At 45.5% G+C, this 53,838-nt stretch carries 41 protein-coding genes; 3 read left to right on the top strand and 38 right to left on the bottom strand.

Features of this window, described 5'->3' with window-relative positions; translation table 11 throughout:
• Positions 1–57: 57 nt before the first annotated feature.
• The 9 genes from GPK60_RS01655 to GPK60_RS01615 form a co-directional block, all read right to left on the bottom strand.
• Positions 58–1,320, bottom strand: coding sequence for a S41 family peptidase (locus GPK60_RS01655; protein WP_215658734.1), 1,263 nt, complete (start codon positions 1,318–1,320; stop codon positions 58–60).
• Positions 1,321–1,466: 146 nt separating this feature from the next.
• Complete coding sequence (locus GPK60_RS01650; protein WP_022118983.1) at positions 1,467–2,555, bottom strand: helix-turn-helix domain-containing protein; 1,089 nt, start codon at positions 2,553–2,555, stop codon at positions 1,467–1,469.
• A gap of 207 nt (positions 2,556–2,762) precedes the next feature.
• On the bottom strand, positions 2,763–8,966 hold the full coding sequence (locus GPK60_RS01645; protein ID WP_215658733.1) for a beta-N-acetylglucosaminidase domain-containing protein: 6,204 nt from the start codon (positions 8,964–8,966) through the stop codon (positions 2,763–2,765).
• Positions 8,967–9,860: 894 nt separating this feature from the next.
• On the bottom strand, positions 9,861–11,984 hold the full coding sequence (locus GPK60_RS01640; protein ID WP_022118980.1) for a glutamine synthetase III: 2,124 nt from the start codon (positions 11,982–11,984) through the stop codon (positions 9,861–9,863).
• 264 nt (positions 11,985–12,248) lie between these two features.
• Positions 12,249–14,360, bottom strand: a complete 2,112-nt coding sequence (locus GPK60_RS01635; RefSeq protein ID WP_215658732.1) for a glutamine synthetase III — start codon at positions 14,358–14,360, stop codon at positions 12,249–12,251.
• 226 nt (positions 14,361–14,586) lie between these two features.
• On the bottom strand, positions 14,587–15,450 hold the full coding sequence (fba, locus tag GPK60_RS01630; protein ID WP_147631044.1) for a class II fructose-1,6-bisphosphate aldolase: 864 nt from the start codon (positions 15,448–15,450) through the stop codon (positions 14,587–14,589).
• Positions 15,451–15,560: 110 nt separating this feature from the next.
• Entirely contained in the window at positions 15,561–16,475 is a 915-nt protein-coding gene (locus tag GPK60_RS01625; RefSeq protein WP_022118977.1) for a YegS/Rv2252/BmrU family lipid kinase, read from the bottom strand.
• 208 nt (positions 16,476–16,683) lie between these two features.
• Entirely contained in the window at positions 16,684–17,187 is a 504-nt protein-coding gene (greA, locus tag GPK60_RS01620; protein WP_022118976.1) for a transcription elongation factor GreA, read from the bottom strand.
• 3 nt (positions 17,188–17,190) lie between these two features.
• Entirely contained in the window at positions 17,191–17,718 is a 528-nt protein-coding gene (locus GPK60_RS01615; protein ID WP_173867019.1) for a nitroreductase, read from the bottom strand.
• Positions 17,719–17,915: 197 nt separating this feature from the next.
• On the opposite strand from GPK60_RS01615, the gene GPK60_RS01610 reads away from it, so the two are divergent.
• On the top strand, positions 17,916–19,082 hold the full coding sequence (locus GPK60_RS01610) for an FprA family A-type flavoprotein (RefSeq protein WP_022118974.1): 1,167 nt from the start codon (positions 17,916–17,918) through the stop codon (positions 19,080–19,082).
• A gap of 84 nt (positions 19,083–19,166) precedes the next feature.
• Here GPK60_RS01610 and GPK60_RS01605 read toward each other — a convergent pair whose 3' ends face one another.
• From GPK60_RS01605 to GPK60_RS01540, 14 genes are all read right to left on the bottom strand, one after another.
• Positions 19,167–20,204: a cadherin-like beta sandwich domain-containing protein gene (locus GPK60_RS01605; protein WP_022118973.1), complete on the bottom strand. Its 1,038-nt coding sequence runs from the start codon at positions 20,202–20,204 to the stop codon at positions 19,167–19,169.
• A gap of 21 nt (positions 20,205–20,225) precedes the next feature.
• Positions 20,226–21,497, bottom strand: a complete 1,272-nt coding sequence (gene purD / locus GPK60_RS01600; RefSeq protein WP_173866327.1) for a phosphoribosylamine--glycine ligase — start codon at positions 21,495–21,497, stop codon at positions 20,226–20,228.
• Positions 21,498–21,582: 85 nt separating this feature from the next.
• Complete coding sequence (gene purN, locus GPK60_RS01595) at positions 21,583–22,209, bottom strand: phosphoribosylglycinamide formyltransferase (RefSeq protein WP_215658731.1); 627 nt, start codon at positions 22,207–22,209, stop codon at positions 21,583–21,585.
• Positions 22,203–23,228 (bottom strand): phosphoribosylformylglycinamidine cyclo-ligase, encoded by a 1,026-nt coding sequence (gene purM, locus GPK60_RS01590; protein WP_022118970.1) that lies wholly within the window; start codon positions 23,226–23,228, stop codon positions 22,203–22,205. Before purM ends, purN begins: the two co-directional genes overlap by 7 nt.
• A 27-nt stretch (positions 23,229–23,255) precedes the next feature.
• Positions 23,256–23,762, bottom strand: a complete 507-nt coding sequence (gene purE, locus GPK60_RS01585; protein WP_022118969.1) for a 5-(carboxyamino)imidazole ribonucleotide mutase — start codon at positions 23,760–23,762, stop codon at positions 23,256–23,258.
• 86 nt (positions 23,763–23,848) lie between these two features.
• Positions 23,849–25,897 (bottom strand): aminopeptidase, encoded by a 2,049-nt coding sequence (locus GPK60_RS01580; protein WP_022118968.1) that lies wholly within the window; start codon positions 25,895–25,897, stop codon positions 23,849–23,851.
• Between the two features lie 94 nt (positions 25,898–25,991).
• Positions 25,992–26,306 (bottom strand): DUF6142 family protein, encoded by a 315-nt coding sequence (locus tag GPK60_RS01575; protein WP_022118967.1) that lies wholly within the window; start codon positions 26,304–26,306, stop codon positions 25,992–25,994.
• Positions 26,299–26,760 carry a VanZ family protein gene (locus GPK60_RS01570; protein WP_147631039.1) on the bottom strand — a complete coding sequence of 154 codons (462 nt, stop codon included), beginning with the start codon at positions 26,758–26,760 and terminating at the stop codon, positions 26,299–26,301. The genes GPK60_RS01575 and GPK60_RS01570 overlap by 8 nt, the downstream gene beginning before the upstream one ends.
• Positions 26,761–26,764: 4 nt before the next feature.
• The gene (locus GPK60_RS01565; RefSeq protein WP_022118965.1) at positions 26,765–26,917 is read right to left on the bottom strand and encodes a hypothetical protein; all 153 of its coding nucleotides are present in this window, start codon (positions 26,915–26,917) and stop codon (positions 26,765–26,767) included.
• Positions 26,918–26,939: 22 nt separating this feature from the next.
• On the bottom strand, positions 26,940–27,620 hold the full coding sequence (gene pyrE / locus GPK60_RS01560) for an orotate phosphoribosyltransferase (protein WP_147631038.1): 681 nt from the start codon (positions 27,618–27,620) through the stop codon (positions 26,940–26,942).
• Between the two features lie 11 nt (positions 27,621–27,631).
• Positions 27,632–28,534, bottom strand: a complete 903-nt coding sequence (locus GPK60_RS01555) for a dihydroorotate dehydrogenase (protein WP_173866332.1) — start codon at positions 28,532–28,534, stop codon at positions 27,632–27,634.
• Between the two features lie 8 nt (positions 28,535–28,542).
• Positions 28,543–29,322 carry a dihydroorotate dehydrogenase electron transfer subunit gene (locus GPK60_RS01550; protein WP_173897147.1) on the bottom strand — a complete coding sequence of 260 codons (780 nt, stop codon included), beginning with the start codon at positions 29,320–29,322 and terminating at the stop codon, positions 28,543–28,545.
• A gap of 94 nt (positions 29,323–29,416) precedes the next feature.
• Complete coding sequence (gene pyrF, locus GPK60_RS01545; protein WP_022118961.1) at positions 29,417–30,346, bottom strand: orotidine-5'-phosphate decarboxylase; 930 nt, start codon at positions 30,344–30,346, stop codon at positions 29,417–29,419.
• Positions 30,347–30,405: 59 nt separating this feature from the next.
• Positions 30,406–31,683 (bottom strand): dihydroorotase, encoded by a 1,278-nt coding sequence (locus GPK60_RS01540; RefSeq protein ID WP_022118960.1) that lies wholly within the window; start codon positions 31,681–31,683, stop codon positions 30,406–30,408.
• Positions 31,684–31,877: 194 nt separating this feature from the next.
• Between GPK60_RS01540 and GPK60_RS01535 the strand changes: the two genes are divergently transcribed.
• Both GPK60_RS01535 and GPK60_RS01530 read left to right on the top strand, forming a co-directional pair.
• Positions 31,878–32,816 (top strand): TIGR01212 family radical SAM protein, encoded by a 939-nt coding sequence (locus tag GPK60_RS01535; protein WP_215658735.1) that lies wholly within the window; start codon positions 31,878–31,880, stop codon positions 32,814–32,816.
• Positions 32,817–32,884: 68 nt separating this feature from the next.
• A complete protein-coding gene (locus tag GPK60_RS01530) occupies positions 32,885–33,397 on the top strand; it encodes a DUF4364 family protein (protein WP_215658730.1) in 513 nt (170 codons plus the stop codon).
• 50 nt (positions 33,398–33,447) lie between these two features.
• Here the strand turns inward: GPK60_RS01530 and GPK60_RS01525 are convergent, their stop codons facing one another.
• The 15 genes from GPK60_RS01525 to GPK60_RS01455 all read right to left on the bottom strand — a co-directional run.
• A complete protein-coding gene (locus GPK60_RS01525; protein ID WP_022118957.1) occupies positions 33,448–34,764 on the bottom strand; it encodes a replication-associated recombination protein A in 1,317 nt (438 codons plus the stop codon).
• Between the two features lie 88 nt (positions 34,765–34,852).
• Complete coding sequence (locus GPK60_RS01520) at positions 34,853–35,512, bottom strand: polysaccharide deacetylase family protein (RefSeq protein WP_215658729.1); 660 nt, start codon at positions 35,510–35,512, stop codon at positions 34,853–34,855.
• A 100-nt stretch (positions 35,513–35,612) separates the two neighbouring features.
• Complete coding sequence (locus GPK60_RS01515) at positions 35,613–40,505, bottom strand: alpha-N-acetylglucosaminidase TIM-barrel domain-containing protein (RefSeq protein ID WP_215658728.1); 4,893 nt, start codon at positions 40,503–40,505, stop codon at positions 35,613–35,615.
• A gap of 41 nt (positions 40,506–40,546) precedes the next feature.
• Positions 40,547–41,443 carry a DUF1002 domain-containing protein gene (locus GPK60_RS01510; protein ID WP_173897143.1) on the bottom strand — a complete coding sequence of 299 codons (897 nt, stop codon included), beginning with the start codon at positions 41,441–41,443 and terminating at the stop codon, positions 40,547–40,549.
• 156 nt (positions 41,444–41,599) lie between these two features.
• On the bottom strand, positions 41,600–42,463 hold the full coding sequence (rsmA, locus tag GPK60_RS01505) for a 16S rRNA (adenine(1518)-N(6)/adenine(1519)-N(6))-dimethyltransferase RsmA (RefSeq protein WP_243871883.1): 864 nt from the start codon (positions 42,461–42,463) through the stop codon (positions 41,600–41,602).
• 13 nt (positions 42,464–42,476) lie between these two features.
• Positions 42,477–43,247, bottom strand: coding sequence for a TatD family hydrolase (locus GPK60_RS01500; protein ID WP_215658727.1), 771 nt, complete (start codon positions 43,245–43,247; stop codon positions 42,477–42,479).
• Positions 43,248–43,261: 14 nt separating this feature from the next.
• Positions 43,262–45,211 carry a methionine--tRNA ligase gene (gene metG / locus GPK60_RS01495; RefSeq protein ID WP_215658726.1) on the bottom strand — a complete coding sequence of 650 codons (1,950 nt, stop codon included), beginning with the start codon at positions 45,209–45,211 and terminating at the stop codon, positions 43,262–43,264.
• A 139-nt stretch (positions 45,212–45,350) separates the two neighbouring features.
• The gene (locus GPK60_RS01490; protein ID WP_173866319.1) at positions 45,351–46,352 is read right to left on the bottom strand and encodes a fibronectin type III domain-containing protein; all 1,002 of its coding nucleotides are present in this window, start codon (positions 46,350–46,352) and stop codon (positions 45,351–45,353) included.
• A gap of 235 nt (positions 46,353–46,587) precedes the next feature.
• The gene (locus GPK60_RS01485) at positions 46,588–47,472 is read right to left on the bottom strand and encodes a DMT family transporter (RefSeq protein WP_215658725.1); all 885 of its coding nucleotides are present in this window, start codon (positions 47,470–47,472) and stop codon (positions 46,588–46,590) included.
• A 69-nt stretch (positions 47,473–47,541) separates the two neighbouring features.
• Positions 47,542–47,715, bottom strand: coding sequence for a DUF4250 domain-containing protein (locus GPK60_RS01480; RefSeq protein WP_147631029.1), 174 nt, complete (start codon positions 47,713–47,715; stop codon positions 47,542–47,544).
• Positions 47,716–47,802: 87 nt separating this feature from the next.
• Positions 47,803–50,394, bottom strand: a complete 2,592-nt coding sequence (gene clpB / locus GPK60_RS01475; RefSeq protein WP_022118946.1) for an ATP-dependent chaperone ClpB — start codon at positions 50,392–50,394, stop codon at positions 47,803–47,805.
• Between the two features lie 251 nt (positions 50,395–50,645).
• The gene (locus GPK60_RS01470; RefSeq protein ID WP_173897137.1) at positions 50,646–50,789 is read right to left on the bottom strand and encodes a hypothetical protein; all 144 of its coding nucleotides are present in this window, start codon (positions 50,787–50,789) and stop codon (positions 50,646–50,648) included.
• Positions 50,773–52,113 carry an ADP-ribosylglycohydrolase family protein gene (locus GPK60_RS01465; protein ID WP_215658724.1) on the bottom strand — a complete coding sequence of 447 codons (1,341 nt, stop codon included), beginning with the start codon at positions 52,111–52,113 and terminating at the stop codon, positions 50,773–50,775. The genes GPK60_RS01470 and GPK60_RS01465 overlap by 17 nt, the downstream gene beginning before the upstream one ends.
• 138 nt (positions 52,114–52,251) lie before the next feature.
• Entirely contained in the window at positions 52,252–52,950 is a 699-nt protein-coding gene (locus GPK60_RS01460; protein WP_215658723.1) for a hypothetical protein, read from the bottom strand.
• A 12-nt stretch (positions 52,951–52,962) separates the two neighbouring features.
• Positions 52,963–53,838 (bottom strand): macro domain-containing protein (locus tag GPK60_RS01455; RefSeq protein WP_215658722.1); only part of this gene is annotated, 876 nt, incomplete at its 5' end.

Here is a 53,838-nt window from a genome sequence, read left to right as displayed (position 1 = left end):
CATAATAATACCTCCATAGGTATATTTAAACACATTTAACCATATTAAGCAATATATTTAGTTACTTATAAATTCCTCCTGAAGTATTGAAATGGCTTTCTGCAACTGATTATCCTCTTCTTCCGTGACCGTCACTTTATTTTTCAGACTTTCATCAAGCTCAACGGTCACATCCGGCTCAATGCCTTTTTTGTGGATATCCGTGCCGTTTGGCGTGAAATACTTGGAAACCGTCAGTTTGACTGCCGTTCCGTCCTCCATTCCGACAATCCGCTGCACAATCCCTTTTCCATACGTTTTCGTACCGACTAAAGTACCAATCCCATAGTCCTTGATTGCTCCGCTGAAGATTTCTGCCGCACTGGCACTGTACCCGTTGACCAGCACTGCCAGCGGCTTTTTGAACTCATTGTTTCCGTCGCAGGTATATTCTGTTCTCTGCCCGTATTTATCTTCGGTATAAACGATCAGTCCTTTCGGAAGCATCTGTTTTAACATCTCGCAGCAGGTATCCAGCACACCGCCAAGGTTGTTTCGCAGGTCTATGATCAGCTTTTCCATACCCTGTTCTTCTAATTTCGCCAGAGCATTCTTGAACTGCTCCGCCGTCACCTTGTCAAACTCACTGACTGCGATATAACCGATCTCATCATCCAGCATTTTGTAGGCCACCGTCGGGACGGCAACATCTGAGCGTTCCACATCGAACTCCAGATAATCCTTTTCACCCTCTCTGGCGATTGTCAGATGGACGGTGTCTCCTTTTGCTGTCTTGATCAGGCTGACCACATCGGTCAGATCTTTCCCGGTCACTTCGATGTCATTGACCGAATAGAGAATGTCTCCCGGAAGCAGCCCTGCCTTTTCTGCCGGTGTCCCCTCAAAACAGGTCACGACCTGGATTGCCCCCGTCTGTGTATCCTGTGAAAGCTTTGCACCGATCCCCTTGTACTCTCCGGATGTGGATTCATTCAGTTTTTCGAGTTCATCCTGTGTATAATATGCAGCATAAGGATCTCCAAGTCCGCTGATCATGCCCTTATAAATGCCGGCTTCGACCGTATCGTTATCCGTACTGTCAAGATAGAGCTGATTGATGATCTCTTCCATCTTCTTGATCTTTGTATCTACCTTTTTCTGATCCAGACTGAGCTGTGTGCCTGCACTGTCTGTGCTCTCCTGCGTTGCCCCTGCTTCTTTCTGATCTGCTCCTGTGATCCAGCCGCCCTGCTGAAGCACCCCGCTTCCGGCCAGAACGACCACAGCCGAAGTCAGGATTCCACAGAAAAAACCTTTTCCGAACTTCTTGTCCTTTGCCATATCTTTGCTCCTTATATCTTCCCCGGTACAGAAACGCATCTTTTCTGTAACCCAAGAAAAGACCGGCTTTGCACGCGGCTTCTCCGGTCTTCTTCTGTTTGTTGCTATTTTATGTGTCCATGCTGCGGTTTATGACGGAGGCGGTATTAATAATCCAGCGTCTCCATGTACTTCATATATTTGACTACCATCAGTGCGATCTTGAATGTGATTGCATCTTCAAATACACGCAGATCCAGTCCGGTACTCTTCTGCAGCTTATCCAGGCGGTATACCAGTGTATTCCTGTGGATATACAGCTGTCTGGATGTCTCTGAAACGTTCAGGCTGTTTTCAAAGAATTTGTTGATCGTAACCAGCGTCTCTTCATCGAAATCATCCGGTGATTTGTTCTCGAAAATCTCTTTGATAAACATCTTGCAGAGCGGGATCGGAAGCTGGTAAATCAGACGGCCGATGCCAAGAGAACTGTATGCGATGATATTTTTCTCCTCGAAAAAGATCCTTCCGACATCCATTGCCATACGTGCTTCTTTATAAGATCTGGAAACTTCTTTGATCTCTTCTACGATCGTTCCATATGCAATATGCGATACTTCCTGCTTTTCTGCCGGCAGAACATTTAAAATCTGCTTTGCCGTTTTCTCCATTTCCTGATAACCTTCTTCGGAAGCCAGCTCTTTGACAACGATAATGCTCTTTTCATCAACTGCTGTAATAAAATCACCTGTCTTGGTTCCAAGCAGTGAACGGATACATTCCATGGAAGCATTATCCTTCTCCTGAGCCGTATCAACCAGAAATACCACTCTTCTCGCATTTGCTGCAATGTGAAGCTTCTTCGCACGGTTATAAATATCTACCAGAAGCAGGTTGTCCAGAAGCAGATTCTTGATAAAGTTATCTTTGTCAAATCGCTCTTTGTATGCAACCAGCAGATTCTGGATCTGGAATGCAGCCATCTTGCCGATCATATAAACATCATCGCTGCTTCCTTTTGCTACCAGCACATATTCTACCTGAAGCTCATCGTATATTTTGAAAAACTGGTGTCCCTGTACCACCTGGCTGTCTGCCGGTGAATCTACAAACGGAACGACTGAGGAACGATATTCTTCTGACTCCGGAAACGTTGCAGCCAGCACATTGCCTTCCAGATCGATCACGCAAAAATCAATCCTCGATATTTCTTTTAATCCTTCTATGGTTGACTGTAATATCTGGTTTGATATCATGTCTTTCTCTCCCTTCCATACATTTTCATACCAGACCAACTACGCTTATTAATCTGACTTGACTATTATTGTAATATAAATCACCAAAAAAGAAAAGAGAAAATTATGTTTTTTTATGCTTTTCGCATATTTTTCGCATAAAAAGAGGCTGCCGCATCGCTGCAGCAGCCCTTTTTCGGGTAAAAATCCTTCGATTTTATCGACTTTTTATTTCACTTTTACCTTTTTTGCAGTGGACATTGCACTTGCATTTCCTTTTTTGACCGTCACGATCTTGTAGTAGTAATTACCTTTCTTCCTGATCTTCTTATCCTGATAAGAAACGGTCTTATTGTTGTTGATCTTCTTGATCCGTTTATAACCGGAGTTTTTCTTCGTAGAACGATAGATCACATAACCGGTTGCTTTTTTATTTCTCTTCCAGCTCAGTTTTACACTCTTGCCTGAAGCAGCTGCTTTCTTGATTTTTACATTTGCTGTAAACTTCACAGTCTTAGCTGCACCGTTGTCACTTGCTTTTACGTTTGCATCCTTAGATACTGCTACTGCACGGTAAGATGCACGCTTGATGCCTTTCAAAGAAGCGGCTTTTTTATCTTTAAATACCAGCTTGCCGGATGCAGTGCTTCCTGCCAGAACCGTCTTGCCGTTTACGGTGCGGTAAATATCATAATGATCTGCACCTTCCACTGCATTCACGATCACTTTTACAACCACACCTGCTTTTGCTGCACTTGCTTTCACAGACTTGATCGTCGGTGCTGCCAGTTTCTTCTCTGCCGGTGTCGGAGTCGGATTTGGTTCTGTATCCGGTGTCTCTGCTGTTTTCAGAGCTGCCTGTGCCTTTTCAAGAGCTGCTGTCAGATCTTTCAGAGCAGCTGCCGTAAGATCAGCACCTGCTTCTTTTGCTGCCTTGTATGCTTTTTCAAATGCATCCCAGGATTCTTTGGTGTACTGTCCCTGACCTGCTGCATAAACAGCATCTGCCTTTGTAACCGCATCACTCAGAGCTTTCTGTGCTTCTTCTTTGTCTTTGTCAACCGTATCTTTTTTCTGCAGAGCATCGATTGCATCCTGTACTGCTTTCTTTGCTGCTGCTACTTCTGTTTCGCTTGCATTTTCTTTTGCAAGTACGGCTTCTGCATTTGTGATCGCTGTTTCCAGTGCTTTTACAGAATCCTCGGTATACAGCGTTTTGTCGATTGCTTTCGCATTGTTTACGGTATTGCCAAGTTCTGTTCTGGAAGCTTCCGTTGCTTTGTCAGATGTTACGGTAACCGTTATCTCTTTTTCTGCTGTTTTTCCGTTCAGTTCTGCAACTACTTTTACTTTTGCTGTTCCTGCTGCACTTACTGTCAGTACATCACCTTCCAGAGCTGCCTTTGTTGTGCCGGCATCTACCAGTGTATAAGTGTAAGTGATGTTCTTTTCATGTGCTGCACAGTCTGCTGCGGTTGCTTTTGCAGCCAGTTTCAGTGTTTTGCTTGTATCTGCTGCTGCCATCTGGATGGTCTGGTTATCAAATACAAGATCTGTGATCTCACAGGTACATGGTACTTCCTCTGTCTTAAAGCTGTAGGAAACGGTCATGGATCTGTAATCAGCTGCAACATTTACTTCCGGTTTCACACTTGTACCGTCAGAGAGTTTGATGCTCTGCGGTTTGCTGCTGTCTGCGAAACGATAATCGCCAACTGCTGTCAGGACTGTTTTTACTTCATAGTTTGCATTTGCCTCAAATGCTGCACCTGCTTCTACTTCTTTGCCGTCCTTATACCAGGTTGTGCTGGTTGTATACGGTGTCAGTGCAATGTTTACAGACGGTGTTGCCTGATCCAGTGCATGAGCTGTCACTGCATAAGATTTCTGCAGATTATCAGAGTAATCTTTTCCGCTGTAGATGCGGATGTCAGAAAGCAGTCCGGTATATGGAGGTGTTGTTGAGGAACCAAGATCTTTGCTGATGTTATAACCAGTTGTAAAGGTACTTGTGTTGTAAGATTTCAGGGTTACATCGTAATTGTCGCTTGCGTTTGCTCTTCCGGATGTCGGTGTTCCGGCTTTGCCGTCTACATAGATCTGCATCTTTGTACCGGTAAATACTGCCAGAATATCATGCCATTTATTCCAGAAACTGGAATCGATCGCACAGCTGCTCTCAACCCAGGAACCTTTTGCGTCGCATGCATAAACAAGTACGCCGCTGCTCTTGAGCTGAACACCATACTGCTCATCCATCTTGCCAAGCATTTGATATGTACCGCTTCCTGTGATCTCATCTGATTTCATACGGAAACGGATAAACATTGCTTTGTCTTCTCCGGAAACATCAAATTTTCCGTTGTTTGTTCCATCATTCTCTGCCGTTACGTATCCGGAATATCCCCATCCATCACTGTAGGATACCTGAACGTTATCATTCAGCGTCAGTGTTGCCGGATCTGCAGCCTGGTCTGCAACTGCCTCAAAATGTTTGCCTTCTTTTGATGAAGATACGACTGCATCTGCGGATGTCTCACCTGCTGCCGGTGCAGTCACAGTGATTTCCGGTGCTTCGAGCACATTTTCTTCTTTCGGTGCCTCCACAAATTTTGCAAGAACATTCAGCTCTGCTGCATTGATGAACATATTCGGTTCTGCACCTTCACTGTGAATTGCTTCAAATTTAACATTGGTTACGCCTGCAACCGGCTCGAACTCAACGCTCTTCTCAGTCGGGATGGTTTCTCCTTCATAAGACCATGTTACATTTGCTACTTTTGTATAAGTTTCTCCGTTATCAGTGGATACATAAACGTTTGCTTCTGTTACGGCACCGTTTTTGATAACACCATTTTTGTCTCTTTCCGGTCTTGGGAGATAAGTCAGTGCTTTTACTGCATATGCCTTATCCAGAGTGATCGTATAATTGTTGTTGCCGGTCAGTGTTCCGTTGGAATACTGTGCCTTCGGTTTGCTGTTGTCATTCCAGTTTGTATGCCAGTATGTGCTGCTGTCACCGTCAAGTGCTGCTGCTATGATACCGTTTCCGGCTCCTTCGCCTGTCAACTCTTCACTGTCTGCGGCACCTGTCATATTTGCCGGAAGCAATTTTTTATAACCGTCATCTGCCGGCTGATTCTCTCTTTTTACAAGCTCTGCAATGGCATCATCCAGTGCTTTGACTGCTGCTGCTTTTTCTTCAACGGTTGCATTTTCTTTTGCTGCTACTGCTTCTGCTGCTTTGATCGCTGCTTTCAGAACTGCATAAGATTCTGCGGTATACTGATCTTCATCCAGTTCTTTTGCTGCACTGATTGCATCTGTCAGTGCACTTTCTGCTGTAGAATCAGATTCTTTTGTATACATTTCATAGATTGCCGGAGCTGCTCCTGTGCCATCCCATGTGATCTTCACTTCGTTGATACCATTGTAGAATACCAGATTCTTGAAGACATTCAGCGATTTGGACAGAGTACCGACTTCTACCCATTTACCTGCATTGGTATGGATAGAAACTTTTGCATTGGAAATCTCCTCTCCATCCTGAATGACGTAAAGGCTGTCTTTTACACCTGCATCCAGACGGTAAGTCAGAGTTCCTGCACCTTCGCCTGCCCTGAACATGGTTGTTAAAGAATTATCGATTGCCTGTTTTGCATCAAATCCTTCCACGCCTGCCGGTTCTGCAAAGATGGTCTTGTCTGCATCGGTGTTGGTCAGGCTTACGGAATTGATATCAAAGGTTACATCTGCTTCCCCTTTGTTGATGAAGCGGATGTATTTTGCATCCATGCCTTTTTCGGTATCAACCGGATACCAGTTGAATCCATTATAGCTGTACTCAAAGGTTACCTTATCTTTGTTTGTGTAATCTGCTGCAATCGTGCTGATCTCACGTACATTTCCGAAATCAATACCAATGTACTCACCATTTTTCAGGATAACATCTTTGACTTCCGGAATTGCAGCCTCATTTTTATTGATCGTTACAATTGTCTCTTTGTAAGTTTCTGTGTTGGTGTATGCATACTCATCTGCCGGGAAAGTCTCTGCCTGGAATTCACGGATTGCATACCATTTGCTTGTTGCAGCCGGTGTACGCAGACGGATGTAGCGAGCTTTCAGGGACTGGTTTGTCAGATCCACGTTGATCTCGTTTGTTCCGTAAGTACCATCAACCTGTGTCCAGTTTTCATTATCCATGGAATACTCCAGGATACCCTGCGAGAAAATATCTCCATCTGTCTGAGTTCTTCCCTGCAGGATGCGGACTTTGCCAAGTTTATAAGCTGCTCCGAGATCCAGCCCAATGTATCCATTTGCAGTAACACTTGCATTAAACCATGCAAAGGTACTGTCATTTCCATCAATAACATTGCCTGCATTTCCCTGGTAGAATCCACCAAGTCCGCTGTACATCAGTCTCTTCTCGCCGGTCTCTGTGCCACCGCCGGAAGTATTTCCGCCACTGAAAGTATTATCCAGCACTTTCAGTGCTGCTTTCTTCACATAATTTTCCATCTGTGCTGCGAACGGCATGATCTTCATAGCTCCGGCTTCTGCCATGATAGTGCCGTTCAGCTGAGGTGCCGCACAGTTCTGTGACAGTTTGTAATTGTTTTCTGCACTTACATAATTTGCACATACAGCATCGTCATCGCCTGCTTTGAGTCCCATTGCAGTCTTGACAAATCCGATGCTTGCTTTGGAAAGATATCTCAGAGAATCTACCCAAGGTTTCATCTCTTCTTTTAGGTTTTCGTTTGTTCCGTTTGTCTGGAAATCATCTGCAGCTGTCACGATCTTCTGCAGCTGTTCAATCAGTGCATTTCCGGATTCCGTCAGATCTGCATTGCTGTTGTATGCAGTCTTGAATGCATTGATGTACGGAGTCAGTTCTACCGACTCACCCATCGCTGTGATACCGCCCGGGCTCGGGTTAGTCATATGTTTGCACAGTTCATGCAGGGACTGTGGAGCTCCGCTGTCGATGTACTTGAAGCCGTCAGCCCAGCTCTTCTCTGCATCAAAGTCAGCTGTGTTCCATGCAAAATCAGCGATCGCAAACAGTGCTGTCTTGGAAGCTTCTGCCTGCTCCAGCGGGTTCGTTACAATACCCATGAAGTTTGTCAGACCTTTTTCAAGGATTGCACTGTCTCCAGGGCCCATAACCAAACGTGCGTGGTTTACGTCATTTACCGGCCAGTTCAGCCACATAAATGCCTCTCTGCCGTTTGTATAAGAATTTTTAAAATTATTGAAAGTACTCTGTCTTGCCGGATAACATACAGATTCACCGGTCCACATCAGTTCTACATCCGGAAGACTTTCAAAATGTTTGAAGTAGTTTGCAACGGTCTGAGCTTCGCCTTCACTCCAGCTGCTCCAGTTTACTGCACCTGCACAGTATACCTGCGGTACGAAGCACAGATTGTAAACATCGCCTTTGGATTTGCACCATGCATCCAGGTCTTTGCAAAGTCTTGCATGTAGGCTTACTTTGCCGGCTGCGTCGTCTGCGGAAAGCACAAACTGACGTACGCCAACGTTGTAAAGCTGTTCAAATTTTGCAATGATAACCTTCAGGTCTGCATCATAAGTGGAGGCTGTGATAGCACTGTGCATAAACGGATGAATTGCCCATGCAAAACGGCACTTGGAATCCTGTCCTGCCTGCACCATCTGTCTGATCTCTTCCAGTCTGTCTGCCGGATAGAGCTCACGCCACTGTGAATTGTGGTATGGCTCGTCCTTCGGTGCATAGATATACATATTCATCTTGAAATCGCCGCCGAACTTCATCAGACTGATACGATCTTCCACAGACCACGGAATACCATAGTAGCCTTCGATAAATCCACGGTACTGACCGGATGCGTAATCTTCGATCTGAAGTTTGCGTACGGCTTTTTCTGTCACCTGGTTAAAAATCATTTTCAGAGAGCTCAGTCCGTAAAATGCTGCATCGGTGTCTTTACCAAGGACTGCGATCACATTGTCCTGGATAGCCAGAACATATGCATCTCTCTTGTCAAACAGATCATCTGCATAAGTAACATGGTCGTTGAACCATTTTTCAACTGCTCCATCGGAACCTTTTGTACCAACCAGTACGTTCATTCCGTTTGAAGCTACGGCACCTGTCACGGTTCCTGTGATATTCTGAATAGCCAGTACTTCGTTCAGACGTTTCTGTGTTGCCTCGTCGATCGTGCTGTCATAGACAACGTTTGTCTTATCTGCCAGGGTAAAACTGCTATCCTGGTAAACAACACTTCTCGGGGTTGGATAAATTTCATATTCTGCTGTCGCAGAAGTGTCATTTGCAGCATCTGCTGCTTTTGCATCAAATCCGGTAAAAGTCATGCCTGTTAAAATCATGGCAAAAACCAGTACAAGACTGATGACTTTTTTCACATTCTTTCCCATCTAAATCCTCCTTTTCATAAGTTCGACACCGGGAATCCGTATGCAGCTTCCGTCTCCCGCCCGTCGATCGTTTTCTTATTTTTCGAAGAAAATCTTTTGTTGTTAAAGTGCAAATTTTCTCACGAAATAAGTACCTTTATTATACATTTTATCTGTTTTACTGTCAATCTCGAATCAGTTTCTTATGCAATTTAAGCAGGAATATTTGTGAAATTCTTCGCTTTTTTCGTCGAAAATTTCAAAAGTCTGTACTATTCTTTTCATTCATAACAAAAAGCCCCGGGAAATGGGGCTTTCTGCTGAAAAATGTATGTAAGAAATTGGAAAACGGCGAACAAAAAGGCGCTCCGTATAAACGGAACGCCTTTGTTCTTACAAGAGACAGTATACACATTTTCCAGCATTTGTCAAATACTTTTTTCAGATATTTTTGAGCATCTCGGAATGTGCAAAATGCTCTGCGTTTGTCTTTCGATACGTTCATATTTTATTCATGATACATTCAAAAAACTTTCATTCGCTCATCATGCCAAATTCATTTTTCCCCTTTATACTTCAAAATGTCAAAAATGTTGCAGAAATATTTCATTGACACCTAATACATATGTCATTTTCTCAGTATTTTAATACTATTTGAATATACTTTTTTCATAATTGCCAGGCAGCCCTCTGTCTGGCATCCTCCCTTTTCAGGGCTTTTTTTATTTTCAGCTTTTTATGTACACAGGGAAGTCTTCTCCGACTAAGATAAAAAACGCCAGAGACAAGCAGCTTTGAAATCACCCTTTTACAGGTATATTATGATTTTGGCTTTTATCTCTGGCGTTTATGATTTTCATCTCCGACTGCATGAGCTGCCAGGCAACTGTACAGCTCTGTAGCTCCTACATCCTTTTATACTTCAAACAGCAGGTCACCGTAGGATGGCATCGGCCACTCTTCTTTATCTACGATCATCTCCAGCTTATCCACCGGAACTCGCAGTTCTTCCATATCTTTAAACACAACTTCATGATAATACTCTGCCTGTTCTCTTCCATTCTCCATGGCTGCCGCCTGATCTGCTGCCTCCTGCAGTTTTGCCAGTGCCAGTTTTGTCTGAGAAAGAAGGGCTGTTGTATCTTTAAGCATGTTCATCGGAACGGTCACATCTGCTCCGGCTGTCTTGATCTCATTTACCGTACCGGCAAGGTTTCTGGAAAAACGCATAACGGCCGGGATGATATGCTTGCTGGCAATATCGATCATGGCACGGGCTTCGATATTCAGTGCCTTGGAGTATCCTTCATACTGGATCTCTGCACGGGAACGGAGTTCAGCTTCCGTAAATACGCCGAATTTGCCAAACAGCTGGATCGCTTTATCGGTCACAAGTGCCGGGATCGCTTCCACCATGGAATTGATGTTCGGCAGGCCTCTGCGTTTTGCTTCTTCTACCCACTCTTCAGAATAACCGTTGCCATTAAATACGATCCTCTGATGTTCTGTTGCATATTCTTTGATCAGGTCATGCACGGCAAGCTCAAAATCTTCTGCCTTTTCCAGACGGTCGCAGGCATCGGAGAATGCTTCCGCTACGATCGTGTTGATCACCACGTTACATTCTGCTACGGAATCTCTGGAACCTACCATACGGAATTCAAATTTATTTCCGGTAAAGGCAAACGGTGAGGTACGGTTACGGTCCGTTGCATCTTTTGCAAAATCCGGAAGAGTCTTAACGCCGGTATGTAATTTTCCGCCTTTTAAGCTGTGTGTTGCAGAGCCGGTGCTGATCAGCTGTTCCAGCACATCTTCCAGCTGTTCACCCAGGAATACGGAGATAATAGCAGGCGGTGCCTCATTGGCTCCCAGTCTGTGGTCATTTCCGACATCGGCTGCGGATTCACGAAGAAGATCTGCATGGCGGTCTACAGCACGCAAAATACAGGTCAGGATCATCAGGAACTGAACATTTTCGTGCGGTGTCTTGCCCGGATCAAGCAGATTGATGCCGTCATCTGTGGTGATGGACCAGTTGTTGTGCTTACCAGAACCATTGACTCCCGCAAATGGTTTTTCATGAAGAAGACACTGCAGTCCGTGACGCTCTGCCACCTGTTTCAAAGTCTCCATAATGATCTGGTTGTGGTCTGCTGCTACGTTGCACTCTGCATAGATCGGTGCCAGCTCATGCTGTGCCGGTGCGACTTCGTTGTGCTGTGTCTTTGCAGAAACACCCAGTTTCCAAAGTTCTTCGTTTACTTCTTTCATAAAACCGGCAATTCTCTGACGGATAACTCCAAAATAATGGTCATCGAGCTCCTGACCTTTCGGAGGCATGGCACCAAAGAGTGTACGTCCGGTAAAAATCAGGTCTTTTCTCTTTAAATATTTCTGCCGGTCCACGATAAAGTATTCCTGCTCTACGCCAACGGAAGGTGTCACTTTTCTGGATGTCGTATTGCCGAACAGACGGATCAGTCTGAGTGTCTGTGTCTGCAATGCCTGCATGGAGCGAAGCAGCGGTGTCTTCTGATCCAGTGCTTCTCCTGTATAGGAACAGAATGCTGTCGGTATACACAAAATCGCACCTGCACTGTCTTCACGTACAAATGCCGGTGAAGTGCAGTCCCAGGCTGTATATCCGCGTGCCTCAAAGGTTGCTCTTAATCCTCCCGACGGGAATGAAGAAGCATCTGGTTCTCCTTTGATCAGCTCTTTTCCGGAAAAGTCCATGCTGACCGTTCCGTCTGCATGCGGTGCTGTAATAAATGCATCATGTTTTTCTGCTGTGAATCCAGTAAGCGGCTGGAACCAGTGTGTGTAATGCGTTGCACCTTTTTCCACTGCCCAGTCTTTCATAGCCCCAGCTACGACTTCTGCTGTGATCGGATCCAGCTCTTTTCCTTCATCAATGGTCTTATGCAGTTCTTTGTACACCTTTTTCGGCAGACGCTCCTGCATGATCTTGTCATTGAATACATTCGAACCAAAAAGCTCTACCACATTGATCTTTTCTTTGTTCTTGTCTTCCATTTCTTACAATCCTCCATCGTGACCTGCTGCTTTTCATATCCAAAAAGCTTTTTTCGTTTGCTTTTGTCTATCCTTCCAAATCATACCTTATTTTTCACTGTTTTGCAACTAACTTATGCAATCCTGCCAGGCTCTGCTGACATCTGCCTGAGAGAATCGCTGCACACCAAAAAAGGAACAGAAATCTTTTGTTGATTTCTGTCCCTTTCATTACTTTTCGGGATGGAATAACAGGGTGGGGAAACCACTGTATCTTTACATTTTTTATACTTCGAACAGCAGATCGGAATAGGATGGCATCGGCCATACTTTCTTATCTACCAGTACTTCCAGTTTGTCAACCGGTGTACGAAGGGCTGCCATAGCCGGTACAACGCTCTCGTAGAAGTATCTTGCTTCAGCTGCCATATCTCCTGCTTCGGCTGCTTTGTCGGTCACTTCTTCCAGTGTTACCAGGGCTGCCTTTGCCTCTTCCAGCAGTTTGCTTACATCGTTCAGCAGATCTGTCTGTACGGTTGTCGGTGCACCTGCACCTTTAACTGCCAGGATAGTATCTGCCAGAGATTTGGTATAGCCGATGACTGCCGGCAGGATCTGTTTGGAAGCCATGTCGATCATCGTCTTTGCTTCTATATTAATAGCCTTTGCATAGTTCTCATATTTAATCTCTACACGGGACTCAAGTTCTGCTTTTGAGAAAACTTTGTATTTGCCGAACAGTTCTACTGCCTTATCAGTTGCCAGGCACGGGATTGCATCCACCATGGATTTGATGTTCGGCAGTCCTCTTCTTTCTGCTTCTGCTACCCATTCATCAGAATAACCGTTTCCGTTAAATACGATTCTCTGGTGATCGGTTGCATATTCTTTGATCAGATCATGTACAGCCAGTTCAAAGTCATCTGCTTTTTCCAGTACATCGCATGCCTGTGAGAATGCATCTGCGACGATCGTGTTCAGTACCACGTTTGGTCCGGCGATGGAATCACGGGAACCTACCATACGGAACTCGAATTTATTTCCGGTAAATGCAAACGGTGAAGTACGGTTACGATCTGTTGCATCTTTTGCAAAATCCGGAAGTCTCTTGACACCGGTATGCAGTACACCGCCTGCTTTACTGTGTGTAGCAGTTCCTGTGCTGATCAGCTGTTCCAGTACATCCTCCAGCTGTTCTCCAAGGAATACAGAAATGATAGCCGGCGGTGCCTCGTTTGCTCCCAGTCTGTGATCATTTCCAGGATCGGCTGCGGATTCACGAAGCAGATCTGCATGCTCATCGACTGCTTTTAAGATACAGGTCAGTACCATAAGGAACTGTACATTCTCATGCGGTGTTTTGCCCGGATCTAACAGATTGATACCGTCATCGGTTGTGATGGACCAGTTGTTATGTTTACCGGAACCATTCACACCGTCAAATGGTTTCTCATGAAGCAGGCACTGCATTCCATGCTGGCATGCTACTTTTTTCAGTGTTTTCATAACCAGCTGGTTGTGATCAACTGCAATGTTTGCTTCTGCATAGATCGGTGCCAGCTCGTGCTGTGCCGGTGCTACTTCGTTATGCTGTGTTTTTGCGGAGATACCAAGTTTCCAGAGTTCTTCGTTGACATCTTTCATATAAGAAGCAATACGCTGACGGATGGTTCCGAAATAATGGTCATCCAGTTCCTGTCCTTTCGGAGGCATTGCTCCGAACAGGGTACGTCCGGTAAAGATCAGATCTTCTCTCTGCAGATATTTCTGTTTGTCAACCAGGAAGTATTCCTGTTCCGGTCCAACGGACGGTGTTACTTTTTTGGAGGTTGTATTTCCAAACAGTCTCAGAAGTCTCAGTGCCTGCTCATTGATTGCTTCCATGGAACGCAGCAGCGGTGTTTTCTGATCCAGTGCCTCACCTGTGTAAGAGCAGAATGCGGTCGGAATACAGAGGATCGCTCCTGCTGCATCTTCACGTACATAAGCCGGTGAAGTACAATCCCATGCTGTATATCCTCTGGCTTCAAACGTAGCTCGAAGACCTCCTGACGGGAAGGAAGAAGCATCCGGTTCTCCTTTGATCAGTTCTTTTCCGGAGAACTCCATCAGTACGGTACCGTCCTGTCTCGGTGCTGTGATAAATGCATCGTGTTTTTCTGCTGTTACACCGGTAAGAGGCTGGAAAATGTGTGTGTAATGTGTTGCACCTTTTTCTACTGCCCAGTTTTTCATAGCTTCTGCCACCACATCTGCTACCATCGGATCCAGTTCTTTTCCCTCATCAATGGTTTTTCTCAGTGCTTTATACACTTTTTTCGGCAGACGCTCCTGCATCACTTTGTCGTTGAATACATTTTCACCAAAAATCTTTGCAACATTCATCTTTTCAGTCATGTCTTCTTCTCATCCTTTCTGTGATAAGCCGGAACAGAATTTCTCTGTAACCTTTCTGCTTCTTTACAGAAAATCAAAAAAGACGCTCCGCCCCTTTCGGGGCAGAACGTCTTTGTTCTCTCGCTCATCATTTTTAATTTTGCTACTACCATACTCCACATTTTTGGCAAATGCAAGTATAATTTAATTTTTCTACAAAATTTATAAAATTTCAGAGAAATAATTCTCAGGCTTTGTCGATAGAGCCGAAAATTTCCATTTTTTCTTTTACTGTAGCTTTGATTGCTTCGAATCCAGGAGCCAGAAGTTTACGCGGGTCAAATCCCTTTCCTTCCAGATCTTTACCAGCTTCGATGTATTCACGTGTAGCTGCTGCAAATGCCAGCTGGCACTCTGTATTTACATTGATCTTTGCAACGCCAAGGCTGATTGCTTTTTTGATCATGTCTGTCGGGATGCCTGTACCACCGTGCAGTACCAGAGGCAGATCTCCTGTCAGAGCCTGAACAGCGTCCAGAGTCTCGAAGCTTAAGCCTTTCCAGTTTGCCGGATATTTGCCGTGGATGTTACCGATACCAGCTGCCAGGAAGTCAATACCCAGATCTGCAATTCTCTTGCATTCCTGAGGATCTGCACATTCACCCGCACCTATAACGCCGTCTTCTTCACCGCCGATAGAACCAACTTCTGCTTCCAGAGACATACCATGTTCTTTGCAGATTTCTACCAGTTTCTTTGTGTTTGCAACGTTTTCGTCAATCGGGCTGTGAGAACCATCATACATGATAGATGAGAATCCGGCTTCTACACATTTCAGGCATCCTTCGTAGCTGCCGTGATCCAGATGCAGAGCAACCGGAACTGTGATGTTCAGTTCTTCCATCATACCATTTACCATACCTACAACAGTTTTGTATCCTGTCATATATTTGCCGGCACCTTCAGATACACCAAGGATAACCGGTGAGTTGTTCTCCTGTGCTGTCAGCAGGATTGCTTTTGTCCACTCAAGGTTGTTGATGTTGAACTGTCCTACTGCATAATGACCTGCTTTTGCTTTCTGTAACATTTCTTTTGCTGAAACTAACATATTTTTTACCTCCACACTTTGTGATTTTTGGTGTTGGCTTTATTATAACCTAATTGCACCAAAAAGAAAATACTTTTTTAGTCAAATATCCCCTGTTTTTTTCCTGAGTACTAGATTTCACTCTCGCCAAACTGATGATTGACAATGATATCCACTGCTTTCTGATGACAGCAGATTTCAACTTCTTTATGATCGCCGCCATATTCACCATCCAGCGTCCATGGAATTGCAATCTCGGAACGAATGACAACCTGTCTGGTCTTATAGCTGATAATATAGTTGCTGTCCATCTCCCCGCGAAGGAGGCTTGTAATAATCTCCTGAAGTTCTATGGCGTTTCGTGGCGTTTTGATCATCGTCACTTCAAACAGACCATCATCCAGCCGGATGTTTTTTCCTGTAATGCTGCGGAAACCACCTACGGATTCTGAATTGGTGATCATTCCATAAATAAATTCATCTCTGATCTTCTCACCGTTCAGTTCAATCTCCACTTCATAAGATTTAACATTAAAAATACACTTGGCACCTTCTAAAACATAAGCAAGATGGCCAAGTACATTTTTGACATCCTGGTTTGTCTGATAAGACACTTCGGTAAACATTCCAAACGCAGCGATATATACAAAATAATCACTGTTAAAAGAGCCGACATCACACGGATAAACGTTGTTCTCTACGATACACTGTGCCGCTTCCGTCATCCTTTTCGGGATCTGCAGGCTGTTTGCAAAATCGTTTGTGCTTCCTGCCGGGATATAGCCGATCGGGCGTCTGATCTCGCTGTTCATCATACCGGTCACCACTTCATCCAGTGTCCCGTCACCGCCGCTGCAGGCGACAAGATCAAACTTTGCAGCCCGTTTCTCCACAACTCTGCTCGCATCCTGTGGTTTCTGTGTCACATAGAGCGTGACATCCAACCCTCCTTTGATAAAAATATCTGCGATATCCAACAGTGCATTTCTGATCTGTCCTTTTCCGGATCTTGGATTCACAATAAATAAAACTTTTTTACGTCTCATTTTTCATTCCTTCCACTTTCACCGTATTTCGACATATTGTACTATCATTTTTTTCAACAGACAAGTACCCTGACTGTTTTTAAAACTTAAGTTTTCATAAAATCTGATCTTCCTGTGCAGAATACTGTACCGTTGAAGGCGACCTCACAATGAAAAGCTTACTGTCGTCAGAACAGTTCTTTCATAGGAATTTTTCAGATTTTAGAAATCAGAATTTCCGGATTTCATCTCCTCCGTCATCGGTATTTTCAATTTTGCGGATCACGGCATAATAGCCGAAATTTTCATTGACTTTGATATATACCCTCTCTCCGACTTTATGTCCGAGCAGGGCTTTTCCCATCGGGGACTCCGTGCTGATGTGGCCTTTCATGGAATTGCCGCGGATCGATGTGACGATCTTGTAGGTTTCTTCTTCGTCATCATCTTCCATATAGAGTGTCACCGTATTGTTGATCCCGACTTCGTCGGATTTCGACTGATCCGATACGATTTCGGCATTTTTTAACATTCTCTCCAGATATCGGATACGGCTCTCGTTCATATTTTTATCTTTTTTGGCGGCATGATACTCAAAATTTTCGCTTAAATCCCCATGTGCTCTCGCCTCTTTGACTGCCTCGATCGCATTTTTTCGAACGGTCAGTTTTCGATATTCAATCTCTTCTTTGATTTTTTTGACATCATTTTCCGTCAGCTGTTCATGTAACATATCTTATCCCTGCACTCTCACAACATAATCTTCTTTTCTCGGTTTTGCCGGGGCTTCTCCGCCCTCTGCCGCATAGCCTAAAATACAGTGGCCGATTCCGGCATAATCACCTTCAATGCCCCATTTTTTCAGAAGAGCTTTTCCTTCTTCACTTTCAAACTCTTCTTTTGCACGGTGGATCCAGCAGGACGCCACGCCAACGGCATGTGCCGCATTCATCAGATTGCCCATGACAAGTGAACCGTCTTCCAGATAGGTGTTTCTGTTCTTGTCTGCCAGCACGATCAGCACCGTCGGTGCTCCGTAGAATGGATCAGATGTCACGCCCATGATCTTCGCATTCATTTTGCTCAGCTCTTCAATGGTTTCTTTATCCTGAACAACCACAATCTTCGGGGACTGCATACCCATGCCGGTTGGTGCAAACACGCCCGCCTCAAGGATCTGTTCCAGTTCGCTTTCTTTTATCTGCTCCGGACGATATCTCCGGCAGCTTCTTCTTGTCTTTAAATCCTGTAATGTCTGATTCATCATGAAGCCTCCTTGTGTATAACAGTATTATGATTCTCTCCACTTCAGTAACGCCCTGCGGATTGCTTCAGGCTTTTGCCCCTGGCGTTACAGACATTATACCACCTTTTTGATTTTTTTGTAGTCAAAGTATTTTTTGTGCGGTATAATCTTTTAGGTAAATGCCGATCTTTAATATACACAGGAGGTTCTTTGAAATGAAAGACGTTTTTATATCTGATTCTATCGTATACGTTGGCGTAGATGATAAGAATATTGATCTTTTTGAAAGTCAGTATGTCGTTCCAAACGGTGTTTCTTACAATTCTTATGTGATCTTAGATGACAAGATCACGATCATGGACACCGTAGATCGACGCGGTACGGAAGGATGGCTTGCCAACCTGAAGAAAACGCTGGGTGACAAAAAGCCTTACTATGTGGTTGTTTCACACCTAGAACCGGACCATGCCGGAAACTTAAAGACACTGCTGGATCTGTATCCGGACATCAAGGTGATCGGAAATCCGAAAACGTTCACGATGATCGCACAGTTCTTTGATGTGGATTTAAGCGATGACCGCAAGGTGGTTGTAGGCGAAGGCGATACGGTAAATCTCGGTACTCACACGCTTCAGTTCTTTATGGCTCCGCTTGTTCACTGGCCGGAAGTTATGGTTGCTTATGAGCAGTCCGAAAAGATCCTGTTCTCCGCTGACGGTTTCGGTAAATTCGGTGCCCTGGATGCAGACGAGCCATGGGAAAACGAAGCAAGACGCTATTTTATCAACATCGTTGGCAAATACGGCGTACAGGTTCAGAATCTTCTGAAAAAGGCTGCCACTCTGGATATCCAGATGATCTGCCCACTGCACGGTCCAATCCTGAAAGAAAACCTTGGCTATTACATAGGCAAATATCTAACCTGGAGCAGCTACGAACCGGAAGAAAAGGGCGTTGTGATCGCATGTGCTTCCATTCACGGAAATACCATGATCGCTGCAAAGAAACTGGCGGAGATCCTGAAAGCAAAAGGCGAGAAAAATGTGGTTCTCTATGACCTTGCCAGAGATGATATGCCGTCTGCCATCGCAGATGCTTATCGTTATGACAGACTGGTGGTCGCTGCTGCTTCCTACGACGGCGGCATCTTCCCTTGCATGGAGACATTCCTGCGTAAACTCAAGGCAAAGAACTTCCAGAAACGTACCGTCGGCTACATCCAGAACGGAACCTGGGCTCCTTGCACTGCAAAACAGATGCAGGCTATCATGGGTGAGCTGAAAAACATCACCAACGCAGAACCGGTCGTAACGATCAAATCTGCAATGAAAGAAGCGGATGTTGCTCAGCTGGAAGCTCTGGCTGATGCTCTGATGGCATAAATTGTATAAAAAACGCACCCGTAGTGCTCTTGAAAAGCATTTCGGGTGCGTTTTTCTTTTACGATATTGAATTTCACTCTCTTCTTACAGATCGATCATATTGATATCTGCTTTTTTCTTTGTTTTCTTCGGTGCAGGCTGTGCTGCATTGCCTGTTGGCTGCGGTGTATGTTTCACCTGTGCCTCCTGTGGCTGTGCACCGGATGGATCATCCTGCATTTCTGCCATCTCCTGTTTTGCCTGCTTCTGCTGATGCTTTTTCTCTCTGCGGCTTTTCCGGTCTGCTTTTACCGGCCCGGTCTTTTTATTTTCACCGAATGCTTCTTCCACTGCCGGAGCAGCTTCTGTTTCCGGATGTACTGGCTGCGGTTCTTCCTCCTGAACCATACCGGTTGCCTCCTGCTGCTGCGTCGGTGCATAATAATTTTCCGTTGCCAGATAATACTCTTTTCTTGCAAACTCGTTGGTCTGCATATCCAGTCTTTCCTGCGTATCGCGAAGATCATCTTTCAGATCACGGTTTTTCAGGATCAGGTTGATCACCAGAAAGATCAGAAGAACCGACAGAGCCACCAGAGCGTAAATCACTTTTATGGAAAAATCCGCATCTGATTTGATCTTGTCTACTTTCTGGAGCACGGCATTTGCCGCATCAGAAACGGCTTCTGTCTCCGTTTCTGTTTCTGTCTGTGCCTCTTTTGCTTTCGCGGTTGCTGCCTCCGTCTGTGCATCCGTCTCGTTCGCTGCTGCGATCTGTTCTGCCGCATTTGGACGCTCCGCCTGCACATTCAGGGTATACGTTGCCTGCATACCGCTCTCGGATGTTACCGTTATGTAAACCGTTGTCTTTCCGTCCGTCAGAGTCTGACCGGAAACTTCACAGGTCGCTGCACCGTCGGAAGTCACCGGACTTAGCTGCAGTTCAGTCGTGCCTTCCGGAACCTCCACCTCATACTCCGTTGTGCTGTACTCAAAATCCGGAGAAATACTCGTCGCATTCTCGATGCCAAGATCCGAAAGGGAATTGTCATCGGAACCACTTGCAAACACAGTCACTCCGGAAATACAGAGCAGGAGCATCATGCACACTGCCCAGATTTTCCAGGTCTTTTTCCACATCATGTTTTCTCCCTTCAAAAACGTTTATGCTTCGTCAATCGCTTTTCCAATGTCATGACGATAATATTTATTCTCAAAATCAATCCACTCTACCGCTGCATAGGCATTTGCACGGGCCTCTTTGAGGTCTTTTCCCTTTGCAGTCACACCGAGGACACGGCCGCCGTTTGTCACGATGCCTTCTTCCGTGCGTTTGCTTCCGGCGTGGAATACATAGTAACCATCTTTATCTTTGAATTTGTCAAGACCACGGATTACGAAACCTTTGTCGTATTTCACCGGATAACCGTCGGATGCCAGTACGACGCAGACTGCCGCATTGTCCTCAAACTGCAGGTCGATCTGGTCAAGTGTTCCGTCAATGCACGCCTCAAAAACGTCAATGATATCGGTTTTCATACGCGGCAGGACAACCTGTGCTTCCGGATCACCGAATCTTGCATTGTACTCCAAGACACGAGGACCTTTTTCGGTCAGCATCAGTCCGAAGAAGATAATGCCTTTGAACTCTCTTCCTTCTGCTGCCATCGCATCGACCGTTGCCTGATAGATATATTTTTTGCAGAATGCATCCACTTCTTCCGTATAGAACGGACTTGGTGAGAAAGTTCCCATACCACCGGTGTTCAGTCCGGTATCGCCGTCTCCGGCACGTTTGTGATCCTGTGCGGAAGTCATCGTCTTGATGGTCTTGCCGTCCACATAAGAAAGTACAGACACTTCTCTTCCGGTCATGAACTCTTCTACCACCATTGTATTGCCGGCTGTACCGAATTTCTTGTCCTCCATGATGGTTTTTACACCATCTTTTGCTTCTTCCAGCGTATTGCAGATCAGCACACCTTTTCCGAGTGCCAGTCCGTCTGCTTTCAGAACAATCGGGAAATCTGCTTTTTCCAGATATGCAAGTGCTGCGGATGCATCGGTAAATGTTTCGTAAGCAGCGGTCGGAATATTATATTTTTTCATCAGGTCTTTTGAAAATGCCTTGGAGCCTTCCAGGATTGCTGCATTCTTTCTCGGTCCGAATACACGCAGTCCTTCTGCCTCAAATGCATCTACGATACCGCCAACCAGAGGATCATCCATACCAACTACCGTAAGATCGATTGCCTGTTCTTTTGCAAATGCGACCAGTTTGTCAAACTCCATTGCCTGGATCGGCACACATTCTGCAAATTCTTCAATTCCGGCATTGCCCGGTGCACAGTAAATTTTATCTACTTTTGGACTCTGTGCGACTTTCCATGCGATCGCATGCTCACGTCCGCCGCTTCCGACTATCAATACTTTCATCCTGCGTCCTTCTTTCTATATATAAAGTACTTGAATATACAATGTCTCCGGATCTTTTCGCATTTCTGAGATCCTGACATCGTCTCTATTCTGTGATTATCGTTTTGCCATTTTCCACACGGACTTTTCCTTCTGCGATCAGGCGGATCGCCTGCGGCATGATTTTCCATTCTGCCTGCTCCATGACACGCCGCTGCAGAATTTCCGGGGTATCGTCCTGCTGTACTTCCACTGCCTTCTGAATGATGATCGGACCGGTATCTGTTCCTTTGTCCACAAAATGCACCGTTGCACCGGTCACTTTTACACCGCGCTTAAGCACGCCTTCGTGTACTTTCAGCCCGTAATATCCGGTTCCGCAAAATGCCGGGATCAGCGATGGATGGATGTTGATGATCTTGTTTGGATAAGCATCCACCATGATCTCCGGGATCACGACCAGACATCCTGCCAGAACAATGAGATCCGGCTCGCAGGACTGGATTTTCTCCAGAAGTGCCTGGTTAAATGCTGTCCGGTCTGCAAAATCTTTCGGTGAGACACATGCAGCTGCAATGTTATGATCCTTTGCTCTTTGCAGGGCATAGGCATTTTTATTGTTGCTGATCACAGCTTTGATCTCGGTATTTGGAATGCTTCCGTCCGCAATGCCGTCAATGATCGCCTGAAGATTGGTTCCGCCTCCGGACACCAGTACTACCAGCTTTAGCATAAGGTCACACCCTTCTCACCGTTCTCAATCTCACCGATCACGTAAGCGGTTTCTCCTGCTGCTTCGATCGCTTTCATAGTCTTGTCAACGTCTGTCGGATCAACTGCAACAACCATACCAATACCCATGTTGTATGTATTGTACATCATCTGCTCTTCGATCTGGCCTTCTCTTGCCAGCATCTTGAAGATTGCCGGAACCTCATAGCTGTCTTTGCGGATCACGGCACGTACTCCTTCCGGAAGCATACGCGGAACGTTCTCATAAAATCCGCCTCCTGTGATATGGCTGCATCCTTTCACACGAACGCCTGCTTCTTTGATGCTGCGAAGTGCTTTCACATAAATCTTGGTCGGTGCGATCAGAGCCTCACCCAGAGTCTTTCCAAGCTCTTCGTGGTAAGTGTTCAGTGTTTTTTCATCCATGCTGAATACTTTTCTTACCAGTGAAAATCCGTTGCTGTGTACACCGGAAGAAGCAATACCGATCAGAACGTCTTTCTCTTTTAAATCTTTTCCTGTGATCAGGTCTTTTTCATCTACTACACCAACTGCAAAACCAGCCAGGTCGTACTCATCTACCGGATAGAATCCCGGCATCTCAGCAGTCTCTCCGCCGATCAGTGCCGCATCAGACTGTACGCAGCCTTCTGCTACACCGCTTACGATCTGAGCGATCTTTTCCGGATAGTTCTTGCCGCAGGCAATGTAATCCAGGAAAAACAGCGGTTCTCCGCCTGCACAGGCTATATCATTTACACACATGGCAACGCAGTCGATGCCGACGGTATCATGTTTATCAAGGATAAATGCCAGTTTCAGTTTCGTACCAACTCCGTCCGTACCGGAAACCAGTGTCGGTTTTTCCATATCTTTGAATTTTTCCATGGAAAATGCACCGGAAAATCCGCCGATGTTGGTCAGTACTTCACTTCTCATGGTCTTCTTGATGTGCTCTTTCATTAATTCAACTGATTTGTATCCTGCCTCGATATCCACTCCGGCTTTCTTGTAATCCATGCTTTTGTCCTCCCTTGGGTTCTGCTTTTATTTTTTATAGTTTTTGTAACCAACTTTCTGAAGTTTTGCATCTTTTTCCACAACCTGTTCTTTCATTTCTTCTGAATATGCTTTCAGTCTGGAGAGCAGTTCTTCATCAGAAGTAGCCAGGATCTTCGCAGCTAAAATACCTGCGTTCGCCCCGCCGTTGATCGCTACGGTTGCTACCGGAATACCTGTCGGCATCTGTACGATCGAGTACAGAGAATCTCTGCCGCCAAGAGATGTTGTATGCATCGGAATGCCGATGACCGGCATTGGGAAGATTGCTGCACACATGCCCGGCAGATGAGCTGCCATACCTGCTCCGGCAATAATCACTTTAAAGCCTTTGCTTTCTGCTGTCTTTGCATATTCAAAGAAAACATCCGGTTCGCGATGTGCCGAGATGATCGTCATCTCATAATCAATGCCCAGTTTCTCTAAAACGTCTGCAGCTTTTGCCATAACCGGCATATCTGAGTCGCTTCCCATTACAATTCCAACCTTTGCCATGGTTCAATCTCCTTTTCGCATCATTGTAAGTGTTTAACATCTTTTTAATTTTACTAATACTTTCTTTTATTGTCAACCTGCAAACCTTAATTGAGGAAGCGATTCAGCTCCTCCGTGCCCGGAAGTACGAACTTTCCGTCCGCAAAGATCAGGATTCTTCTGCCGTCAGCACACTGTACTTCGATGCTGCCAAGCTCGTCATATGGTATCGTGATATCAAGATGATGTCCAAAATATGCCTCTCCTGGATCTTCTTTTCTGCGAATGGAAATCTCATTGTCTCTTGCGATGATCTCCTTTTTGTCCGGATTGTATACCGGTGTATCTTCTGCCCAGCTGTAGCAGGTATCTCCTACGGCAAAATGCGGTCCGGTCTTCTCAGCAATCAGGATCGGCAGTTTTCCTTCAATATGATATTCCCTTGCCATAGCATAGGCTGCTGTGTTTGTTCCGATCGCAAATTCGCCGATTGGCAGAGTCTCATGATTCGCCAGCACATTTTCCCGGACATAGTTCTGATTGTACTCTTCCTGCTCAAAATTCTTGCAGGTATATGCTTTTACCATACCATCTTCAAATTCCAGATGCAGTTTTTCATACTTTAAGCCTTCCAGATAAACCGTACATGCCTCAAGAATGCCGCTTGTTCCCTTCAATATCGGGGAAGTAAAGACTTCTCCGACCGGAATGTTGACATCTGCCACACAATTTTCGAAATTAGTCTGCTTCTTTGGATCATTCAGTTTGTGCAGGGCAATGTGCATATCGGTGTGATTTTCTCCTTTTCCGAGCACATGTACACTCTCACCCTGATCCAGGGCATCGATCAGTTTCTGCTGGATATCTGCATAGAGCTGATAGTCAAGCGTATTGATGCGGATCGTCTCTTTAAAAATCTCCGGGAAGTCTGCCCCGATTTCCGGGACCGGAAAGGCGATGATCGTAAAACTGCGTTCTTTGCCGATGATATAGCGGTTTGTGATCTGCACGGATTCGTTATCCATCTGTGTCTGCAGTTTTTTCTGCTTATCCGACAAATAATAGGCCTCCGGTTTTGTCTGCGGATAAAACTCCGGCTCCCCGAAGGTATCAATGCAGGCCGGACCTGCATGACCGTTTGCCAGTGTTTTATAATTTTCGTACGCCGAACGCATCACGCCCAGGCGTCGCTCCATAAAGGCCTTGTCCAGATAGATTGCCTGGTCTGCCCGGTGATCATAGTCAAACTGGCGGTTCGGGATTGCCCCGTAATAGCCGATGCGGTGCACACCTTTTTTATTGATACGCTCCAGTGCCGCACGATAGATGACCGGCTTTAATCCCATTTTTTCAAAATTTCGTATTGCCAGACGCACCATCCGCTCAAATCCGACCATATAGCGGATGTTGACCGTCTGTTTTTTCGAAAGATCCTTGCCGCCAAGCACAAATCCGATCCGGTATCCTTCGGTAAACGTAGATGCCATCTTTTCTACAGTCTCTTCATCCAGGCTGTTCATAAATTCTGCCATCTTCCGCTCGTTTTCGGTGATATACTCACCATAGCGATACAGATAGCGAAGGTCTTTCAGATCCGACTCCATCACGATCTTCGCTGCAAAATCAAGCTTTGGATCAACAGCTTCCCGAATGCGGTGTGCCACCGTGATCTCACTGTAATCACTCTCAAACCAGTAGATGATCTGCTGGATCCTTCGGTATCCCGGGAGCTCTTCCTCCTCAAAGCAGTTATACACTTCGATCAGAAGTTCCTGAAGGATTACCTTTTCATGCAGCCGCTGCTCAAAGGCATAGCCGATCAGGGCATACAATTCGGCATACAGAAAACTTAAGATGCGTCCGTGCACTTCTCCGAGTTTTTCCACCGCATACTTTGGATTTCCATAGCTGTGCTCATAGTTCTCCGGAAGAATGTCCTCATAAAGGCTCTGATTAAATGCCTGCCACTGCTCAAGCGTATAGCTTTCCGTTTTTCCATCTTTTATTTTTCGGTAAACTTCATCCATTTTTATAACAAAAGAAGCCGTTTTTCTGAAATAATCCCCAAACGGCTCCTGTGCGGTATGCTCTTTTGTTATGGATGCAAGTCGTTCCATTGAGAGAGCGTCTCTCTCTTCCAGTACTGTTCTCTCCATCTTTCCACCGCCAATCTTTTAAAGGTTACAGTAAAGTGATGCCATACGAATTGTTCCATACTTCGTACTCCCGCAATTCGTCCCTGGCATTTCCTTAAATCCCAATTAAAACTACAAATACCCACAATGCCACCATGATGCCGCCGAGGATCGACCCAATCTTCGGAAACAGGTAGCGCACATTGTTTTCGCCAAATCCCATCAGTCCGAACACGACACTGCTGACGGCAAATACCATGCCAAGCAGCCCGATGCTGCCCAGGTAAACGCCGCCCTGTCCGTCCAGATAATATGCCAGCCATGCCAGAACGGCAAAAATGACAAGTGAGAGTGTACCAAGTATCGTTGAAAGAATACCTTTGCCGGAATGTTTCTCTTTTGCAAAAGAATACATACGCTTTTTAGCCATATATCTTTCTCCTTATCTTATTACATATCCAAAACAGCAGATACCCGATCACACCGCCCAGGGTGTTGAGGATCAGGTCATCCACATCAAAGCTTCCCACCTTCCAGACAAGCTGTATCGTCTCCACGCACAGACTGAACTCGAAGCTAAGAAGCAGGATCCGTAAAACTTTCCCCGTTTTCGGCCATATGACCGGCAGGATCATCCCAAACGGAATGAAGCCGATCACATTCCCCGCCAGATTGCAGAATACTGCGAACGTCCCCAGCATCTCCCGGTGAACCCAGAATCTTTTGATTTCCCGAAAGGGCTGAAGGTTGTAGGCATACATTCTTCCTTCCACAGATCTTCCGTATCCTTCCGCAAAAAACAGAAAATACGTCAGTGCCAGCAGATAAAGAAAAAACAGCACCGCTCCCAGTATCCGCACCTTCTTTTTTGTTTCCTTCCTCATAAAACTAAATCAATACCTGACTTTTACACTTCAGAAGTCTTGCACCGTTTACGATCATCATCACGCCGGCTGAAATTCCGGTCACCAGAACCACGATCCCGACTGCGAGACTTGCCGCACCGGTACCTCTTATTGTCTTAAAAATTTTTTCGTTCATGAAAAGCCTCCATTTTACCGAATTATTTTGCCCCGTATTTCTCATAATATGCATCGATCGCTGCTTTTAATGTATCATCGATCACAACTTTTCCGTCACATTCTCTGTTATAGAGATGCTCTACGACATCCTGCATATTTACGATTGCTGCGGTCTCAAAACCGTAAAGATCTTTCACTTCATCCAGAGCACACTTTACGCCGCCTTTTCCGACTTCCATACGGTCAAGAGAAACCATCAGTCCGACGATCGTCACATCTGCGGCACCCTTTACCTTCGGAACCGTTTCTTCCATGGATTTGCCGGAAGTAGTAACGTCTTCGATCATGATCACACGGTCACCGTCTTTTAATTTGCTTCCAAGAAAGCTTCCCTTGTCTGCACCGTGATCTTTTTCTTCTTTGCGGTCGGAGCAGTAACGCACTTCTTTTCCGTAAAGTTCACTGTATGCGATCGCAGTCACAACACTAAGCGGGATTCCTTTGTAAGCCGGTCCGAACAGTACGTCAAAATCATCGCCGTATCGGTCATGGATCGCTTTTGCATAATATTCACCCAGTTTCTTTAACTGAGAACCGGTCACATAAGCTCCGGCATTCATAAAGAACGGAGATTTTCTTCCGCTTTTCAGTGTGAATTCGCCGAATTTCAGCACATCACAATCTACCATAAATTCAATAAATTCCTGTTTATACTGTTCCATTTCTTATCTCCTTACTGCACGGCACCGACCAGTTCTCTGATGTCGGATACATTCTGTGCTCTCATATATGCTTCGATCCCTTCTGCTACTTTGAGGGTGGTCATCGGATCGATAAAGTTTGCGGTTCCTACAGAAACGGCAGTTGCTCCTGCCAAAATGAACTCCAGGGCATCCTCTGCATTCATGATGCCGCCCATGCCGATGATCGGAAGTTTTACTGCCTGTGCGGTCTGATATACCATACGCACGGCAACCGGTTTGACTGCCGGACCGGACATACCGCCGGTCTTGTTTGCCAGGACAAATTTCCTGCGATTAATATCAATCTTCATACCGGTCAGTGTATTGATCAGAGAAAGTGCATCTGCACCGCCTGCTTCTGCTGCCCTTGCTGTTTCCGTGATATCGGTCACATTTGGGCTGAGCTTCATGATAACCGGCTGTTTTGCCACACGTTTGATCTCTTTTGTGATGTCCTCGACAGACTTTGGATTCTGTCCGAAAGCAATGCCGCCTTCTTTGACGTTCGGGCAGGAAATGTTGATCTCCAGAAGATCCACCGGTTCGTCTGCCAGACGTTCTACCACTTCACAGTAGTCCTTCGTACTTCTTCCGCAGACATTGACCACAATCTTGGTATCATACTGTTTCAAAAACGGAATATCACGTTTTACAAATACATCAATGCCCGGATTCTGCAGTCCGATAGCATTTAACATGCCGCCGTAGACTTCTGCCACACGCGGAGTCGGATTGCCCGGCCACGGTACGTTTGCCACGCCCTTTGTGACCACTGCACCAAGCTTTGACAGATCCACAAATTCACTGTATTCTGCTCCGGAGCCAAAAGTTCCGGATGCTGTCATAACCGGATTTTTCAGTTCAACTCCGGCAATATTTACGCTTGTACTTATCTTTGTACTCACAGTTCCACCTCCGTTGCCAGAAATACCGGTCCGTCTTTGCAGACACGTTTGTTATGTACATGAGAATGATCGTCCACCTCTTTTGACTGGCAGACGCAGGCAAGGCAGGCACCGATGCCGCATGCCATACGCTCTTCCATGGAAATCCAGCACTCGATATCCTGTTCCTGTGCATAAGCTTTCAGTGCACGGAGCATCGGAGTCGGTCCGCAGGCATAAATCACATCTGCGGTAAGTTTATTCTCACGGATCGCATCAAGGACATTGCCCTTTGTGCCGACACTTCCATCCTCTGTTGCCGCATAAAATACTGCATTTCGCTCAAGTTCTTCTTTTAAAAACAGTTTGTCATCACGGTATCCGGCGATCACTGTCTTTTCACCCGGAAGCTGCCTGGAAAGCTCAACCATAGGCGGAATACCGATGCCTCCGCCGATCAGAAATACCTTTTTGCCTTCGGCACGTTCCATCGGAAATCCATTTCCGAGCGGTCCTAAAATTTCAAGCTTATCACCTTTCTGACACTGTGCAAACTCCGCCGTTCCTTTTCCTGCCACACGATAAACAATACGAAGTGCCTTTTTATCCTTATCAATCTCACACAGACTGATCGGACGCGGCAGAAGTCTGCTGCCATCGTTGCTGTACACGGAAATGAACTGTCCCGGTACAGCCTGCTCTGCGATCTTGTCTGTCTGAAGCCACATACTGTAAATATCAGGAGCAATGCACTCCTGCTTTAAAACTTCTGCAAGTTCTTTATATTTGCCAGCCATATTAAAATCCTCATTTCTTTTCTTTTTGTCCTGTCAAACCAGGCGGCTGTATGAAATCTGCAAATGCCAATCCCCACATTTTGAAAATGGCTGCTTATTTTGCCCTCTCAAGAGCAGTTCCGATATCTGCGATCATTGCCTCAACAGCTGCTCTGGATGCCTCCGCAAAATGTTCTTCACCGTATTTTGCATACTGCTCCTGTTTGTAAGCAGCAATGATTCCTCTGGATGAGTTTACGATCGCACCAAGTCCGTCTTCGTTGAAGAAGTGTACCAGGTCTGCACCTTTTCCGCCCTGTGCACCATAACCCGGTACCAGGATAAAGGACTTCGGCATGATCTTACGCAGCACTTTGCCCTGTTCCGGGTAAGTTGCTCCGACAACGGCTCCCACATAGCTGTAATCATCACCCATGCAGTCCTCGCCCCATTTTGCAACCTGCTCACCAACCAGCTCGTAGAGCGGACGGCCGTCGATCAGACGATCCTGAAACTCACCGCTTGACGGGTTGGAAGTCTTGACAAGGATGAACAGACCTTTTTTCTCCTCTTTGCAGACATCTACAAACGGTTTCACACCGTCGGTTCCAAGATATGGATTTACGGTAACAAAATCTTCGTCAAATCCTGCAAAGCTGTTGTTTCCGACTTTGACTTTTCCAAGATGTCCGACTGCATAAGCTGCGGATGTCGATCCGATATCGCCTCGTTTGATATCGCCGATCACAACAAGATCTTTGGATTTACAGTAATCTACGGTCTTTTTAAAGGCCATAAGACCAGGAATACCGAACTGTTCGTACATGGCGATCTGTGGTTTTACTGCCGGGATCAGGTCATATACATGGTCTACGATCTCTTTGTTATACTGCCAGATGGCTTCTGCTGCTCCTTCCAGTGTCTCACCGTGTTCTTCAAATGCACGTTTCTGGATATGAGCCGGTACATAGGAAAGCATCGGATCGAGTCCTACTACGATCGGTGCATGTGTTTTCTGGATCTTCTGGATCAATTTCTGAATCATAATCTTATCCTTTCTTCTGTGGATCCACACATTTGCTGTGTGGAACGGCATTTATCATTCTATTTATCTTTATAAACGACCTTTCCGTCGCAGATCGTCACTTTGACTTTGCCTCGTACGGTTCTGCCGTGGAACGGTGTGTTGCGTCCTTTGGATGCGAAGGTATTTTTATCGATCACATACTCTTCGTTCGGATCAATGATGACCACATCGGCGATCTTGCCTTCTGCAAGGGAACCTTTGTCCAGTCCCAGGATTTTTGCCGGATTGTAGCTCATCTTTTCTGCCATCTGCATCGGTGTAAGGTACTCTTTTTCTACCAGCTCGCTGATGGTAAGCGGAACGGCTGTCTCAAGTCCGACAATACCAAACGGTGCTGCCGTAAAGGAACGTCTCTTTTCCTCTTCGCTGTGCGGTGCATGGTCGGTTGCGATCACATCCATAATGTCATCTCGCAGACCTCGTTTTAATGCCTCTACGTCCTTTTTGGTACGCAGCGGCGGGTTCATTTTATAGTTTGCATCGCTGGCATCGACATCTTTGGAGGTCAGCGTAAAATGATGCGGGCATACTTCTGCCGTTACATGGATGTCCTGTTTTTTTGCCTGTTTGACAATCTCCACGCTTCCATAAGTAGAGCAGTGGCACAGATGCAGGTGTGCTCCTGTCTCTCCTGCCAGCATCACATCACGCACGGCGATGATGTCCTCGACTGCATTGCTGATGCCGCGAAGTCCCTGTTTGCGGATCGATTCATCGTCATTTGCCACACCGCCGTCCACCAGGTCGATGTCCTCGCAGTGTGCCATGACCGGAACGCCGCACTCTGCTGCGATCTTCATTGCTTCTTTGCAGAGCAGGGAATCCATAACGGATTTACCGTCCTCACTGATTGCCGGAGCTCCTTCTGCTACCATGGATTCGATGTCGGCAAGTTCTTTTCCCTTCTGTCCTTTTGTGATCGCACCGGCCTGCAGTACGTGAATCGGTGCCATCGCTTTTGCCTTGTTGTGTACATAACGGATATTAAGTCTGTCATCTGTTACCGGCTTTGTATTCGGCATCGCCAGCACGGTGGTAAATCCTCCGTGTGCCGCTGCAGCTGCTCCTGTCTCAACCGTCTCCTTGTACGTCTGTCCCGGATCCCTCAAGTGAACATGCAGGTCGATCAGGCCCGGCATAACGTAGCAGCCTTCTGCATCGATCACTTCTTCTGCCTCTTCCTTGATCTCCTGGTCTACCTTTACAATCTTATCCTCCTCGATCAGGATATCGTACCGGCCATCTTTTCTGGTGTCCGGATCAATCACTCTGCCGTTTTTTATCAGTATACTCATCTTTTGGATTCCTTTCTGTAAAACATCCCAAGGCATGCCATGCACACCCAGCATTTTCTTCTATCATTCTACCATACCAGAGGAAATGCCGCAAACCTTTTTTCGTCTCCTTGATTTTTACAAATGCAGATGCTATGATAAGTTTTAAAGAACAGCTGCCGGATTTTGCCGGCAGATACCACGGAGGTAGCTTTATGACTGTAAAACCGCCAGATTTTGGTGGAAAACCGTACCGCTCGCTGGATTATCATCTGCGGGACCGCTACGGTGAAAAAATTTACAAAGTCTCTTTAGACGGCGGCATGACCTGTCCGAACCGCGACGGCACGCTCGGAAAGTGCGGCTGTATTTTCTGCAGTGAAGGCGGAAGCGGTGATTTTGCCGGTGACAGGACACACCCGATCCATCAGCAGATTGAGGAACAGAAGGCCCGCCTTTCCCCGAAATTTCCGGCAACGCATTTTATCGCCTATTTTCAGGCTTACACCAATACTTACGCTCCGCTTTCATATCTGGAGCGTATTTTTACAGAGGCGATTGAACACGAAGACATCGTCGGACTTTCGATCGGCACAAGACCGGACTGCCTGCCGGACGAGACGCTGGATCTGTTATCGGAGCTGAATAAAAAGAAACCGGTCACGGTAGAGCTTGGGCTTCAGACGATCCATGAACGAACAGCCGCTTTTATCCGCAGAGGCTATAAACTTTCCTGTTTTGAAGATGCACTTGAAAAACTGCAGGAACGTAAATTAGAGACGGTCGTTCATACGATTCTTGGTCTTCCGGGCGAAAATACGGAAAATATCCTGGAGACCATGCGTTACTTAAATGCACACCACATTGACGGCATCAAGCTGCAGCTGCTCCATGTGCTGAAACACACCGATCTGGCAGCTTATTATGGGCAGACCGGATTTCACATTTTATCGGAAGATGAATACGTCGATCTTGTGATCCGCTGTCTGGAAGTGCTCTCGCCGGATATCACGATTCACCGCCTGACCGGGGACGGTCCGAGCGATCTGCTGATCGCACCGCTCTGGAGCCTGAAAAAACGCAGCGTCCTCAACCATATCCACCACGAACTGAAAGTCCGTGATACCTGGCAGGGACGTCTGTTTACCGAATGAAATTCAAGTCGGACACAGTTGAAACCTGACACGCTTTTGCAGAGATTTTTTACATAAGGAGGCATTTTATGGCTGAACCATTTACGCTTTATAAATTAATCATCTTATATATGCTTGACCGCGTGGATTTTCCGCTTACAAACAGCCAGATTTCCAGTTTTCTGCTTGACCGCGGCTACACAAACTATTTCACGCTGCAGCAAGCTTTTTCAGAACTGGAAGAAGCCAATCTTGTTAAGCCACAGACCATCCGCAATACCACACAGTTTCAGCTGACAAAGAGCGGACGCGAGACACTTGGCTATTTCTGTGACCGCATCCCGAATGCAATCCAGGAGGAAGCCGATCAGTATCTTCAGGAACACAAGATTGAGCTGCGAAATGAGGTTTCGGTCACGGCGGATTATTACCGTACCACGGCAAAAGAATATGCCGTACACTGTGTCATAAAAGAAAAAGAGTCCGATCTGATCGACCTGACTCTTACGGTTCCGGACAAAAAACAGGCAGAAGCTATGTGCAAGTCCTGGAAAAACAAATGCGAAATGGTCTACCAGTTTCTGATGACACAGCTCTCCTGAACACCTGGCAGAATTGAAGTTCGAAGTACAGAACCATTCTGCCCTGCATTTTATTCTTCATGCAGCCAGTCCAGATGCTTCCTGATCTGCTGCTCATATCCGCTGTCACTTGGCTCATAAAACTTCACTTCGCCGAGTTCATACGGCAGATAACGCTGCTTTGAGAAATGTTTCGGGAAATCGTGGGCATATTCATAACCAATGCCCCTCCCCAGCTTCCCTGCTCCGCCATAATGTGCATCCTGCAGATACGGCGGCACGGAAGCTTTTTTATTTTTCACCGATTCCATTGCCGAAAAGATCGCATTCGTTGCTGCATTGCTCTTCGGAGCACATGCCACATAGATTGCTGCCTGAGAAAGGATCAGCTGCGACTCCGGCATACCGACACGCTCGACAGCCTGTGCCGCCGCAACCGCCACCTGAAGTGCCTGCGGATCTGCATTGCCGACATCTTCGGATGCACAGATCATGATTCTTCTGGCGATAAAGGTCACACTTTCTCCGGCATAGAGCATTCTTGCCAGATAATAAACTGCCGCATCCGGATCTGATCCCCGCATACTCTTAATAAAAGCAGAGATCGTATCGTAGTGATTATCTCCCGCCTTATCGTAGCGGATCACACGTTTCTGGATACACTCTGATGCCACGTCGATCGTAAAGTGGATTTTCCCGTCTGCAGAACGCTCCGTTGTCAGCACACCAAGCTCTACAGCATTGAGTGCAGACCTGGCATCGCCGTCTGCCGCTTCTGCCAGAAAATCTGCCGCTTCCTCATCCATGCAGACATCATATGCCCCCATACCGCGTTCGCTGTCCGTGACCGCACGCAGAATCAGTTTTTTGATATCTTCTTTTTCAAGCGGTTTCAGTTCAAAAACTTTGGATCTGGAAAGCAAAGCACCGTTGACTTCAAAATAAGGATTCTCCGTTGTCGCCCCGATCAGCACCAGTGTCCCGTCCTCAACAAACGGAAGTAAATAGTCCTGCTGCCCTTTGTTAAAACGATGGATCTCATCTACAAACAGAATCGTCCTCTTTCCATACATGCCCATCCTCTGTTTTGCCTCGGCAACAACTTCTTCCATATCTTTTTTACCTGCCACCGTAGCATTGATCTGCGTAAAAGCCGCACTCGTTGTACCGGCGATCACTTTTGCGATCGTTGTCTTTCCGGTTCCCGGCGGTCCGTAAAAAATAACGGAACTGAGTTTATCTGCTTTGATCGCCCGGTAAAGCAGTTTATCTTTTGCCAGAATATGCTGCTGTCCGACAATCTCATCCAATGTCCTGGGCCGTATCCTGGAAGCAAGCGGTGCTTCACTCTCCATTTTCGTTTCTCTCATATAATCAAATAAATCCAAAGTTCTTCCTCCCCTCCTGTGTTTCTTTTTCGTTTGAAAGATACCGCACAAGTAACTCCGTCACAAAGTAACTTTCTATGACATCCTGTCATTCCAGTACAAGTTTATCTGCGGTTACAAATGTATAGCCCTGCTCCTTTAACAAATCCACGATCCGAAGTGCCGCTTCCACCGAAGCTTCATAGCGGTCATGCAGCAGGATAATGGCATTTTCTTTTGCCTCAGACATCACTTTTTCTACGATCTGATCCGCATTTTCTGTTTTCCAGTCCAGCGGATCGATGGTCCAGAGCACCGGAAACATCCCAAAACCGCACTCCAGGTTTTTGTTCCATGCCCCAAAAGGAGGTCTGATATATTCGGTGTCATAACCGACAATGCTTCTGACCAGCTCGCTCGTTTTTGTAATCTCTTCACATGCCTGTTTATCCGACATTTTTGTAACGTCCACATGGGACCAGGTATGGTTTCCGATCAGATGTCCATCTTCTGCCATCTGCTTTACCAATTCTTCATTTCCTTCAATATTTTCCCCGATCAGAAAAAAGGTTGCCTTTACGCCTCGTTTTCGCAGACCGTCCAGCAGCTTTTTCGTATAGACTGGATGTGGTCCGTCGTCGAAAGTCAGGGCAATCTCAGGCGGAATATCCGCTGATGCCGGAAGTGATCTCCCACACCAGCGGATATATTCCACACTGCCGATTCCGATTCCGGCAAGCAGTACAAACAGATAGATGTGAAAAAGCATGTTTTTCCAGTTTCTGTATAAAAATCCTTTCACCGGAATTTCGCCCTTTCCGTTTCTTTCATGCTATCCTATGTCTGCCGGAATCCTTCTATGCTATGTTTTATGATCTTACTTTGCCTGCCGCAATGCCTCCTTTTGCCAGCAGCTTGCTGTAAGCTTTCTTTTTGTTCTTCGACACTTTTACGGTTACTTTTTTCGAAACGCCCTTAAATGCCGCCTTTTCTACTTTCTTCAGAGATTTTACTTTCTTCAGGCTGATGTTCTTTAACTTTTTATCGCCTTTGAATGCATTTTTGCTGATGGTCTGCAGTTTGCTGCCGTTCACGGTAACTTTCGTCAAGTTTTTGCAGTTTTCAAATGCACTTCTGCCAATCTTTTTCACATTGCCTCCGATGAGCACGGAAGTCATCTTTTTATTGCCCTTAAAGGCGTTTGCCGCAATACCGGTCACTTTGTAAGTCTTACCATTTGCTTTGATCGATGCAGAAATTTTTACAGCTTTCTTTGTTTTGCCCTTTGCTGCCATGCTCTTTACTTCCACGGTGTCATTTCCGGTGATCGTGTAGTTGAACACTCCGGCTGCATCTGCGATCACATCTCCGATCTTTCCGGCAGAACCAGAAGTGTTCTGGTCGGATTTGTTGTCCTTTGGTTTTTCGGTCTGATTCGGTTTCTCCGTCTGGTTCGGTTTTTCCGTTTCATTCGGCTTTTCGGTCTGGTTCGGTTTTTCTGTCTCAGTCGGTTTTTCCGTCTCAGTCGGTTTTTCTGTTTCAGTCGGCTTGTCTTCTCCTGTTTTTTCCGGAACGGTCAGTCTGATCTGTGCCGCACTGCTGAAACATTTTCCTGCCTGTTCGGAAGTTGCATCCTTTACGACAAATTTCACATATTTTGCGGTAACTGGTTTGTCAAAAGAAGCCAGTTTCCAGGAAGTGTCTGCCGTCCAGTTTCCTTCTGCCGCTTTTGTATAATTCTCGCCGTCCATACTGGTGTAGATCTCGTAAGCTTTGATGATACCGTTAAGACCTCCGCCCTGTCTTGGCTGATAACGAAGTCCGCCAAGTTTGACTGCCTCTTCCATTGTAAAAATCAGATAATGTTTCTCGTAGGAAGTCATGTCAGCTGCGTTGGTGTAATTAGTATGCCAGATTGTATCGGAACTTCCATCCAGGACATTGACTGCTGCACCGTTCTCCTGGCTTGTCTCTTCCGAACCTGCAGTTACAGTCACTTTTCCGGTGTAATCGTTTGCACCATTTGCTGCCAGATCTTTGGAACTGTAATTTTTCAGGATATCTTCCCCGAGTTCTTTTAAGTTTTTGCCGGATGCCTCTGTCGTGTATTCTGTGTGACTTCTTGCAAATGCCCACTCAAAAGCAAACCAGTTGATGTTCTGTGTGCTTTCGCCTTTCAGTTCTGCCTTTTTCTGATTGATCCACATCGTCCAACGCTGTTTGTAGAAGTCCTGTGTAAGACCTGCCCACTGACGGTTGGAGTAGTCTTTCAGTCCGCCGCTCTCTGCCTGCGGATAAGAAGCCCAGGTAGTTACCAGCGATTTCGCATTCAGTTCGTAGATATCTTTTGTGAAGTCATCGTCACCCTCTGCCAGTTTCTTCGCCTGTTCTGTCCAGGTTCCGAACAGAAATTCTTTTCTGGTTCCGAGCACTTCTTCCACTTTGTCGATCAGGCTTAAAAACTGATCGGATGCCTCGTTAAATTTCGCAAGATCACCGGACCGATAAGCACTTACCATCTCTCTGTGATATTTCTGGGAAGAGTTTGACAGTACCTGTTTGAGAACATCTGCCAGATCATAGAGATAACCGTCGCTCTTTTTCAGGGTATCGTAATCTTCAAGCAGCAGCTCTGCTGCTTTTTCCAGCTCTTCCATATCGTAGCCGATCACTGCATTTCCCCAGGTTGATGCCGCACCGATACTCTCTGCCGGGCGTGCATTGATGTAGGACTCCGGTGCACCCTGACCACGCATGTTCAGTGATGCCTTGTAAACGGTGTTTTCGAGGATCTTCATTGCCTCATACGCAGATTCACTCTTGGCTCCGTAACGTCTTGTCACATAATCTTTGAGCCACTGGTCGGTGTCGATCTCTGTCAGCGTTTTTGTTGCATCGTCACACCATACCGTTTCAAATAATAAATCATAAAGGACCGGGTTGTTCTGAGAACCTTCCGGTGTAATACCGATACCGGTCAGCATTTCACTGTTGTTTGCCGCATCAACAACGCCGCTGACAATATTGTCCATATGTCCGTGCAGTCCCATACGTCCGCCGAAGTTGTTCAGCATACAGTAAACCCACGGTGTCTTCTGAAACTCTTTTCCGCCGGAGTAACTGCTGTCGTTCCAGTGTGTGTCCTTCTCTGCATAAAGATCCAGCACAAGTGCGTGCTCTTTTCTTCCGTTCAGTCCGTTTATCAGTCCGGCACTCGGGTTGCCCTGCCATGCCTGGATCACCCAGACTGCATCCTTGTCAAACTCCAGCATGGAATTTAACACTTCTGAACTTACATCACTTGTGGACATGTCACCGGTATTTCCGCCCTCATGGAATGGATCTGTCGCATAATAATGTGTTACATCTCCATAGACATTTTTCTGACACTCATAAAATAATTTTGCATATTTATCGTATGCCGCTGTGGTGGTACGCAGCATGTACGGACGCTGGAAGGAGCACCAGGTTCCCTGTGGGATCACATCGTTGCCTGTCAGTGCATACGCTCCTTTTGCCTTGCTCTGCACATCAACCGGAACCATGCCGCTGTATCCCTGAAGGATCGGCTGCATGCCGAGTTTCCGCATGATCAGCTGGTTCTTTCTTGCAAGCTCCGTTCTCTTGGTAAACCAGGAGTCATGGACCGGTCCGCCGTATCCGGAAAGGTTTGCCATATATGCCCATGCATAGTAGGCAGGTCCTGCGATATAATCTTTGATCTCTTCATGCGTATAGCCAAGTGCACTTAAAAATTCTCTCCAGACTTCTTCCTGTCCGGTGATATCCAGAACGATGTTGACACCATTGAGTGCCAGCCAGTCAAGTTCTTTTCTCCACTCATCCTCGCCCCAGAATGCCATAGAGTAGGACATCGTACAGTAGTTGTACGCATAACGCAGTGCCACTTTGCACTCTTTATGTACTTTTGATCCGACTTTTACAATACTTTTTGGCATCGTTACCTGATCACCGACCTGGGTGATGCTCACCTTGCAGTAATATTTCAGATAATAGTTCAGGCCGTTTGCGATCGTCACACCGCTGTTGCCGGTGATCTTCACTTTACCGTTCACATCTTCGATCTCATAATAATCGGCTGCACCTTCTGCCTTGTCTTTTACTTCAAAGGTAAACCAGTTTTTGTACTGCTTACCAAGGTTACGGCTGACAATACCATAAACTTCATCGATCGTATCCTGCGTGGTAACTTCTGTATTGTATGCGGATTCTACATAGGAAACCGGTGCCTGAAATGCGGCTTTTTTTGCTTCCCCGCTCTTTGTTCCGAGGATACGAACTTCATTCAGCACGGCTTTGGAACTTGCAGAATTGTAGGAAAGCAGGATACGCACACTGCTTGCTTTCTTTCCTTCTGCCTGATAAACCTCTCCTCCATCCGGACAGGCATCGGTACCGGTTTTTTCCGCAAATTTGCTGTAATTCTGACCATCGTTGCTGTAGTACAGCGAATACTGGGAATAGCCGTTTTTCGGGGTGTAAACTTCAATCCTTGACAGATCATACTCTGCTCCAAGATCAAAATCCACATATGCCGGATACTGGTCTGCACTCCAGGTATTGCTTAAATTTCCGTCAACAATGCGGTTCAGGGTGTCCTGACTGTAGTTGCTGTGCAGTGCGGTGCTTTTCCATACGATATTTTCAGTATCCGCCTCTGCGATCGTTGCTTTGTTTGCAAGGATCTGGAACTCTGCCAGAGACAGAATGTTATTTTTTCCATCATCGTTTGCTGCCTCAAAAACAGCCTTTACGGATTCGTATTCCAGATCTTTGACAGCAGAATCCACATCAGCTGCGTTGATCTTTACTTTGTTTGCATCACCGGTATTGATGTTTCCGGTCGCAAACGGCTGTGTTTCATAAGAGCCGTTTTTTGTTGCTTTTCCGTAAAGCTTATAGGTATAGGATGCATTTTGATTGTCCTTTGGCAGTGCCAGAATAATCTGACGCATCTTCTGCTCTACGCCAAAACCAACTTCTGCAAAGGTCTCACTGCTGCCGGCTGCAAAGGTTTTCTCCTGAAGAGGAGATGCCGTTGTCTCATCGTTGTCGGTGATTTTTGCTTTGTCTGCGGATGCATTGACTTCGCTTTTCAGTGTCAGACTCTGCTTTCTGGTAGCAGCGATGTTTTCCAGTTCAACTGTTTCTTCCGCACCGTTATCAATATAAACTTCTGCCTCTGCGATCGCCGGCCAGAAAGCGCCGGTTGCACCGTTGTTCTTCGGATTGGAAAGTTCCACATACAGATGAGTCATCGCCTGGGCATTTTCAAATTCAAACGTATAGCCATCATCAAATTTTGCAGTCTTTGCAGATCCCGGTACACTGACCAGATCACTTGTTACGTTGTTCAGTGCATATTTCAGGGATACATCCATGCTCCACGGTGTATGGCCGGATTCGAATTTCAGCACTATTTTTTTCACACATTTCGTGTTTGCCTTCGGCAGTGCAAACGTTACCGTACATGGCCAGTTCGCCCCGTTATTCACCCACAAACTAGAAGGATTTCCATCCACCATATTTTCCTTGACGTTGGCTCCTTCCTCGCTTGGAACGCTGATTTCACAGTCGGCTGCGATATTAGAAAGACCACTCTCTGCCTGTGTCTTCACTTTCTGCTCCTGCACCTGTGCATTCTGGACTGGTGCAGCCATTGCCCCAATGCTTCCTACCGGAACTGCCGTGAACATCATTACAGAAGCAAGCAGAACACTTAAAACTTTTTTTCCTTTCATAAAGTCCCTCCATCTTTTGTTTTATTTTCAGTTACCCTCTTTTATTTTCCAAACAGTCCTTGGAAGAAATTTACGATCGCATCAATGATCCGTGTAAAGAAATTCCCAACGCTCTCTTTATCCACATGGAAATCCAGATCTTCCAGTTTCTGATACAAATCTTTTGCCTGATCCTTCAGTTTATCCACATCCAGATCCAGTCCCTCTATCTTTTTCATCAGTTCTGCGATCTGCTTCTGATTTTCTTCGGAAAGCTGAATATCCAGCTGATCGCATGCTTGATCCACCACATTTTGAATATCCTCTGCACTGGTCAGTTTGTTCTCTGCCACTTCCTGTTTTACCAGTGCCATCAGATCTTCTGCTTTTTCAGAATCTCCGATATCCTCCACCAGTTTGCCGGTCAACACCAGTTCATCGTTTGCCGCATCGAGATTCTCATCGTCAATCTCTTCCCCGGTCATGGTCTCATACGCCTTGATCGCACCGACCAGTGCCGCCGTTCCGGAAATCGAAAACGGTCCTGCCACCGTGATATCCGCATCTTCGATGCCGGCCGTCAAAAGTGCATTGCGATACATACCTTCGGTACAGTAGGAAATATTTTTCGTTGTTACATGGATGCCGTTTCCGGCTTCTTTTCCAACAACCAAAACCGATGACAACGCCCTGGTGCCGATGATCGAAGCATCCAGATACTTATCCAGATATTCATGTTCATCCGCATTGGTGATGCTGATGATATCATAATCATCCACGTTGATGTCACTAAGTCCGAGCAATGATAAAACTGTCATCTGTTCCTGTGGGCTTAAATCCGCTCCCAGTGCAAGATATGGCTTGTCGATGACTGCATCCACGCGGTCTGCAAAGACCGTGACACCGGAAGTAAGCAGCATTGTCGCTGCCAGAAGTACTGCTGTAAGTTTTTTTCTCATATATTTTCCCCTTTCTGTCTGATTCAAGTCGAACGCACGCGAGAATTGCTCCGTTACAAAGTAATTCTTACCATTCGTCAAGCGGATATTCGCAATCCGCTTTGCTGCTTGATTTAGTAAAAAAAGCGAACGCCGTGAAACGTCCGCTCTCTTATTCTAAAATTCGGCAAACTCATCTGCAAGTGCCGCAAATTCTTTTAAGGTCAATGTCTCCCCACGTACATTTGCCGGAAAACCAAGCTTTTCAAAAGCTGTCTGGATCTGTTCTTTCGTTGCTGCAATCTCCGGTGAATTATTCAGGCCGTTGAGCAGCGTTTTTCTTCTCTGGTTAAAAGAAGCTCGGATGATCCGGAACATCAGACTTTCATCCTTTACCGTGGTAGGCGGATTTTCATGCAGGGTCAGTCGGATGACCGCACTTCCGACATTCGGACGCGGCATAAAGCAGTTTGGCGGTACATTTGCCACGATATATGGCTCTGCATAAAACTGCACTGCCAGAGACAGTGCCCCGTAATCTTTGGTGCCCGGTCCTGCCTGCATACGCATGGCAACTTCTTTCTGAACCATAACGGTAATGCTCTTTACCGGCACATGGCTCTCGAAAAGTCCCATGATGATCGGTGTCGTAATATAATACGGAAGATTTGCCACAACCTTGATCGGTCTGCCCTGATTGTATTCATCCGCAAGTTTCGCAATGTCCAGTTTCAGGACATCTTCATTGATCACGGTTACATTTTCGTAATCTGCCAGCGTCTCGGAGAGGATCGGGATCAGGTTGCGGTCGATCTCCACTGCCACAACTTTTCCGGCTGCCTCTGCCAGATACTGCGTCATCGTTCCGATACCAGGTCCGATTTCCAGTACACAGTCATCCTTTGTGATATCTGCCGAAGCGATGATCTTGTTCAGCACATGGGCATCGATCAGAAAATTCTGCCCGAATTTCTTCTGAAAGGCAAAATCATATTTTTTAATTACTTCTATGGTTTTCTGTGGATTTGATAATTTCTCCATTTTTTCCTGCCTTTCAGTCTGTGATGCGGTACATATTTCTTGCATTTTCGTAAGTAACCTGCTCTGCCTCTTCTCTGGAAATGCCCTTTAACTCTGCGATCATGTCGAGCACATAGGAAATATAGGCAGAACAGTTGCGTTTTCCGCGAAACGGCACCGGTGCCAGATATGGGCAGTCTGTCTCCGTCAAAATCCGCTCAAGTGGAATACTCTCCACCACTTCTTTTAAAACTCTTGCATTTTTAAACGTGACAACACCGCCGACACCGATGTAATAGCCCATCTTGATATACTCTTTTGCCATCTCTTTCGAGCCGGAAAAACAATGTATCACACCTCCGGTCGTTCCGGCGTGCTCACTTTTGATCAGATCAAACGTATCCTGTGCGGCCTCGCGGCTGTGCACAATGACCGGAAGATCTACCTCTTTTGCAAGCTCCATCTGCTTTTTGAACCATTCCTTCTGAAGCTCGTGGGACTCTTTATCCCAGTAATAATCAAGACCGATCTCGCCGACTGCGACTGTTTTTTCCATGGTGCACATTTCTCTGAGATGCTGCATCTTCACCTCATCCAGTTCACCGACATGATCCGGATGCACGCCGACTGCCGCATAGACATGCGGATAACGCATAGAAAGCTCCACACTGTCCTTTGCCCCCTGAAAACTTGCACCTACGTTTACAATACAGCCGACACCCTGCTCTTCCATCGTGGAGAGCAGGCAGTCTCTGTCTTTGTCAAATGCCTCATCATCATAATGAGCGTGACTGTCAAAAATCATACATTCTTTTCCTCTTAGCAGATCTCTGCTCCGGACGGCATTTTCTTTTCCGGTACCATCAGGGAAAGTTCTCCGTTCTCATCCTCTGCACACAGCAGCATACCTTCCGAAAGAACTCCGGCAAGTTTTGCAGGTTTTAAGTTTACCAGTACCATGACTTTTTTGCCGACCATTTCTTCCGGTGTATAATGTGCCTTAATTCCGGATACGATCTGTTTTACCTGGCTGCCGATCTTAACCTGAGAGCAGAGCAGTTTTTTGGATTTTTTCACTGCCTCGCAGGAAATGATCTCGCCTACCTGGAACTGCATTTTGCCGAATTCTTCAAATGTGATCTCATCTTTCGGCTCGATATCAATGCCTTTTTCCTCTTCTTTTACTTCTTCTTTTACCGGATGAAGCTCTGCAACTTTTGCCATCACTTCATTGATATCCATACGTGCAAAGAGGATTTCCGGTTTCTCGGTTACTTTATTGCCTGACGGATACAGACCAAAGGTATCCATCTGGGAAAGCTTGCGTTTCTGTGCTCCGAGCTGTGCCAGTACTTTATCAGAAGTCTCTGGCATGAAGGATTCCAGAAGTGTTGCTCCGATGCTGATGGACTCTACCAGATTGTAGAGAACCGTTGCCAGACGCTCTTTTTTTGCCTCGTCTTTTGCCAGTGCCCACGGCATCGTCTCGTCGATGTATTTGTTGCAGCGTTTGAACAGTGTAAAGATCTCGGTGATCGCATCTGCCACACGCAGCTCTTCCATTTTTGCAATGACTTTGTTCGGTGTTTCCAGAACGACTTTCTTTAATTCTTCATCCACCGGCTCGTTTACATTCTTATTTTCTACCACGCCGCCGAAATATTTATTGGACATGGAAACCGTACGGTTTACCAGGTTTCCGAGGGTATTTGCCAGGTCAGAATTCATACGCTCTACCATCAGCTCCCAGGAGATCACACCGTCGTTTTCAAACGGCATCTCATGCAGAACGAAGTAACGCACGGCATCCACGCCAAAGAAATCAACCAGCTCATCGGCATACAGTACATTTCCTTTGGATTTGCTCATCTTGCCGTCGCCCTGCAGCAGCCACGGATGTCCGAATACCTGTTTCGGAAGCGGCAGATCCAGTGCCATCAGAAAGATCGGCCAGTAAATGGTATGGAAACGGATGATATCCTTACCGATCAGATGCAGATCTGCCGGCCAGTCTTTCTTGAACTGCTCGCTGCTGTTTCCGTCACAGTCATAACCGATACCGGTGATGTAGTTGGTCAGTGCATCCAGCCATACATAAACGACATGTTTCGGATCAAAATCTACCGGAATGCCCCATTTAAAGGAAGTACGGGATACGCACAGATCCTGCAGTCCCGGAAGAAGGAAGTTGTTCATCATCTCATTTTTTCTGGAAACCGGCTGGATAAATTCCGGATGGGTGTTGATATGCTCGATCAGACGGTCTGCATATTTGCTCATACGGAAGAAATAAGCTTCTTCTTTTGCAGGCTGCACTTCACGTCCGCAGTCCGGACATTTGCCGTCAACCAGCTGAGACTCGGTAAAAAAAGACTCGCAAGGTGTACAGTACATACCTTCATAATGTCCCTTGTAAATATCTCCCTTATCGTACAGTTTTTTGAAGATCTTCTGTACCTGTTTTTCGTGGTCTGCATCCGTTGTACGGATAAATTTATCGTAAGATGTGTTCATCAGATCCCAGATTCTTTTGATCTCTGTGGAAACTTCATCCACAAAAGCCTTCGGTGTCACACCTTTTTCTTCTGCTTTCAGCTCAATCTTCTGACCGTGTTCATCGGTTCCGGTCTGGAAGAACACATCATATCCCTGCTGTCTCTTAAAACGGGCAATGCTGTCTGCCAGCACGATCTCGTAAGTGTTTCCGATATGCGGTTTGCCGGATGTATAGGCAATCGCAGTTGTCATATAAAATTTCTTTTTATCCATTTCTGCCTCCTGTATAATAAGCTGTTGGGAGCAAGTTTTTGCCCCCAACAGCTTTTAACGCTTATTTCTACCGTAACATACGACGGTTTTTCTGTCAAGATTTCCTGACTGTGAAGTTATGGAACGGTTATACAATTTCTTAGAAATAACCAAAGTTTTTGCTCTTTGTATTCCAGTAGTAGAGTCTTCCGGATTTATTGACCTTGGAGCCGTTTTTCTTTTTGGTTTCTACATACATATAGTAAGTCTTCTTCGGGTTGATCTTTTTGCCTTTAAATTTACGGATGGTCAGCTTTGTGGTGTTTTTGCCGACCGATTTTACTTTTTTATAACCTTTTTTCGGCTTTGTAGAGATATACACATCATATCCGCTTGCTCCGCCGACTTTTCCCCACTGGAAGCTCAGGCTGCCTTTTTTCACCTTGATGCTTGTCTCTTTGATACGTGCCTGGTTGAAACACTGAATCTTTGCCTTCGGTGTAGCATAAGTCTTTCCATTTACCGTCTTGAAAGCCTGAATGGTTACCGTGTAAACTTCATCTTTCATCTTATCGAAATATGCACTGTAAGCATAGCTGTTCAGTTTCTGTGTCTTGCCGACACGTCTGCCTTTGCTGTTATACAGGGTCACTTCCACCCGGTCTGCAGTCTCAACTTTATCCCATGTTACTTCCAGCTTGTTGATAAAGTACCACCAACGCTCCTGTCTGAAATTATGGACGGCTGCCGGGATTGTCTCAACCTGTCCGCTTACCGGTGAACTTGTTTTTGTTCCATTTGATGTGTAAGCTTCTACACGCACATTGTAACGCTTACCATCTTTCAGTCCGGTCAGTGTATAGGATGGTGTCTTGGATTTTCCAACCAGCTTCATATCACTGTAACTTTCTCCAAGATAAATATTATATCCTTCTGTTGTAAGTGTATTCATAGAGCTTGCATACGTCTGTTCCCAAGTGATACTTGCACTGTTTTTAGTCATGGCTGTCTGCTGAAGATTCCCCAGTGACACATAATAATATGCATTCTCTGCTGCCTGTACCTGTTTCGCTCCGGTTCCTGCTACAGTTCCGACACTTCCTGCTGCCAGAATCATTGCCGTAAGAAGCATCATACTAAGTTTTTTTCCTTTTTTTATCATGTTTTTCCTCCTTTGCCTTGTGTTGTGGTTTTGGGTTCTGAACTTTTTCTAAAATTAACTCAATGAGTCATACGTGATTTTTCCGTGCCTTGCACTCTCAAAATCACGAAAACATTCGAAATCCGCTCATTTTTTTACAAAAATGGCTGCTTTCTCATGTTTTTGCGGTCCCCATAGACACAAACACGTATGCAAGCATCCGTTTTGTGTCCATTTGTCCCTTTGACTCATTATATCATTTTTCTGCTTTCACCGCTACTCTTTTCTGCAATGGCAGGGAAATTTTTTCCACAATCAAGAAGGAACACATCATCAGCATTGCACCGATCACAAACCGCACACCCGGATGTTCTCCAAGAATCAGGATTGAGAGAATACATCCAAATACGCTCTCAAAAGAAAGGATCACGCCGCTTGTGGAAGTTTTCACATATTTCTGTCCAAACACACTGAGCAAATACGGCACAACCGTGCAGAAGACTGCCAGATAAGCGATGCTTCCGATGTTCATGCCGGACATGGCTGCCGGATGTGGCTCCAGGATCATCGCTGCCACAAGTCCCAAAATGCCGCCCGTTCCAATCTGAAGCATATTTAACAGAAAGCCGTCCTCTTCCCTTGCAAAAATCCCGGTCACAACAATATGGATCGCATAACACACTGCCGAGAGCAGCGAGATTAGATCTCCTTTGTTGACCCCGTCAAAACTTCCAAGCAAAATAAAGCCAAGTCCTACAATACAGACAAGTGCCGCCAGAATATCCGCCCTCTGCGGCTTTTTCCCGCGGATCACCCAGTAAATAAGCGGCAGGATCGCCACATAAGATCCTATAATAAAGGAAGATTTGGAAGAGGTCGTGTACTGCAGTCCGACCGTAAAGAACAGAAATTCAAAATACAGGACAATGCCCATGATGATGCCACGCTTTAACGTGCGGATGCTCATTTTTTTCATTCTTGGGATACAGACCAGAGTCATAATGATACCCGCCAGCAGAAAACGAAAGGCCAGAAGCCAGATCGGAGAGACATTCTCCAGCGTGTCTTTTAACACGCAAAAGGCACTGCCCCAGGTGAATGCCGCCAGGAACAGTGCGAAAATTGCAATTGTTTTTTTCATTTATTTTTCCTTTGTAATACTAAAGAGATGCCCACGAATTGCTCCGTCACAAAGTAACTCTCGCAATTTTCAGATGAACTGGTTTGTTTTTTCATCGTAGTGATAATCTATGCTGTCCATTTTCTCCAGAAGGTTCTGCCGGTTCAGTCCGCGGCAGGTACACAGTGCCTCCAGTGATTCATAATAATCACGCAGCTGTGTGTTTACATAGCTCAACAATATCATCGGATCTTTTGGAATCATACTCTACTCCTTTTTGCATACTTATGGAATTCCGGAGCGTCACTTCCAATCTCTGTGCCAGCCTGACATCTCTGTCCCGTTATCACATCATTCGACTTTCATTACTTCCGCTGCCAGTTTTCCGTCTTTGAGACCGATCACGATGGTGTCTTCTGTCTGTACATTTCCAGAAAGGATCATCCTTGCTGCCAGTGTCTCCACATTTTTCTGGAGGAAACGTTTCAGAGGTCTTGCACCATAGACCGGATCATAACCACCGTCTATGATATAGCTTTTTGCCTCATCCGTCAACTCCAGCCTGATCTCCTGGTCTGCGAGTCTGCGGTTCAGATCTGCCATCATCAGATCAACGATATTGCCGATGTTTTCTTTTGTCAGCGGCTTGAACATGATGATTTCATCCAGACGGTTTAAAAACTCCGGTCTGAAATGTGCCCGCAGGTCGTTCATGACCAGATCCTGGCTCTCCTGACGGATGCTTCCATCCGGCTCAATGCCATCCAGCAGATAAGACGAACCAATGTTAGAAGTCATGATCAGAATCGTATTCTTAAAGTCTACGGTTCTGCCCTGGGAATCGGTGATACGTCCGTCATCCAGTACCTGAAGCAGTACGTTAAAGACATCCGGATGTGCTTTCTCGATCTCATCAAACAGTACAACTGAGTACGGTTTTCTTCTGACTGCTTCTGTCAGCTGTCCACCTTCTTCATATCCTACATATCCTGGAGGTGCTCCTATCAGACGGGACACAGAATATTTCTCCATGTATTCACTCATATCAATACGCACCATATTCTGCTCATCATCAAACATACTTGCTGCCAGAGCTTTTGCAAGCTCTGTCTTGCCGACACCGGTAGGACCAAGGAAAAGGAACGAACCGATCGGCTTGGTCGGATCTTTGATACCAGCTTTGGAACGGATGATCGCATCGGTCACTTTTCTGACACCATCTTCCTGTCCGATGACACGTTTGTGCAGTTCATCATCCAGATGCAGGATCTTGGTACGCTCACCTTCGGTCAGTTTTGCAACCGGGATGCCGGTCCATCTGGAAATGATTCTTGCGATCTCTTCGTCTGTTACACGGTCATGTACCAGCGACAGATCTTTGCTTTTTACCTTTTCCTCTTCAATCTCCAGCTGTTTCTGAAGTTTCGGCAGTTCGCCGTACTGCAACTCTGCTGCTTTGTTCAGATCATAGCTTCTCTGTGCTTTTTCGATCTCTTTGTTCATATTTTCAATCTTTTCACGCAGCACGGACAGATTTTCAACAGAATGTTTCTCGTTATCCCACTGAGCTTTTTTGCCTGCAAAAGATTCCCGCTGTTCTGCCAGCTCCTTCTGCAGGTTTTCCAGACGCTCGGCACTTAATTTATCGGTCTCTTTTTTCAGGGCAGCTTCCTCGATCTCCATCTGCATGATTTTTCTTCGCTGTTCATCCAGCTCCGTTGGCATGGAATCCAGCTCGGTCTTGATCAGGGCACAGGCTTCATCGACCAGGTCAATAGCTTTATCCGGCAGGAAACGATCGGAAATATAACGATGAGAAAGCGTTGCAGCCGCTACCAGTGCACTGTCTGTGATCTTTACGCCATGATAAACTTCATAGCGGTCTTTCAGTCCACGCAGAATGGAAATTGTGTCTTCCACGCTCGGCTCGTCTACCATAACCGGCTGGAATCTTCTCTCCAGTGCAGCATCCTTTTCAATGTACTGACGGTACTCATCCAGCGTTGTCGCACCGATGCAGTGCAGCTCACCTCGTGCCAGCATTGGCTTTAACATATTGCCGGCATCCATCGCTCCGTCTGTCTTTCCGGCTCCGACGATCAGGTGCAGCTCATCGATAAAGAGAATGATCTGACCTTCGCTTTTTTTGACTTCTTCCAGAACGGCTTTCAGTCGTTCTTCAAACTCGCCGCGGTATTTGGCACCTGCTACCAGTGCTCCCATATCCAGTGAGAAAATCTTTTTATCTTTCAGTCCTTCCGGAACATCACCGCGGACGATACGCTGTGCCAGACCCTCTACAGCTGCCGTTTTACCGACACCAGGTTCACCGATCAGCACCGGGTTGTTTTTCGTTTTTCTGGAAAGAATACGGATCACATTACGGATCTCCGCATCTCGTCCGATCACCGGATCCAGCTTCTGATTTCTTGCTTTTTCCACCAGATCCTGACCATATTTATTTAACGTATCATAAGTTGCCTCCGGATTGTCCGTCGTCACACGCTGATTGCCGCGTACCGTGGAAAGTGCCTGCAGAAAACGTTCTCTTGTAATGCCGAACTCCTGAAACAGTTTCTTGATCTCCGGATTTGGATTCTTGATCATGGACAGGAACAAATGCTCTACAGAAACATATTCATCTCCCATAGCCTTTGCCTCGTCCTCTGCCTGAACAAGTACTTTATTTAAATACTGACCGATATAAACCTGTCCGCCGGAAACCTTGGTACGTTTCTCAAGTGCAGATTCTACCGCCTCGGTAAAATACGTTTTATCAATCTCCATCTTCTCGATCATCTTGAGGATGAGACTGTCTTCCTGTTTTAACAGGGCATAAAGCAGATGCTCCTGCTCGATCTCCTGATTGCCATATTCATATGCCAGTTTCTCAAGGCTGTTCACTGCCTCGATGGACTTCTGTGTAAATTTACTGATATTCATAAAAACACCTCCTGTTTGCCAGATGTTATATGTTTCTTTGTTATATTGAGAATATAACACCATTTATCAGCACTGTCAAGTGGTGAGTGCTAATTTTTTGTGAAGAATTTGTGAAGCCTACGAGCCATGCATATTTACAGGAAAAAACCTCCTTCAAGCTTGCTTGAAAAGGAGGTTTCTTTCATGGAACTATATAGGGCGACAGCCCGGCAGCGGGGGAATTCTTTCCCGAGCTGTGCATGGCGTAACATTTACTTTCGCACTCGATTTTCTTGATTTGACCACATTTTTACGACAAATTCTTGGCAAAGTCCTTCTTTGTTTACATATAACCGGATCTTATCCGGCTTTACTGCTATTTTCCCTTTTCCCGTAACTTTAATTGTTCTCATCATCTTTGCTCTTCCTTTCATTCTCATAATATTCATACCCATTGATTAAAAGCTCTATCATCTTCTTTGTCATCTGAATATACTTACCAAACGGATTAATCACAATTCCATTTACCTGTTCCCAATTAAGTGCCAGACGAAGTATTGATTCAATAGACTGATTCATCTGTACATTTCCAGCAGAACCCTTATGCATCTCTTCAGAAGATGTAAATACTCCAATCCATTCTTTTTCATCAGCATCTTTTACAGTCTCTATTTTAAGTCTTACATCATGGTCAAGCGAAATCGTGTCACCAGCCTTTACTTTACCTATCTGTTCTTCCGACATAAAAGGATTTTCCGTGATATATGGAACAATGACTTCTCCTGCCTGCTGCATTCTTGTTACCATAACTTCCATAAATAACAGCATTCCATTTTTATCCTGCTGAATATAATACTGGTCGATTGCTGCCTCAATCATCTGATTTGCCTGTATCTCATCCACTTCATCTGAATAAGTATCCACGCTCCTGCCAAGTACATGATCAAATTCATCAAGAACATCCGTCATCAATCCCTTGTCAATCCGACTTTTACACTCTGCAATCAGCACAGCAGGGATTCCATAAAATGCTTCTGCAATACTTCCTGTAATGGCTCCAAGTGTATCCGTATCTCCACCAAGTGATACTGCATTACGCACTGCGTCCTCAAAATCTTTGGATTCCAGAAATGCGATGATTGCCTCTGGCACTGTTTCCTGACAGCTTTCAACATGATGGTAGTAAGGTCGGATATTATCCAATGTTCTACTCAGATCATAATGAAATTCCCTCTCTATATACTCTTTGATTTCTTCTTTTGAAGAGCCATTCCTTGCCATGTATATTGCACTTGCTGTTGCTTCTGCACCCTTTATACCTTCCGGATGATTATGTGTCACATTTGCTGTCGCCCTTGCTACCTCTCTTGTTCTTTCAATTGAATCATAAAGCCAGCCTGCAGCTGACACTCTCATGGCTGAACCATTTCCATAGCTTCCGTATGGCTTCGGATTTTTTTCTTTAAGCCAATGTCTGAAGCTTCCACCATAACCTGCATGTGTATATCTTTTTCCCCAATCCTGCATATTGGATACTACCGCATCTTCAATTTCCTTTACTGCAGCTTCCGGTCCGACTGCAAGAAGAGCTTCTCCAACTGCTATTGTCATAACAGAATCATCTGTAAAGCCACAGCCTTCACTAAACAAATCAAACTTCTTTGTTTTATCACCTCTGTCAAACTCAAACGGGCTTCCAATAATATCTCCTAAAATCGCTCCGTACATGTATGCCTCCAATCCCCGGATTACTCCGGCACCTCTCTTTCACTGTTACAATATGAGTATAATTGAAAGGCATCTTCATATGGTCGCTGTTCGGGCGACACTTTTAGAAAATAAAAATGCCGGTGCAATATTGCATCGACACTAATATCCCTAACATTTTTCATTTTGTGCTGACCATACAGGCGTACCATATTTTTTCCTTGCCACATCACAGATTGCCATCAAAGCATAATAATTTACTCGATTAGGATAATGCACAGCAGGGTGATAATAATCAAGCACCAATGTATCCTTCCAAAGTGCCAACATATTATCCCATGTATCATCATTCTGTAATTCTTCTCCTAATACAAGTTTCAATAGACTGAGATTATTCCCACATACAATGATATCAGGTTGTATAATTTCCAATTCACGCTTTATTTCCAGCCTGTCTTCAATTGCGTATTTTTTCAAATCTTCATATTCAGATTCGCTTCCGCCATTGCTTTTTTTCACATTGACCACTGCAATCCGGTCAATTATTGCTTTTTCCTTAGAACGTAATACTTCATCGTCATACTCACAGATATTATCGTTAAATGCATTATATATTGCCTGTGTCCATATTGCTACCTTTCTCCACATAGTCCATGGACGTTCACAATCATGCAAATCTTCTACCAGATTATAACCATTTTCATTAGAAGTGTATGCTTCCTTTAAGAAATAACATACTCTTGGTGTATGCTGTGCTTCCCATTTTTTCTCACACACTATGCCATCTCTAATAAAACGCTTATATCCGTTATTATTATGTTTTTCTTCCCAATCGTCCATTAAAAGTTTTATATCTGTCTCTCTACTCATGAATATTTTCTCCTATACTCCAAGAATTTCATTCGTATACTTAAATAATGTCACATTCAACTGCATAATATCATACTGCTTATCAATAATAGCTTTCTGTACAATCAAATCAACCTTGCTGCTTGGGCTGAATGCCCAGTCCGCTCTGGCAAGCAAGTCTTTTGACTGTTCCAGATCAAGCTGAAGTGCAATACAGAGTGCCATTACCGTCTTTTTCTTTGGATGATAATTCTGGTCACACTGAATCTTTGAAAAATGTTTCCTGTCAAGGTTTGCCCGTTTCCACACATCCTTATTATCAAGATGTGCTTCATCAATCAACTCAAATAATTTGTCATGAAAGGAAACTCCTATATTTGCCAGCTGATCTTCCAATGAAATATTTTCTAACGGCATGAGCAACTCTGTCATGCCCGTATCTGTCATTTCCTCAAGTGGATAGTTGTCTTCTTCTCTTTGAAGCATTTCTTCATTGAAATCTTCTTCTGCCAATTCTTTTATACGAGTACTTCTTCTGCTCCTTAACGGATACTCTTTTCTATGGATTTCTCTGACGTAATTAGCATCAATATAAGAATCAATATTCCCAACAATCTGACCGGACAACTGGAAAGATCTTTTATCAAACACTACCAGTATGATTTCCATTTCATTTTCTGTAAGAAACTGGCTGAATACTGACACAGCAATCTGTAATGCTTTGTCCTTCGGGAATCCATATACTCCTGTCGAAATCATGGGAAATGCTATACGCTCACACTCAAGTTCCAATGCTTTCTGTAATGATTTTCGATAACAATTCTCAAGGATGTGAACTACCCATTGTCTAAAGCCAATGGGCTTCCTGCTTCGCAGACCTCGTAACCTACTATCTCCACAGGCGTTCAT

Source organism: Ruminococcus sp. MCC718, from assembly GCF_018783905.1.
Taxonomy (GTDB): Bacteria; Bacillota; Clostridia; order Lachnospirales; family Lachnospiraceae; genus Hominisplanchenecus; species Hominisplanchenecus faecis.
The sequence above is the reverse complement of the archived record's forward strand: the minus strand, read 5'-3'. Positions and strand labels throughout refer to the sequence as shown.

What these genes read in the sequence shown, in the direction of transcription:
- GPK60_RS01655 (WP_215658734.1), bottom strand. Translation starts at nt 1,320, where the DNA reads ATGGCAAAGGACAAGAAGTTCGGAAAAGGTTTTTTCTGTGGAATCCTG.
- GPK60_RS01650 (WP_022118983.1), bottom strand. Translation starts at nt 2,555, where the DNA reads ATGATATCAAACCAGATATTACAGTCAACCATAGAAGGATTAAAAGAA.
- GPK60_RS01645 (WP_215658733.1), bottom strand. Translation starts at nt 8,966, where the DNA reads ATGGGAAAGAATGTGAAAAAAGTCATCAGTCTTGTACTGGTTTTTGCC.
- GPK60_RS01640 (WP_022118980.1), bottom strand. Translation starts at nt 11,984, where the DNA reads ATGGAAGACAAGAACAAAGAAAAGATCAATGTGGTAGAGCTTTTTGGT.
- GPK60_RS01635 (WP_215658732.1), bottom strand. Translation starts at nt 14,360, where the DNA reads ATGACTGAAAAGATGAATGTTGCAAAGATTTTTGGTGAAAATGTATTC.
- fba (WP_147631044.1), bottom strand. Translation starts at nt 15,450, where the DNA reads ATGTTAGTTTCAGCAAAAGAAATGTTACAGAAAGCAAAAGCAGGTCAT.
- GPK60_RS01625 (WP_022118977.1), bottom strand. Translation starts at nt 16,475, where the DNA reads ATGAGACGTAAAAAAGTTTTATTTATTGTGAATCCAAGATCCGGAAAA.
- greA (WP_022118976.1), bottom strand. Translation starts at nt 17,187, where the DNA reads ATGTTACATGAACAGCTGACGGAAAATGATGTCAAAAAAATCAAAGAA.
- GPK60_RS01615 (WP_173867019.1), bottom strand. Translation starts at nt 17,718, where the DNA reads ATGAATCAGACATTACAGGATTTAAAGACAAGAAGAAGCTGCCGGAGA.
- GPK60_RS01610 (WP_022118974.1), top strand. Translation starts at nt 17,916, where the DNA reads ATGAAAGACGTTTTTATATCTGATTCTATCGTATACGTTGGCGTAGAT.
- GPK60_RS01605 (WP_022118973.1), bottom strand. Translation starts at nt 20,204, where the DNA reads ATGATGTGGAAAAAGACCTGGAAAATCTGGGCAGTGTGCATGATGCTC.
- purD (WP_173866327.1), bottom strand. Translation starts at nt 21,497, where the DNA reads ATGAAAGTATTGATAGTCGGAAGCGGCGGACGTGAGCATGCGATCGCA.
- purN (WP_215658731.1), bottom strand. Translation starts at nt 22,209, where the DNA reads ATGCTAAAGCTGGTAGTACTGGTGTCCGGAGGCGGAACCAATCTTCAG.
- purM (WP_022118970.1), bottom strand. Translation starts at nt 23,228, where the DNA reads ATGGATTACAAGAAAGCCGGAGTGGATATCGAGGCAGGATACAAATCA.
- purE (WP_022118969.1), bottom strand. Translation starts at nt 23,762, where the DNA reads ATGGCAAAGGTTGGAATTGTAATGGGAAGCGACTCAGATATGCCGGTT.
- GPK60_RS01580 (WP_022118968.1), bottom strand. Translation starts at nt 25,897, where the DNA reads ATGGAGAGAACAGTACTGGAAGAGAGAGACGCTCTCTCAATGGAACGA.
- GPK60_RS01575 (WP_022118967.1), bottom strand. Translation starts at nt 26,306, where the DNA reads ATGGCTAAAAAGCGTATGTATTCTTTTGCAAAAGAGAAACATTCCGGC.
- GPK60_RS01570 (WP_147631039.1), bottom strand. Translation starts at nt 26,760, where the DNA reads ATGAGGAAGGAAACAAAAAAGAAGGTGCGGATACTGGGAGCGGTGCTG.
- GPK60_RS01565 (WP_022118965.1), bottom strand. Translation starts at nt 26,917, where the DNA reads ATGAACGAAAAAATTTTTAAGACAATAAGAGGTACCGGTGCGGCAAGT.
- pyrE (WP_147631038.1), bottom strand. Translation starts at nt 27,620, where the DNA reads ATGGAACAGTATAAACAGGAATTTATTGAATTTATGGTAGATTGTGAT.
- GPK60_RS01550 (WP_173897147.1), bottom strand. Translation starts at nt 29,322, where the DNA reads ATGGCTGGCAAATATAAAGAACTTGCAGAAGTTTTAAAGCAGGAGTGC.
- pyrF (WP_022118961.1), bottom strand. Translation starts at nt 30,346, where the DNA reads ATGATTCAGAAATTGATCCAGAAGATCCAGAAAACACATGCACCGATC.
- GPK60_RS01540 (WP_022118960.1), bottom strand. Translation starts at nt 31,683, where the DNA reads ATGAGTATACTGATAAAAAACGGCAGAGTGATTGATCCGGACACCAGA.
- GPK60_RS01535 (WP_215658735.1), top strand. Translation starts at nt 31,878, where the DNA reads ATGACTGTAAAACCGCCAGATTTTGGTGGAAAACCGTACCGCTCGCTG.
- GPK60_RS01530 (WP_215658730.1), top strand. Translation starts at nt 32,885, where the DNA reads ATGGCTGAACCATTTACGCTTTATAAATTAATCATCTTATATATGCTT.
- GPK60_RS01520 (WP_215658729.1), bottom strand. Translation starts at nt 35,512, where the DNA reads ATGCTTTTTCACATCTATCTGTTTGTACTGCTTGCCGGAATCGGAATC.
- GPK60_RS01515 (WP_215658728.1), bottom strand. Translation starts at nt 40,505, where the DNA reads ATGAAAGGAAAAAAAGTTTTAAGTGTTCTGCTTGCTTCTGTAATGATG.
- GPK60_RS01510 (WP_173897143.1), bottom strand. Translation starts at nt 41,443, where the DNA reads ATGAGAAAAAAACTTACAGCAGTACTTCTGGCAGCGACAATGCTGCTT.
- rsmA (WP_243871883.1), bottom strand. Translation starts at nt 42,463, where the DNA reads ATGGAGAAATTATCAAATCCACAGAAAACCATAGAAGTAATTAAAAAA.
- GPK60_RS01500 (WP_215658727.1), bottom strand. Translation starts at nt 43,247, where the DNA reads ATGATTTTTGACAGTCACGCTCATTATGATGATGAGGCATTTGACAAA.
- metG (WP_215658726.1), bottom strand. Translation starts at nt 45,211, where the DNA reads ATGGATAAAAAGAAATTTTATATGACAACTGCGATTGCCTATACATCC.
- GPK60_RS01490 (WP_173866319.1), bottom strand. Translation starts at nt 46,352, where the DNA reads ATGATAAAAAAAGGAAAAAAACTTAGTATGATGCTTCTTACGGCAATG.
- GPK60_RS01485 (WP_215658725.1), bottom strand. Translation starts at nt 47,472, where the DNA reads ATGAAAAAAACAATTGCAATTTTCGCACTGTTCCTGGCGGCATTCACC.
- GPK60_RS01480 (WP_147631029.1), bottom strand. Translation starts at nt 47,715, where the DNA reads ATGATTCCAAAAGATCCGATGATATTGTTGAGCTATGTAAACACACAG.
- clpB (WP_022118946.1), bottom strand. Translation starts at nt 50,394, where the DNA reads ATGAATATCAGTAAATTTACACAGAAGTCCATCGAGGCAGTGAACAGC.
- GPK60_RS01470 (WP_173897137.1), bottom strand. Translation starts at nt 50,789, where the DNA reads ATGATGAGAACAATTAAAGTTACGGGAAAAGGGAAAATAGCAGTAAAG.
- GPK60_RS01460 (WP_215658723.1), bottom strand. Translation starts at nt 52,950, where the DNA reads ATGAGTAGAGAGACAGATATAAAACTTTTAATGGACGATTGGGAAGAA.